At 57.1% G+C, this 56,930-nt stretch carries 53 protein-coding genes (1 of these 53 running past the window's edge); 13 read left to right on the top strand and 40 right to left on the bottom strand.

From position 1 onward, the window contains the following. The 3 genes from dinF to N6P30_RS14845 all read right to left on the bottom strand — a co-directional run. Positions 1–436, bottom strand: the start of a protein-coding gene (gene dinF / locus N6P30_RS14855; RefSeq protein WP_023293525.1) for an MATE family efflux transporter DinF. The gene continues 902 nt to the left of window position 1, outside the view; the window shows 436 of its 1,338 coding nt (coding positions 1–436); it begins with the start codon at positions 434–436; its stop codon lies beyond the left edge, outside the window. A 63-nt stretch (positions 437–499) separates the two neighbouring features. Beyond that, complete coding sequence (gene lexA / locus N6P30_RS14850) at positions 500–1,108, bottom strand: transcriptional repressor LexA (RefSeq protein WP_008503366.1); 609 nt, start codon at positions 1,106–1,108, stop codon at positions 500–502. 108 nt (positions 1,109–1,216) lie between these two features. Beyond that, positions 1,217–1,585, bottom strand: coding sequence for a diacylglycerol kinase (locus N6P30_RS14845; protein ID WP_021242750.1), 369 nt, complete (start codon positions 1,583–1,585; stop codon positions 1,217–1,219). Positions 1,586–1,738: 153 nt separating this feature from the next. On the opposite strand from N6P30_RS14845, the gene plsB reads away from it, so the two are divergent. Next, positions 1,739–4,159, top strand: a complete 2,421-nt coding sequence (gene plsB, locus N6P30_RS14840) for a glycerol-3-phosphate 1-O-acyltransferase PlsB (protein WP_021242749.1) — start codon at positions 1,739–1,741, stop codon at positions 4,157–4,159. A gap of 102 nt (positions 4,160–4,261) precedes the next feature. On the opposite strand, the gene gntU is transcribed toward plsB, so the two are convergent. The 5 genes from gntU to N6P30_RS14815 form a co-directional block, all read right to left on the bottom strand. Beyond that, a complete protein-coding gene (gene gntU, locus N6P30_RS14835) occupies positions 4,262–5,602 on the bottom strand; it encodes a gluconate transporter (protein WP_014833577.1) in 1,341 nt (446 codons plus the stop codon). A 3-nt stretch (positions 5,603–5,605) separates the two neighbouring features. Further along, positions 5,606–6,133: a gluconokinase gene (gene gntK / locus N6P30_RS14830; RefSeq protein ID WP_008503362.1), complete on the bottom strand. Its 528-nt coding sequence runs from the start codon at positions 6,131–6,133 to the stop codon at positions 5,606–5,608. 126 nt (positions 6,134–6,259) lie between these two features. Further along, positions 6,260–7,255 carry a gluconate operon transcriptional repressor GntR gene (gene gntR, locus N6P30_RS14825; RefSeq protein ID WP_021242747.1) on the bottom strand — a complete coding sequence of 332 codons (996 nt, stop codon included), beginning with the start codon at positions 7,253–7,255 and terminating at the stop codon, positions 6,260–6,262. A gap of 101 nt (positions 7,256–7,356) precedes the next feature. Then, positions 7,357–8,052 carry a pirin family protein gene (locus N6P30_RS14820; protein WP_008503360.1) on the bottom strand — a complete coding sequence of 232 codons (696 nt, stop codon included), beginning with the start codon at positions 8,050–8,052 and terminating at the stop codon, positions 7,357–7,359. Positions 8,053–8,175: 123 nt separating this feature from the next. Then, positions 8,176–9,213 carry an oxidoreductase gene (locus N6P30_RS14815; protein ID WP_023293527.1) on the bottom strand — a complete coding sequence of 346 codons (1,038 nt, stop codon included), beginning with the start codon at positions 9,211–9,213 and terminating at the stop codon, positions 8,176–8,178. Between the two features lie 255 nt (positions 9,214–9,468). Between N6P30_RS14815 and yhhY the strand changes: the two genes are divergently transcribed. Continuing rightward, a complete protein-coding gene (gene yhhY, locus N6P30_RS14810; protein ID WP_023293528.1) occupies positions 9,469–9,957 on the top strand; it encodes an N-acetyltransferase in 489 nt (162 codons plus the stop codon). A gap of 86 nt (positions 9,958–10,043) precedes the next feature. Here the strand turns inward: yhhY and ggt are convergent, their stop codons facing one another. Next, on the bottom strand, positions 10,044–11,789 hold the full coding sequence (gene ggt / locus N6P30_RS14805) for a gamma-glutamyltransferase (RefSeq protein WP_023293529.1): 1,746 nt from the start codon (positions 11,787–11,789) through the stop codon (positions 10,044–10,046). A 123-nt stretch (positions 11,790–11,912) separates the two neighbouring features. Between ggt and N6P30_RS14800 the strand changes: the two genes are divergently transcribed. Continuing rightward, a complete protein-coding gene (locus N6P30_RS14800) occupies positions 11,913–12,290 on the top strand; it encodes a DUF2756 family protein (RefSeq protein ID WP_023293530.1) in 378 nt (125 codons plus the stop codon). Here the strand turns inward: N6P30_RS14800 and ugpQ are convergent. The 10 genes from ugpQ to livK all read right to left on the bottom strand — a co-directional run bounded on the left by ugpQ (position 12,274) and on the right by livK (position 22,375). Beyond that, positions 12,274–13,020, bottom strand: coding sequence for a glycerophosphodiester phosphodiesterase (gene ugpQ, locus N6P30_RS14795; protein WP_023293531.1), 747 nt, complete (start codon positions 13,018–13,020; stop codon positions 12,274–12,276). The two genes, N6P30_RS14800 and ugpQ, sit on opposite strands and share 17 nt — an antisense overlap. Beyond that, positions 13,017–14,087 (bottom strand): sn-glycerol-3-phosphate import ATP-binding protein UgpC, encoded by a 1,071-nt coding sequence (locus N6P30_RS14790; protein ID WP_008503354.1) that lies wholly within the window; start codon positions 14,085–14,087, stop codon positions 13,017–13,019. Before N6P30_RS14790 ends, ugpQ begins: the two co-directional genes overlap by 4 nt. Before the next feature lies 1 nt (position 14,088). Further along, positions 14,089–14,934 (bottom strand): sn-glycerol-3-phosphate ABC transporter permease UgpE, encoded by an 846-nt coding sequence (gene ugpE / locus N6P30_RS14785; protein WP_023293532.1) that lies wholly within the window; start codon positions 14,932–14,934, stop codon positions 14,089–14,091. After that, positions 14,931–15,818: a sn-glycerol-3-phosphate ABC transporter permease UgpA gene (gene ugpA / locus N6P30_RS14780; RefSeq protein ID WP_008503352.1), complete on the bottom strand. Its 888-nt coding sequence runs from the start codon at positions 15,816–15,818 to the stop codon at positions 14,931–14,933. The genes ugpE and ugpA overlap by 4 nt, the downstream gene beginning before the upstream one ends. A 157-nt stretch (positions 15,819–15,975) precedes the next feature. Then, positions 15,976–17,292 (bottom strand): sn-glycerol-3-phosphate ABC transporter substrate-binding protein UgpB, encoded by a 1,317-nt coding sequence (gene ugpB, locus N6P30_RS14775; RefSeq protein ID WP_023293533.1) that lies wholly within the window; start codon positions 17,290–17,292, stop codon positions 15,976–15,978. A 247-nt stretch (positions 17,293–17,539) separates the two neighbouring features. Beyond that, on the bottom strand, positions 17,540–18,253 hold the full coding sequence (gene livF, locus N6P30_RS14770) for a high-affinity branched-chain amino acid ABC transporter ATP-binding protein LivF (RefSeq protein ID WP_008500102.1): 714 nt from the start codon (positions 18,251–18,253) through the stop codon (positions 17,540–17,542). A gap of 1 nt (position 18,254) precedes the next feature. Then, positions 18,255–19,022 carry a high-affinity branched-chain amino acid ABC transporter ATP-binding protein LivG gene (gene livG / locus N6P30_RS14765; protein WP_008500101.1) on the bottom strand — a complete coding sequence of 256 codons (768 nt, stop codon included), beginning with the start codon at positions 19,020–19,022 and terminating at the stop codon, positions 18,255–18,257. Continuing rightward, positions 19,019–20,296 carry a branched chain amino acid ABC transporter permease LivM gene (gene livM, locus N6P30_RS14760; RefSeq protein WP_008500100.1) on the bottom strand — a complete coding sequence of 426 codons (1,278 nt, stop codon included), beginning with the start codon at positions 20,294–20,296 and terminating at the stop codon, positions 19,019–19,021. Before livM ends, livG begins: the two co-directional genes overlap by 4 nt. Further along, complete coding sequence (gene livH / locus N6P30_RS14755) at positions 20,293–21,219, bottom strand: high-affinity branched-chain amino acid ABC transporter permease LivH (RefSeq protein ID WP_008500099.1); 927 nt, start codon at positions 21,217–21,219, stop codon at positions 20,293–20,295. Before livH ends, livM begins: the two co-directional genes overlap by 4 nt. A gap of 46 nt (positions 21,220–21,265) precedes the next feature. After that, positions 21,266–22,375 (bottom strand): high-affinity branched-chain amino acid ABC transporter substrate-binding protein LivK, encoded by a 1,110-nt coding sequence (gene livK / locus N6P30_RS14750; RefSeq protein ID WP_008500098.1) that lies wholly within the window; start codon positions 22,373–22,375, stop codon positions 21,266–21,268. 423 nt (positions 22,376–22,798) lie between these two features. On the opposite strand from livK, the gene panM reads away from it, so the two are divergent. Next, entirely contained in the window at positions 22,799–23,182 is a 384-nt protein-coding gene (panM, locus tag N6P30_RS14745; protein WP_008500097.1) for an aspartate 1-decarboxylase autocleavage activator PanM, read from the top strand. Positions 23,183–23,359: 177 nt separating this feature from the next. Here the strand turns inward: panM and livJ are convergent, their stop codons facing one another. The 6 genes from livJ to ftsY all read right to left on the bottom strand — a co-directional run bounded on the left by livJ (position 23,360) and on the right by ftsY (position 30,345). Further along, positions 23,360–24,460: a branched chain amino acid ABC transporter substrate-binding protein LivJ gene (gene livJ / locus N6P30_RS14740; protein WP_021242735.1), complete on the bottom strand. Its 1,101-nt coding sequence runs from the start codon at positions 24,458–24,460 to the stop codon at positions 23,360–23,362. A gap of 197 nt (positions 24,461–24,657) precedes the next feature. Then, on the bottom strand, positions 24,658–25,923 hold the full coding sequence (locus N6P30_RS14735) for a 4-aminobutyrate--2-oxoglutarate transaminase (RefSeq protein WP_023293534.1): 1,266 nt from the start codon (positions 25,921–25,923) through the stop codon (positions 24,658–24,660). A 136-nt stretch (positions 25,924–26,059) separates the two neighbouring features. Further along, positions 26,060–26,917: an RNA polymerase sigma factor RpoH gene (gene rpoH, locus N6P30_RS14730; protein ID WP_008500093.1), complete on the bottom strand. Its 858-nt coding sequence runs from the start codon at positions 26,915–26,917 to the stop codon at positions 26,060–26,062. A 251-nt stretch (positions 26,918–27,168) separates the two neighbouring features. Further along, positions 27,169–28,224, bottom strand: coding sequence for a permease-like cell division protein FtsX (gene ftsX, locus N6P30_RS14725; protein ID WP_023293535.1), 1,056 nt, complete (start codon positions 28,222–28,224; stop codon positions 27,169–27,171). Next, entirely contained in the window at positions 28,211–28,882 is a 672-nt protein-coding gene (gene ftsE / locus N6P30_RS14720) for a cell division ATP-binding protein FtsE (RefSeq protein ID WP_008500091.1), read from the bottom strand. Before ftsE ends, ftsX begins: the two co-directional genes overlap by 14 nt. Positions 28,883–28,884: 2 nt before the next feature. Beyond that, complete coding sequence (gene ftsY, locus N6P30_RS14715) at positions 28,885–30,345, bottom strand: signal recognition particle-docking protein FtsY (protein ID WP_023293536.1); 1,461 nt, start codon at positions 30,343–30,345, stop codon at positions 28,885–28,887. Positions 30,346–30,472: 127 nt separating this feature from the next. Here ftsY and rsmD point away from each other — a divergent pair, with 127 nt between their 5' ends. Both rsmD and N6P30_RS14705 read left to right on the top strand, forming a co-directional pair. Then, positions 30,473–31,075: a 16S rRNA (guanine(966)-N(2))-methyltransferase gene (gene rsmD, locus N6P30_RS14710; RefSeq protein WP_008500089.1), complete on the top strand. Its 603-nt coding sequence runs from the start codon at positions 30,473–30,475 to the stop codon at positions 31,073–31,075. Continuing rightward, entirely contained in the window at positions 31,059–31,340 is a 282-nt protein-coding gene (locus tag N6P30_RS14705; protein WP_023293537.1) for a DUF1145 family protein, read from the top strand. The genes rsmD and N6P30_RS14705 overlap by 17 nt, the downstream gene beginning before the upstream one ends. Positions 31,341–31,422: 82 nt before the next feature. On the opposite strand, the gene N6P30_RS14700 is transcribed toward N6P30_RS14705, so the two are convergent. Next, positions 31,423–31,782 (bottom strand): DUF2500 domain-containing protein, encoded by a 360-nt coding sequence (locus N6P30_RS14700; RefSeq protein ID WP_008500087.1) that lies wholly within the window; start codon positions 31,780–31,782, stop codon positions 31,423–31,425. Between the two features lie 129 nt (positions 31,783–31,911). Here N6P30_RS14700 and N6P30_RS14695 point away from each other — a divergent pair, with 129 nt between their 5' ends. Together N6P30_RS14695 and zntA are read left to right on the top strand one after the other, a co-directional pair. Next, the gene (locus N6P30_RS14695; protein WP_008500086.1) at positions 31,912–32,538 is read left to right on the top strand and encodes a lysoplasmalogenase; all 627 of its coding nucleotides are present in this window, start codon (positions 31,912–31,914) and stop codon (positions 32,536–32,538) included. A 76-nt stretch (positions 32,539–32,614) separates the two neighbouring features. Next, complete coding sequence (zntA, locus tag N6P30_RS14690) at positions 32,615–34,786, top strand: Zn(II)/Cd(II)/Pb(II) translocating P-type ATPase ZntA (protein WP_023293538.1); 2,172 nt, start codon at positions 32,615–32,617, stop codon at positions 34,784–34,786. An 89-nt stretch (positions 34,787–34,875) separates the two neighbouring features. On the opposite strand, the gene ubiA is transcribed toward zntA, so the two are convergent. From ubiA to malK, 5 genes are all read right to left on the bottom strand, one after another. Further along, positions 34,876–35,745, bottom strand: coding sequence for a 4-hydroxybenzoate octaprenyltransferase (gene ubiA / locus N6P30_RS14685; protein ID WP_023293539.1), 870 nt, complete (start codon positions 35,743–35,745; stop codon positions 34,876–34,878). A 12-nt stretch (positions 35,746–35,757) separates the two neighbouring features. Continuing rightward, on the bottom strand, positions 35,758–36,255 hold the full coding sequence (gene ubiC / locus N6P30_RS14680; RefSeq protein ID WP_023293540.1) for a chorismate lyase: 498 nt from the start codon (positions 36,253–36,255) through the stop codon (positions 35,758–35,760). A 180-nt stretch (positions 36,256–36,435) separates the two neighbouring features. Then, positions 36,436–37,389 (bottom strand): maltose operon protein MalM, encoded by a 954-nt coding sequence (malM, locus tag N6P30_RS14675; protein ID WP_023293541.1) that lies wholly within the window; start codon positions 37,387–37,389, stop codon positions 36,436–36,438. Positions 37,390–37,502: 113 nt separating this feature from the next. After that, positions 37,503–38,813: a maltoporin gene (locus tag N6P30_RS14670; protein ID WP_154827311.1), complete on the bottom strand. Its 1,311-nt coding sequence runs from the start codon at positions 38,811–38,813 to the stop codon at positions 37,503–37,505. Between the two features lie 71 nt (positions 38,814–38,884). Further along, complete coding sequence (malK, locus tag N6P30_RS14665) at positions 38,885–39,994, bottom strand: maltose/maltodextrin ABC transporter ATP-binding protein MalK (protein ID WP_008500080.1); 1,110 nt, start codon at positions 39,992–39,994, stop codon at positions 38,885–38,887. 370 nt (positions 39,995–40,364) lie between these two features. On the opposite strand from malK, the gene malE reads away from it, so the two are divergent. From malE to malG, 3 genes are all read left to right on the top strand, one after another. Continuing rightward, the gene (gene malE / locus N6P30_RS14660; protein WP_008500079.1) at positions 40,365–41,555 is read left to right on the top strand and encodes a maltose/maltodextrin ABC transporter substrate-binding protein MalE; all 1,191 of its coding nucleotides are present in this window, start codon (positions 40,365–40,367) and stop codon (positions 41,553–41,555) included. A gap of 121 nt (positions 41,556–41,676) precedes the next feature. Then, positions 41,677–43,221 carry a maltose ABC transporter permease MalF gene (gene malF / locus N6P30_RS14655; protein WP_021242728.1) on the top strand — a complete coding sequence of 515 codons (1,545 nt, stop codon included), beginning with the start codon at positions 41,677–41,679 and terminating at the stop codon, positions 43,219–43,221. Positions 43,222–43,235: 14 nt separating this feature from the next. Further along, a complete protein-coding gene (malG, locus tag N6P30_RS14650; protein ID WP_008500077.1) occupies positions 43,236–44,126 on the top strand; it encodes a maltose ABC transporter permease MalG in 891 nt (296 codons plus the stop codon). Positions 44,127–44,223: 97 nt separating this feature from the next. Here the strand turns inward: malG and psiE are convergent, their stop codons facing one another. The 6 genes from psiE to pgi all read right to left on the bottom strand — a co-directional run bounded on the left by psiE (position 44,224) and on the right by pgi (position 50,588). Beyond that, the gene (gene psiE / locus N6P30_RS14645) at positions 44,224–44,634 is read right to left on the bottom strand and encodes a phosphate-starvation-inducible protein PsiE (RefSeq protein ID WP_021242727.1); all 411 of its coding nucleotides are present in this window, start codon (positions 44,632–44,634) and stop codon (positions 44,224–44,226) included. Positions 44,635–44,796: 162 nt separating this feature from the next. Beyond that, positions 44,797–46,893 (bottom strand): YjbH domain-containing protein, encoded by a 2,097-nt coding sequence (locus N6P30_RS14640; protein ID WP_023293543.1) that lies wholly within the window; start codon positions 46,891–46,893, stop codon positions 44,797–44,799. Next, the gene (locus tag N6P30_RS14635) at positions 46,893–47,630 is read right to left on the bottom strand and encodes a capsule biosynthesis GfcC D2 domain-containing protein (protein WP_023293544.1); all 738 of its coding nucleotides are present in this window, start codon (positions 47,628–47,630) and stop codon (positions 46,893–46,895) included. Before N6P30_RS14635 ends, N6P30_RS14640 begins: the two co-directional genes overlap by 1 nt. Then, positions 47,627–48,265, bottom strand: coding sequence for a YjbF family lipoprotein (locus N6P30_RS14630; protein ID WP_008503424.1), 639 nt, complete (start codon positions 48,263–48,265; stop codon positions 47,627–47,629). Before N6P30_RS14630 ends, N6P30_RS14635 begins: the two co-directional genes overlap by 4 nt. 63 nt (positions 48,266–48,328) lie before the next feature. Next, complete coding sequence (gene yjbE / locus N6P30_RS14625) at positions 48,329–48,571, bottom strand: exopolysaccharide production protein YjbE (protein ID WP_008503423.1); 243 nt, start codon at positions 48,569–48,571, stop codon at positions 48,329–48,331. Between the two features lie 367 nt (positions 48,572–48,938). Further along, complete coding sequence (gene pgi / locus N6P30_RS14620; protein WP_023293545.1) at positions 48,939–50,588, bottom strand: glucose-6-phosphate isomerase; 1,650 nt, start codon at positions 50,586–50,588, stop codon at positions 48,939–48,941. Positions 50,589–50,962: 374 nt separating this feature from the next. On the opposite strand from pgi, the gene lysC reads away from it, so the two are divergent. Beyond that, on the top strand, positions 50,963–52,312 hold the full coding sequence (gene lysC, locus N6P30_RS14615; protein ID WP_008503421.1) for a lysine-sensitive aspartokinase 3: 1,350 nt from the start codon (positions 50,963–50,965) through the stop codon (positions 52,310–52,312). Between the two features lie 41 nt (positions 52,313–52,353). On the opposite strand, the gene N6P30_RS14610 is transcribed toward lysC, so the two are convergent. Genes N6P30_RS14610 through N6P30_RS14600 form a run of 3 tightly spaced genes read right to left on the bottom strand, consistent with a single transcriptional unit; the run spans position 52,354 to position 55,505 of the window. Then, positions 52,354–53,142, bottom strand: coding sequence for a DNA polymerase beta superfamily protein (locus N6P30_RS14610; protein ID WP_023293546.1), 789 nt, complete (start codon positions 53,140–53,142; stop codon positions 52,354–52,356). A 4-nt stretch (positions 53,143–53,146) separates the two neighbouring features. Then, entirely contained in the window at positions 53,147–54,373 is a 1,227-nt protein-coding gene (locus N6P30_RS14605; protein ID WP_023293547.1) for an RtcB family protein, read from the bottom strand. Between the two features lie 4 nt (positions 54,374–54,377). Beyond that, entirely contained in the window at positions 54,378–55,505 is a 1,128-nt protein-coding gene (locus tag N6P30_RS14600; RefSeq protein WP_023293548.1) for a slipin family protein, read from the bottom strand. 441 nt (positions 55,506–55,946) lie between these two features. On the opposite strand from N6P30_RS14600, the gene N6P30_RS14595 reads away from it, so the two are divergent. Next, the coding region (locus N6P30_RS14595) for an RNA repair transcriptional activator RtcR family protein (protein WP_260629956.1) at positions 55,947–56,930 on the top strand (984 nt) is incomplete at its 3' end.

Genomic DNA, 56,930 nt, shown 5'->3' with positions numbered 1-56,930 from the left:
GATTTGCCAGCGAGGCGGGTGCGCTGAGCCAGCGGATTTCCAGGAACCGTCGCGCCTGCGCCAGTACCGCTTCGCTGCCACCGACAATATGAAGCGCAAGATCGATCAGGGGGGCCCGCAATACAACGATTAACGCACCCGCGCCAAGCGCGAGGATTAGCGGCTGCACCAGTGCGCGCGCCAGACGCAGCGGATCTTTCGCGCCATAAGCCTGTGCGGTAAGACCGGTGGTACTCATGCGCAAAAAGAGCAGCAGCATAAACAGGAAGCTGGTTGCCGTCGCGCCAATCGCCACGCCGCCAAGATAAACCGGTGAATCAAGATGGCCTATAACGGCAGTATCAACCAGCCCCAGCAAGGGCACGGTAATATTGGAGAAAATCATCGGCAGGGCAAGACGCCACAATGCCTTGTCGGATGCCGTCAGCAGTGACATGAAAGATACCGGGAGTGGGGAATGAATCAGGCTACAGCGGTGCCATAGCCTGTCAGGAAGAGATTACAGCCATTCACCGTTGCGAATCACGCCTACCGCCAGACCTTCAATAGAGAAGCTCTGTTCGCGGAGGTCGACCACAATCGGGGTGAACTCGCTGTTTTCGGGCAGCAACTGAACAGTGTTACCCTGCTTTTTCAGACGCTTAACGGTCACTTCGTCATCAATGCGTGCGACCACGACCTGGCCGTTTCGCACGTCCTGGGTTTTATGCACCGCAAGCAGATCGCCATCAAGAATGCCGATGTCTTTCATCGACATGCCGCTGACGCGCAGCAGGAAATCAGCGCTCGGTTTGAACATGCCGGGATCGACCTGGTAGTGACCTTCAATATGCTGTTGTGCCAGCAGCGGCTCACCTGCAGCAACGCGGCCTATGAGCGGAATGCCCGTCTCTTCTTCCACCAGCAGGCGGATACCACGCGACGCGCCTGACACAATCTCAATCACACCCTTACGCGCCAGCGCTTTCAGGTGTTCCTCGGCAGCATTCGGAGAACGGAAGCCCAGACGCTGCGCGATTTCCGCACGCGTGGGTGGCATACCCGTCTGGCCGATATGATCCCGAATGAGATCAAACACCTCTTGCTGCCTGGTCGTTAACGCTTTCATTCCGCCCCCTGGGTGTATATACAGTTATGCTGTGAGTATATACAGTCAAAGGCGATTTTGGAACCAAAAACTGCACAAAAAACCAGGGACTTAATTATTCCTCGAGGCTCATCGGAAATGTGACCAAAGCAGGGTGACCCAGGTGATAACGGCAGTGATAATCGCCAACAACACGGCAGCAGAGCCCATGTCTTTTGCACGGCCAGAAAGCTCATGGAAATCGGAACCAATGCGATCAACAACGGCCTCAATAGCGCTATTAAGAATTTCCACTATCATCACCAGAAGTACGGAACCGATAAGCAGTACGCGGGTAATCGCATCAACATCAAGGAAACAGGCAACGATCACCGCGATGATTGCGGCGACGCCCTCCTGGCGAAAAGCGGCTTCGTTGACCCATGCGGCACGGAAACCTTTCCATGAATAGCCGGCGGCTTTGATGATACGCGTTAACCCAGTGGTATTATTGGCCATTAAAAGAACCTTTTTAAAAAAGAGCGTCATTAACATGAGGCGGAGCGCGTTTCGCTACAGCCTGAAGTATGACGGGTAACAACAGAAATTTTGCGCGCTTTCTGTTATCCTTGCGCCGCAATTGCATTATTAACCAGAGGCTTTACATCGTTTATGTCCGGCTGGCCACGAATTTACTACAAATTACTTAATTTACCATTAAGCATCCTGGTAAAAAGCAAGTCTATCCCAGCAGAACCCGCGCTGGAACTGGGGCTCGATACGTCGCGCCCTATTATGTACGTTTTGCCTTATAACTCGAAGGCAGACTTACTGACGCTTCGCGCCCAGTGTCTGGCGCATGACTTACCTGACCCGCTTGAACCGCTGGAAGTTGACGGTACGCTGCTGCCGCGCTACGTCTTCATCCACGGCGGGCCGCGCGTGTTTACCTATTACACGCCGAAAGAAGAGTCCATCAAGCTGTTCCATGACTATCTCGACCTGCACCGCAGCAACCCCGATCTGGATGTGCAGATGGTGCCGGTATCGGTGATGTTTGGTCGTCGTCCGGGTCGTGAAAAAGGCGAAGAGAATCCGCCGCTGCGCATGCTTAACGGCATCCAGAAGTTCTTCGCGGTCTCCTGGCTGGGACGCGACAGCTTTGTGCGTTTCTCCCCTTCCGTTTCGCTGCGTCGCATGGCGGACGAGCACGGCACCGACAAGATCATCGCGCAAAAACTGGCGCGCGTGGCGCGTATGCACTTCGCCCGTCAGCGCCTGGCGGCCGTAGGGCCACGCCTCCCGGCGCGTCAGGATCTGTTCAACAAGCTGCTGGCTTCAAAAGCGATCGCCCGCGCCGTTGAAGATGAAGCGCGCAGCAAGAAAATTTCGCATGAGAAAGCTCAGCAGAACGCCATTGCGCTGATGGAAGAGATCGCAGCGAACTTCTCTTACGAGATGATTCGCCTGTCCGATCGTATTCTCGGCTTTACCTGGAACCGCCTGTATCAGGGCATCAACGTCCATAACGCCGAGCGCGTGCGTCAGCTGGCGCACGATGGCCATGAGATTGTCTATGTCCCCTGCCACCGCAGCCACATGGACTACCTGCTCCTTTCCTACGTGCTCTATCACCAGGGGCTGGTGCCACCGCACATCGCAGCCGGTATCAACCTGAACTTCTGGCCCGCGGGCCCGATTTTCCGTCGCCTGGGCGCGTTCTTTATTCGTCGTACCTTCAAGGGCAACAAGCTCTACTCCACCGTGTTCCGCGAGTATCTTGGCGAGCTGTTCAGCCGCGGCTATTCCGTGGAGTACTTCGTGGAGGGCGGTCGTTCCCGTACCGGTCGTCTGCTCGATCCGAAGACCGGCACGCTGTCGATGACCATCCAGGCCATGCTGCGCGGAGGCACCCGTCCGATCACGCTGGTGCCTATCTACATCGGCTACGAGCACGTGATGGAAGTGGGCACGTACGCGAAAGAGCTGCGCGGTGCGACCAAAGAGAAAGAGAGCCTGCCGCAGATGCTGCGCGGCTTGAGCAAGCTGCGCAATCTCGGTCAGGGCTACGTGAACTTCGGCGAGCCGATGCCGCTGATGACCTACCTGAACCATCACGTGCCGGAGTGGCGCGAGTCCATCGATCCTATCGAAGCGGTGCGTCCGGCCTGGCTAACGCCAACGGTTAACGGCATCGCGTCCGAGCTGATGGTGCGCATTAACAACGCCGGTGCGGCTAACGCCATGAACCTCTGCTGTACGGCGCTGCTGGCTTCACGTCAGCGCTCGCTGACCCGTGAACAGCTCACGGAGCAGCTGGATTGCTATCTGGACATGATGCGTAACGTGCCGTACTCGGTTGATTCAACCGTGCCTTCTGCGACCGCCAGTGAACTTATCGATCACGCGTTGCAGATGAACAAGTTTGAAGTGGAGAAGGACACGATCGGCGACATCATCATTCTGCCGCGCGAGCAGGCGGTGCTGATGACCTACTACCGCAACAACATCACGCATATGCTGATGCTGCCGTCGCTCATGGCCGCCATTATTACCCAGCATCGTCATATCTCCCGTCAGGAGCTTTTGCGCCATCTTGAGACCATCTATCCGATGCTGAAAGCGGAGCTGTTCCTGCGCTGGAGTAAGGATGAGCTGGCGACAGAACTGGATAAGATGACGGAAGAGATGCGTCGCCAGGGGCTGATTACCCTGAACAACGACGAGCTGCACATCAATCCGTCACGCTCCCGCACCCTGCAACTGCTGGCGGCCGGTGCGCGCGAAACGCTGCAGCGCTACGCCATCACGTTCTGGCTGCTGAGCGCGAACCCGTCCATCAACCGCGGTACGCTGGAGAAAGAGAGCCGGACGCTGGCCCAGCGCCTGTCCGTTCTGCACGGCATTAACGCCCCTGAATTCTTCGACAAAGCGGTCTTCAGTTCCCTGGTGCTGACGCTGCGCGATGAAGGCTTCATCAGCGATACGGGTGATGCCGAGCCGGAAGAGACGCTGAAGGTGTACCAGATGCTGGCAGAGCTGATTACCTCGGACGTGCGCTTGACGATTGAGAGCGCCACGCAGGGCGAGTAACACAATGCCGGGTTATGGCCCGGCCTGACGCTCTGGATAATAAAAAGGCCCGGTAAGCGCTGACGCTACCGGGCCTTTTTTTGCCTTGTTAAATCATTGCATTTAGCTGAGCAGCGTAAAGGCAATCATCCCGACAATTGCACCCGTCGTGCCGAGGATAGTTTCCATCAGCGTCCAGGTTTTCAGGGTTTGCGCTTCGGTGGCACCGGTAAACTTACCGAACAGCCAGAAGCCGGCGTCGTTAACGTGAGAGACCACAATCGAACCGCCCGCGATACAGATAGAGAGCGCGGCCATCTGGGCACCGGAGTAGTTCAGCTGTTCAATCACCGGCATCACCAGACCCACGGCGGTTAAACACGCCACGGTGGCGGAACCCTGGATGATACGCACCGCCGCAGCCAGCACAAAGCAGGTGACCGCAATCGGCAAGCCCATCCCGGTCAGCGCTTCGCCCAGAGCCGGGCCCACGCCGGAATCCACCAGCACCTGCTTGAACACGCCGCCTGCACCGATCACCAGCAGGATAATCCCCGCAGGCTGCAGCGCCGCACCGCAGATCTCCATCACCCGGTCTTTTGGCATCCCCTGACGCATCGCCAGGCCGTAAATCGCCACCAGGCACGCCACCAGGATCGCCGTGAACGGATGACCAATGAACTCAAACCATTCGTAGGCGGTAGAACCGACCGGCACAAAGCGCGCGGCGATGGTTTTCAGGCCCACCAGCACCAGAGGCAGCAGGATCAGCGACAGGCTGAAGCCGAAGGATGGCATTTTGCCCTCGCCCAGGTGCGGCTCGGTAATGTCGTCCGGAATGTGCAGCTCAACGTAACGGCTGATGAAGTTGCCCCACAGCGGACCGGCAATAATCATCCCGGGGATTGCCGCGCACAGGCCAATCAGGATCATCCAGCCAAAGTCGGCGTGCATCTGGGAAGCCAGCAGCATCGGGGCAGGCCCCGGCAGCAGAAACGCTGCGGCTGCCGCCACGCCCGCAAACAGCGGAATGACCAGCTTCACGAGGTTAGTGCCGGTATGGCGCGCCATGGAGAAGGCGACGCTTATCAGCAGCACAACGGCCACTTCGAAGAACAGCGGCAGCGCGCAAATCAGCCCTGCCAGACCAATCGCGTAATGCGCACGGCTGTGGCCAAAGGATTTCAGCATCTTGACGGCAATCTGGTCGACCGCGCCCGTCTCGTGCAAAATCTTGCCAAACATGGCGCCAAGGGCGACCACAATCGCCAGGAAGCCCAGCGTACCGCCCATCCCTTTTTCCATTGTCGCGGCGATCTTGTCGAGCGGCATACCGGAAAAGAGACCAGCACCAATAGAAACCACCATCAAAGCAACAAAGGCGTGCATGCGCGCCTTCATCACTAAAAACAGCAGCAGCAATACTGAACCTACTGCTGTCAAAACTAGCGTTAATGTACTCAAAACTTACTGCCTTTTATTAATGACCTCGATGGTGCTGGCAACAACCCCCTCCAGTGACTGATCGATATCAACCACTAAGACGTCTTTTTCGTCTTCACCCGGCTCCTGCAGCGCTTCAAACTGCGTCACCAGCATCTGGGTTTTGAAGAAGTGACCTTTACGCGCCTTCAGGCGGCTTTCAATCACCTCGAAATCCCCTTTCAGGTAGATGAAAGAGAGGTTCGGATTGCCGTCACGCAGCAGATCGCGGTAGGTTTTTTTCAGCGCGGAGCAGACGATCAGGGAGACTTTATTGGTGCGCTGCATCGCGAACGCGGCGTCGTTCAGCGCCTGCAACCACGGTTTACGGTCGTCGTCGTTCAGCGGCTCGCCGGAGGCCATTTTCATGATGTTGCTGCGCGGATGGAGGAAGTCGCCATCAAGAAACGCAGCCTGGAGTTGATGCGCCACTTCGCTGGCCACGGCTGATTTCCCGCTACCGGAAACGCCCATCAGGACGTAGACGTGGTGATCGTGATTAGTCGTGCTCAAAGGGTGTCCCTCAGTCAATTGTTACGGGTAACAGTTATCGGTAACATTGTCCTGCCGGGGCAAAAGAGAAGCAATATCCAAACGTGCGCGAAGTGAATAAGTGTGAGCTACTTCAAATTTGTCAGTTCAAATAGATCCACCCGGTGACAAGGTGAAACCTAAATCTAACATTTTCGGCGTAACCGTCTCGCCACGAATGCGCGCCAGCAGGCGTTCTGCGCCAATGCGGCCCATACGTTCACGCGGCGTCAGGACGCTCGCCAGACGCGGCTCCATCACCTGACCGATGTCATGGCCGTGGAAACCGGCGATCGCCATATCATCAGGGATCTTCAGCCCCAGACGCTGGCACTCAAACGCTGCGCCGACTGCAAGGTCATCGTTGGTACAGAAAATACCGTCCAGTTGCGGATACTCGCGTCGCGCCTGACGCATCAGCTCAATACCCGACGTATAGGAAGAGGACTGCTCCACCATCACGCTGTACGGGGTTAAGTTCGCGTCGAGCATCGCCTGCTCGTATCCCTTCTGTTTGATGATAGTACGTTCATCAAGACGCGCACCCAGATAGGCGATATGACGATGCCCGCGGGCGATAATGGCCGCCGTCATCTGGCGCGCCGCTTCGAAGTTATCAAAGCCGACGGCGATGTCGAGGCACGGCGACTGGCTGTCCATCAGCTCCACGACCGGAATACCGGCCACTTCAATCATTTTGAGCGTGCGGGCAGTGTGGGTTCGTTCGGTTAAAATCAGGCCGTCAATGTTCCAGGAAAGCATCGATTCAAGACGTTCCTCTTCGAGTTCCGGCTTGTACCCGTAGTGGGCGAGCATGGTCTGATAGCCAAACGCATCGGTGACGCTTTCAATGCCGCGCAAAACTTCGGCGAAAACCTGGTTGGTCAAAGAAGGAAGCAGAACGCCCACCGCGCGGCTGGTCGCATTCGAGAGAATATCGGGTGCACGGTTGGGGATGTAACCCAGTTCATCAAGGGCAGCGGCAATCTTGCCACGTAACGCCACGGAAACCTGTTCCGGGTTACGTAAAAAACGGCTGACCGTCATTTTGGTCACACCGACGCGATCGGCGACATCCTGAAGTACGGGGCGTTTCTTTTTCATCGTCCTGAGAAATCTTGAAGTGAGAGATTTGCTCAGTTTACCACGGACAAAGCCCATCCTTCCCCTGTCAAAGGGAAGGATGGGGATTTATTTATGTTTTATTACACCGGCGGCAGGTCAAACAGCAGAATTTCGCTTTCGCTGTCGGCATGCACGGAGATCGCCTGCTCATCCCAGATGGCCAGACCATCGGCGGTTGTCGCTTTGGTGCCGTTGATGGACACCTCCCCTTTCACCACCTGGATCCAGACGCGGCGGTTAGCGGCAATCTGATGCACGGACTGTTCATCTTTCGCCAGCGCCCAGCGGTACAGCTCCATATCCTGATGCACTTTCAGGGAGCCTTCACGCGCATCCGGGGAGAGCACCAGCTGTTTACCCTGTTTCGCGTCGAAGCGGCGCTGCTCGTAGCGCGGCGTGATGCCGGTCTCTTCTGGAATGATCCAGATTTGATACAGGTGCAGTTTTTCCGTTTTGCTTGGGTTGTACTCAGAGTGACGCACCCCGGTACCTGCGCTCATAATCTGGAACTCGCCCGCCGGAACCTGCTCTTTGTTGCCCATGCTGTCCTGGTGCTCAACCGCGCCTTCCAGCACATAGGTCAGGATTTCCATGTCTTTGTGCGGGTGGGTACCAAAGCCCTGGCCTGCATCAATCACGTCGTCGTTAATCACGCGCAGTGCGGAGAAGCCCATGAAGTTCGGGTCGTAGTAGTCGGCAAACGAGAATGAATGCCATGAGTCCAGCCAGCCATGATTCGCGTGACCACGTTCGTTTGCTTTGCGTAAGTAGATCATTGTTTTCACCCTCAGTTCGTTTCGATGGAGTAAGTGTGGACGCAAACGGCCTGGGATCATAGAGGGTGAAAATTGACTCCTCTGTTCAAAAATTGTGAACAAGTGCAGAGGAGCCGTTTTTGCTTATTTTGCGAGGGTTACCGTGGCAGGAGAGGCCTGTTCGAAGGCCCGTTCAAGGATTTCGAGGTTGGTCAGAACGTCAGATTCCTTGACGTAATTCGCCATGCCGTTTGTGAGGGTCTCAAACAGCGCATCATAGACGCGGCCATAGTCGCCGGTTTCCGGCTTCAGCGTTTCTTTGACCGTCACGCCCTCATCGTTCACATACTCCAGCACGCCCACGGAATCGTCCGCCGCAAAGCCAGGTTCACCGGGCATGATATTGGCCTTCAGGCTGGTCTCCTGCTGGTCGATACCGTATTTGATAAACGAACCTTTAGTGCCGTGAACGATAAATTTCGGGTAATTGATTTTCACCAGGTGGCTGGTTTTGACGATGGCCTTCAGGTCGCCGTAGAACAGCTGGGCTTCGAAGGTATCGTCCGGGTTGGCTTTATTGCGCAGGCTGCGAATGTCATACGTCACGTGGTCCGGGCGGCCAAAAAGGGAGATGATCTGGTCCATGGTGTGCACGCCCAGCCCGTAGAACGAACCATCCTGCGGCAGTCCGGGTTGCGTTTCCGCCACCGGGCGGTAGTAATCGAAGTGGCTTTCGATCTCCACAATGTCGCCGAGCTTGCCGCTTTCAATCGCTTTTTTTGCCGTCAGGAAGCAGCTGTCGAAGCGACGGTTCTGATACGGCGTGACGGTCAGCCCTTTACTTTTCGCCAGCGCGAACAGCGCTTTCGCTTCGGCGATGGTCGGGGTGAACGGCTTTTCTACCAGCACGTTTTTGCCCGCTTCCAGCGCGCGTTTCGCATAGTCAAAATGGCTGTCGGCGTGGGTGCAGACAACCACCAGCGTGACCTGCGGATCGTTAAGCACCTGATCGAGATCGCTGGTGAAATGGATGTGGGAGTACTGCGGAGACTGCTCCTCCGGCTTCGCGCGGCGGCGGTAGATATGGGCCACATGCCAGGTATCTTTACGGTTGAGGACATACGGCAGGTGATAGCGGGTGGTGCTTTTGCCAAATCCAATAAATGCGCAATGTAGTGTCATGGCTCAGTCCTTTTGGAAGGTTACTGAGTCTAACCATAACAAAAAAAAGCCAGCTAAAAGCTGGCTAAAGTAATACTGGAAGCAATGTGAGCAATGTCGTGCTTTCAGGTTCCCGTAGCGGTCTTCCTGAATGCAGAGCAATAATAATCATTCTCATTCGCACTTGTCCAATACTTTTTGCAAAAAATAGCGGTTGACTCAAATTTTAAAGTCATTGATGTTGGAAGGGCCTTTTAACTGACTGAGGAACAAGGAATGAGTGAGATAGTGATACGCCATGCGGAACCGAAAGATTATGACGCCATTCGTCAGATCCACGCCCAACCGGAGGTGTACCACAACACACTACAGGTTCCTCATCCGTCTGAGCAAATGTGGCAAGAACGACTCACCGACCAGCCCGGCATTAAGCAACTGGTCGCCTGTGTAGACGGTCATGTCGCTGGGCATCTGTGCATCGCCGTCGCGCAACGCCCACGCCGCAGCCATGTGGCTGATTTTGGGATTTGTGTTGGCGCGCAGTGGCAAAACCGGGGCGTTGCCAGCGCGCTGATGCGCACCATGATTGATATGTGCGATAACTGGCTGCGCGTTGACCGCATTGAGCTGACGGTGTTTGTCGATAACGAACCGCCGATTGCGGTGTACAAAAAACACGGGTTCGAAATTGAAGGCACCGGCAAGCGCTATGCCCTGCGCAACGGCGAGTATGTGGATGCGTATTATATGGCGAGAATGAAGTAGTGATTTGCCGGGTGGCGGCTTCGCCTTACCCGGCCTACGTTCGTGCAGTTGTAGGCCCGGTAAGCGCAGCGCCACCGGGCAATACATCAATACCCCGCCGTCAAATCATCCACCGAACGCGGGTCTGATGCGCCAAACAGCGCTCCGTCCGGCCCCACCATAATGCTCTGGGTGCTGCCCATCGCCTCCTTCACCGCCACCTTCTGCCCACGCTGCTCAAGCAGTTTAATGGTGTCCGGGCTAAAGCCCTTCTCGACGCGCAGCTCGTCCGGCAGCCACTGGTGGTGGAAACGCGGGGCGTTAGTCGCTTCGGCGACGTTCATCCCAAAGTCGATGCTGTTCACCACCATCTGCAATACGGTGGTGATAATCCGGCTGCCGCCCGGGCTACCGGTTACCAGCCAGGTTTTGCCCTCTTTCACCACGATGGTGGGCGACATGGACGACAGCGGACGTTTCTTCGGCCCTACCGCGTTCGCATCGCCGCCGACCAGCCCGTAGACGTTCGGCACGCCCGGCTTGGCAGAGAAGTCATCCATCTCGTTGTTCAGCAGAATGCCGCTATTGCCCGCCACAATCCCGGTGCCGAAGGTGGTGTTGAGCGTATAGGTCACCGCCACCGCGTTACCGTCTTTATCCACCACCGAGAAGTGGGTGGTCTGGTTGCTTTCATACGGTGCCAGCTTGCCGGGACGGATCTCGCTCGACGGCCTGGCCTTGTTGATGTCGATCTGATCGGCAATGGATTTGGCGTACGCCTTGTTGGTCAGCGCCTGCCACGGCACCTTCACGAAGTCCGGGTCGCCGAGATATTCCGAGCGGTCGGCATAGGCGCGTTTTTCCGCCTCCGCCATTATCTGCATGGCATCCGCGCTGCCGAAGCCGAACTTGTGCATATCGAAGTTTTCAAGAATGTTGAGGATCTGCACGATGTGAATGCCCCCGGAAGACGGCGGCGGCATGGAGAAGACCTCGTACCCGCGGTAGGTGCCGCTAATCGGCTCGCGCTCCACCGCCCTGTAGTCCGCCAGATCCGCTTTGGTGATGAGCCCGCCGTTCTTCTGCATCTCTTGTGCAATCTGGTCGGCAATCGCCCCTTTGTAGAAAGCGTCCGGACCGTGCTCCGCAATCAGCTCCAGGCTTTTGGCGAGGTTCTTCTGCACCAGCTTATCGCCCTTCTTCAGCGGTTCACCGTCTTTCCAGAAGATCGCCTTACTGTTTTCGTGATTCGGGATGACTTCGCTGCCGTAGGTTTTGAGGTCGTCCGCCAGGGCGTCATTCACCACAAAGCCCTCCCGCGCCAGCTTGATAGCAGGCTGCACCACCTTGTTCAGCGGCATCGTGCCGTATTTTTCCAGCGCCAGCGAGAAGCCCGCAACGGTGCCCGGCGTGCCGGAGGCCAGGTGCGAGGTCAGGGATTTTTTACTGTCCGGGTTACCCTGGTCGTCGAGGAACATATCGCGGGACGCCTGAGAAGGCGCCATTTCGCGGAAGTCGATGGCGGTGGTTTTCCCGTCTTTGGTGCGCAGCATCATAAAGCCGCCGCCGCCCAGGTTCCCCGCCTGCGGGTGCGTCACCGCCAGCGCATAGCCGACGGCGACCGCCGCATCCACCGCGTTACCGCCCTGCCTGAGAATATCTACGCCCACGCGGGTCGCCAGCGCATCCACCGACGCCACCATGCCGTGGGTTGCCCGCACGGGATGAAAGACATCTTCCTCCACGCCGTAAGAGACCGGAGGCGCCGCGGGCGGGTTGGCCGCCACGCTAAATGTACCGCCTGCCATCAGCGCGGCGAGGGCGACCCAGCGCAAAAACGTTGGTTTCATCATTATTGTTCTCCAGGTGAAGGGATCCATATTCCCCGCTTAAGCCTGGTTCACAACTCCTAAAAAATCATCGTCATGGTGAAATCAGGGTAAACTTAAGAGAGACCTCAAAAGGAGGAAATGACAATGAAACGCTTATTGATTCTTACGGCGCTGATCCCGTTTGCCGCGCTCGCACAGCCACTCAATACGATGAATAACCCGAACCAGCCGGGTTACGTTATCCCGAGCCAGCAGCGTATGCAGACCGAGATGATGAGCCAGCAACAGCAGCAAAAAGGGATGCTGAATCAGCAGCTGAGAACGCAGACCCAGATGCAGCAGCAAAGCCTGCAAAATCAGATGAACGCCAACACCCAGCGCGTGCAGCAGGGGCAGGCGCGCGAGCAGCCGCTGCCGAATAGAAACGGCGGAATGTTAGGTGGAATGACTTCGTCAGGCAGCGGACAGCAGCATATGCTGCCGCCGCAGTCGAATGGCAGTATGCTTAATCCGCAGAACTAAAGTCCGGGCCAATCAGGTCAATCGCATCGGTACAGATGCTGTCCACGCCCCAGCGCAGCAGTTCGGCCGCACGCTGGGGTTTGTTGACGGTGTAAACCAGAATATGCAGTCCCGCGTCTTTCAGCACCTTCACCCGCGCCTCATCCAGCAGCTGGTGATTAAGATGAATAGAGACACACGCTAAGCGCGTCGTCAGCTCGCGCCAGTCCTCGCGCCACTCGTCCAGCAATAGCCCGCGCGGCAATTCCGGCACGGCCGCCTGCGCCGCCTCCAGGGCGTCAATTTCAAACGAGGAGAGCAGCGGCGCGGTCATCCCTTCCCACAGCTCGCGCGCGGCCAGGGCAATGACTTTGCCCGTCAGCGGCCCGGTGCCGGTGGTCGGTTTGATTTCGATATTGGCCATCATGCCGTGCTGGCGACAGCGATCGGCCACTTCCGCCAGCAGCGGCAGCGGTTCGCCTTTGAATTCGCCGCTGTACCAGCTTCCGGCGTCGACTTTCAGCAGATCGCGCCACGGCAGCTCGCCCGCCACGCCCCAGCCGTTGCTGGTGCGTTCGAGGTTATCGTCATGCAGCAGGAAAATCTCGCCGTCTTTCGACAGCTTGGCGTCGAACTCGATCATGGTGTGGCCGTAACGCGCGCCAACATCAATCGCCGCCAGGGTGTTCTCCGGCGCCAGTTTACCGCCGCCGCGGTGGGCGACGACGTGGGGATAAGGCCAGTTGCTCATACTCGTTGTCCTGTTTCACCGTCAAAAAGGTGCAGATGATTTTCCGGCAGGTGCAGCCACAGCGTGCTGCCTGCTTTAGGGCGCTCCTGATGCGCCAGACGCACCACCATCTTTTGCTCGCCCCAGCGCCCGTGCGCCAGGTTATCTGCACCTAACATCTCCAGCGTGTCCATCACCAGCGGCACGCCGCCTTCCGCCTGAGAGGTTAAACCGATATGTTCCGGGCGGATACCGAGCGTCATCTTACGCCCGGCGTAGCCACGATAGTACCAGTTGATCGGCAATGCCATCCCGCTTTCCAGCTCAAAGTGCGTGCCCGTGCTGCTGATGCGCCCTTCGAGCAGGTTCATCGCCGGGCTGCCGATAAAGCTCGCCACAAAGCGGGTGGCCGGTTTCTCGTAGACTTCCACGGGGGTACCAATCTGCTCGGCAACGCCTTTGTTCATCACCATCACGCGCTGGGCGAGGGTCATGGCCTCAACCTGATCGTGGGTAACGTACAGTGACGTGGTTTTCAGGCGACGGTGCAGCTGCTGCAGCTCAAGACGCATCTGCACGCGCAGCTTGGCGTCGAGGTTAGAGAGCGGCTCGTCGAACAGGAATACCGCCGGATCGCGCACGATGGCGCGCCCCATCGCCACGCGCTGGCGTTGGCCGCCGGAGAGTTCGCGCGGGCGGCGCTTGAGCAGGCCGTCCAGCTCCAGAATGCGCGCCGCTTCTTTCACGCGCTCCTCGATATGGCCTTTGCCCATGCCGCGGATTTTCAGCCCCCAGGCCATGTTCTCCTCCACGCTCATGTGCGGGTAGAGGGCGTAGTTCTGGAACACCATCGCGATGCCCCTGTCTTTCGGCTCCATCTCGGTGACGCGCTGGCGGTCAATCCAGATATCCCCAGAGGTCACGCGCTCCAGCCCCGCCACCATGCGCAGCAGGGTGGATTTGCCACAGCCGGACGGGCCGACCATCACGATAAACTCCCCGTCCGCCACGTCGAGCGTCAGCGGTTGAATCACCTGGGTTTTGCCGTCCCAGCTTTTGGTTACTGCCTGAAGTTTTAAACCTGCCATCTTATTTCTCGCTATCGACCAGGCCGCGGACAAACGCGCGCTGCATGGCTAAAACAATGACTACGGGTGGGATGAGGGTGAGCAGCATCGCCGCCATCACCTGGTTCCAGAGGGTGGTGCCTTCGCCGGTGGCAATCATGCCTTTGATGCCCGCCACGGCGGTGCCGAGATTGACGTCCTGAATAATCAGCAGCGGCCACAGGTACTGGTTCCAGCCGTAGATAAAGGTGATCACAAACAGCGCCGCAAGGTTGGTTTTCGACAGCGGCAGCACGATGTCGCGGAAGAAGCGCATCGGCGACGCGCCGTCGATGCGCGCGGCTTCAATCAGCTCGTCCGGCAGGGTCATAAAGAACTGGCGGAACAGGAAGGTGGCGGTCGCCGAGGCCATCAGCGGCAGGGTTAGGCCCGCGTAGCTGTCGAGCATCTTCAGGTTGGCGATCACTTCCACCGTCGGGAAGATACGCACCTCCACCGGCAGCATCAGGGTAATGAAGATCATCCAGAAGAAGAGGTTGCGCAGCGGAAAGCGGAACCAGACGATGGCGAAGGCCGAGAGCATCGACACCGTAATTTTGCCGACGGTGATGCCAAACGCCATGATGAAGCTGTTGAGCATCATCAGCCAGAACGGCGCGCTGTTGGCGCCCACGCCCTGGGTCCAGATGGTCTTCATGTTCTCGAACAGATGCGTGCCTGGGATCAGCGTCATCGGCGTTTCGAACACCGCTTTGGTGTCCAGCGTGGCGGCGACAAAGGCCACGTACAGCGGGAACAGGATAACGAGAATGCCCAGGATCAGCAGGGTATGGCTGAAAATCGTCAGCCCGCGACGGTTCTCAATCATTGGTAGCGCACCTTACTTTCAACATAGCGGAACTGCACCACCGTGAGGATGATGACGAGGAACATCAGCACCACCGACTGCGCGGCGGAGGCCGAGAGATCCAGTCCGGCGAAGCCTTCGCGGTAGATCTTGTAGATAAGCGTGGTGGTCGCCTGCACCGGACCGCCTGCGGTGGCCGCATCGATCACCGGGAAGGTGTCGAAGAAGGCGTACACGAGGTTAACCACCAGCAGGAAGAAGCTCACCGGGGCGATCAGCGGCAGCGACAGCCTGAAGAAGCGACGAATCGGCCCTGCCCCGTCAATGGCGGCGGCCTCCACCAGCGAACGCGGGATGGACTGCAGCGCGGCAAAGAAGAACAGGAAGTTGTAGCTGATCTGCTTCCACACCGAGGCGAATACCACCAGGAACATGGCCTGACCGCTGTTCTGGGCGTGGTTCCAGTCGTAGCCGAACTCTGCCAGGAAATGGGTAATCAGCCCGCGACCGGGGTTAAACAGGAAAATCCATAGCACGGCGGCGACGGCGGGCGCCACGGCGTACGGCAGCAGCATCAGGGTCTGATACAGGCGGCTGCCGCGCACCACGTAATCCACCAGCGCGGCGAAAAACAGCGAAGCAACCAGACCGCTGACGGTCACCAGCGCGCTGAACCTGATCGTCGTCCAGAAGGCGTCCAGGTAGTAGCTGTCATGGAACAGCGCGGTAAAGTTGTCCAGCCCGACAAACTGGCTGGAGAGCCCAAACGGATCGACGCTTTGTACCGAGTACCACAGCGCTTCGCCCGCAGGCCAGATAAAGAAGATAACGGTGATGACCAGCTGAGGCGCGACCAGCAGGTACGGCAGCCAGCGGGAACGGAACACCGGACGGGATGATGACATTGAGATTGGGTTCCTGAGCAATGCCGGGTGGCGGCTACGCCTTACCCGGCCTACAAATATTTCTCCCTCTCCCCGTGGGAGAGGGTTGGGGTGAGGGCATCAGCCCGCACGATCCCCGTAGGCCCGGTAAGCGCAGCGCCACCGGGCGAATCACGGATTACGATTTCGTCGACTGCTCAAAGCGGCGCAGCAGCTGATTCCCGCGCTCTACCGCGGAATCCAGCGCCTGCTGTGGCGTTTTCTTCCCGGTCCAGACGCTTTCCAGCTCTTCATCCACGATGGTGCGGATCTGCGGCATGTTGCCCAGACGCAGGCCTTTGGTGAACGGCAACGGCGGCTTGTTCAGCATCTGACGCGTCGCGATATCCGCGCCCGGGTTCTTGCTGTAGAAGCCCTGCTCGCGGGTCAGGTCATACGCGGCTTTGGTGATCGGCAGGTAGCCGGTCTTCTGGTGCCATTCGGCGGCGTTTTCCGGCTTCGCCAGGAAGTCAAGGAACTCGGCCACGCCTTTGTAGGTGCCCTTGTCTTTACCCTGCATCACCCACAGGCTCGCTCCGCCGATGATGGCGTTCTGCGGCGCGCCCTTCACGTCAGCGTCGTACGGCATCATGCCCACGCCGTAGTTGAATTTGGCGTAGTGACGGATATCCGCCAGCGAGCCGGACGAGGCGGTGGTAATGGCGCAATCGCCGTTGTAGAACTTCTCGGTGGATTCGTCTTTACGCCCGAAGTAGCTGAAGTCACCCTTCTTGTTGAGTTCTTCCAGCAGCGCGATGTGCTTCACCTGCTCCGGCTTGTTGAACTCCAGTACCGCGTCGGTGCCGTCGAAGCCGTTGTTTTTGGTCGCCACCGGCAGGCCGTGCCAGGCGCTGAAGTTTTCGATCTGGATCCAGCCCTGCCAGCCGCTGGCGTAGCCGCACTTCATTCCCGCCGCTTTCAGCTTCGCAGTGTATTCGGCCAGGTCCTGCCAGGTTTTTGGCGGCTGCTCCGGGTCTAAACCGGCTTTCTTGAAGGCGTCTTTGTTGTAGTACAGCACCGGCGTGGAGCTGTTAAACGGCTGAGACAGCAGATGTCCGGTTTTGGAATCGGTGTAGTAACCCGCTACGGTTGGCACGAACTGGGATTCATCGAAGTTAATACCCGCTTCTTTGAACACTTCATACACCGGCTTGATGGCTTTGGAGGCCATCATGGTGGCGGTGCCCACTTCATAAACCTGTAACAGCGCAGGCGCGTTGCCGGTACGGAAGGCGGCAATGCCCGCGCTCAGGCTCTGCTCGTAGTTACCTTTGTACACCGGCACAATTTTGTAATCCGGATGGGTGTCGTTGAAACGCTGCGCCAGGGAGTCAACTTCTTTACCCAACTCCCCTTCCATGGAATGCCAGAACGGAATGGTCGTCACAGCCAGTGCGTTCGTCGCAAAAGCCAGACCCAGTGCCAGACCCAAAGCTGTGTGTCGTAACGATGTCATTGTCATCTCTCTTATTGTGCCGGATGCGCGATATCACGCGTTTTATGCTCGCGAGGTAACATGACATGCTCGAATGACAGAAAAATAACTGTTTGTTTACAGATAAGTGACAGCAAAGGGTCAGGGGGATGATGGTTGTGTGAAGGGGTGTAGTGGTTAAAAAAGCCGAGTGGCGGCTACGCCTTACCCGGCCTGGTCGATCCCTGTAGGCCCGGTAAGCGCAGCGCCACCGGGCGATACAGACGGCTCAGCCGCCCAGGTAAGCGCTCCGCACCGCTTCGTTCGCCAGCAGTGCGTCTCCGGTATCCTCAAGCACCACGCGGCCGTTCTCCAGCACGTAACCACGGTCAGCCAGCTTTAGCGCCTGATTGGCGTTCTGCTCAACGAGGAAGATGGTCATTCCCTCTTTACGCAGCTGCTCAATGGTGTCGAAGATCTGCTGGATGATGATCGGCGCCAGGCCGAGCGACGGCTCGTCCAGCAGCAGCAGGCGCGGCTGGCTCATCAGCGCGCGGCCGATCGCCAGCATCTGCTGTTCACCGCCGGACATGGTGCCTGCACGCTGGATGCGGCGCTCCCACAGGCGCGGGAAGAGTTCGTACACCCACTTGATGCGGGTCTGGTATTCATCGCGGTGGGCGAAGAAGCCGCCCATCGCCAGGTTCTCTTCCACCGTCATACGCGAGAACACGCGACGCCCTTCCGGAACAATCGCCACCGCCTCGCGCATGATTCTGGCGGTCTGCCAGTCGGTAATGTCTTTGCCGTCAAACACAATCCGCCCGCTGGTGGCGCGCGGGTCACCGCACAGGGTGCCGAGCAGCGTGGTCTTACCCGCGCCGTTGGCGCCAATCAGGGTGACGATTTCACCCTGGTTGATATGCAGGCTGACGTCGTGCAGCGCCTGGATCTTGCCGTAGTGCGCATTGACCTTGTCGAACGTTAACATCGCTTTTTCCATCTTATGCCTCACCCAGGTATGCGCGGATCACGTCCGGGTTGTTGCGGATCTCTTCCGGCGTGCCGTTTGCCAGCGGCGTACCCTGGTTAACCACGTAGATACGGTCGGAAATGCCCATCACCAGCTTCATGTCGTGCTCAATCAGCAGAATGGTGGTGTCGTGGTGATCGCGCAGTTCGGCAATCAGCTCGTCCAGCTCTTTGGTCTCTTTCGGGTTGAGGCCCGCCGCCGGTTCGTCGAGCATCAGGATTTCCGGCTGCGTCACCATGCAGCGCACAATCTCCAGGCGACGCTGATCGCCGTAGGCCAGGTTGCTCGCCTGACGGTTGGCGTGCTGCAGCAGGCCAATGCGGTCGAGCCAGGTGGCGGCGCGATCGAGCGCTTCATCCTGGGCGCGGCGGAAGGCCGGGGTTTTCAGCAGGCCGGAGAACAGCCCGGTTTTCAGCTGCTGATGCTGCGCCACCAGCAGGTTCTCAATCACCGTCATCTCGCGGAACAGACGCACGTGCTGGAAGGTACGCACTACGCCCATGCGGGCAATCTGCTGGCCCGGCAGCCCTTCAAGATGCTGATCGCGCAGCATGATGGTGCCGCCCGTCGGCTTGTAGAAGCCGGTCAGGCAGTTAAAGACCGTGGTTTTCCCCGCACCGTTCGGGCCAATCAGGGAGACAATCTCTTTCTTGTGCAGATCCAGATTCACGTTGTTGACCGCCAGCAGGCCGCCAAAACGCATCATCAGACCGTTAACGGATAATAATGGCTGACTCATGCCTGCTCTCCTTTCGCTTGCCCGTTCTTCAGCTTCAGCTGTGGACGGGTCATCGGCAGCAAGCCCTGCGGACGCCAGATCATCATCAGCACCATCAAACCACCCAGCATTAACATGCTGTATTCGTTAAAGTCGCGCATCAGCTCGCGCGAGACCACCAGCAGGATGGCCGCCAGGATAACGGCGAACTGCGAGCCCATCCCGCCCAGCACCACAATCGCCAGCACAAAGGCGGATTCGGCAAAGGTGAACGATTCCGGGCTGACGAAGCCCTGACGCGCGGCAAACAGCGTCCCGGCGAAACCGGCAAACGCGGCGCTGATGGTGAACGCGGTCAGCTTGATGCGGGTCGGGTTCAGGCCCAGGGAGCGGCAGGCGATCTCATCTTCGCGCAGCGCTTCCCACGCGCGGCCCAGCGGCATGCGCAGCAGGCGGTTAATCACGAACAGGGTGATGACCACCAGCAGCAGCGCCACCAGATAGAGCCAGATGACGCGGTCGGACGGGTCATACTTCACGCCAAAGAAGTTACTGAAGGTGTCCCAGCCGCCTTCGCGGGCGGTGCGGCTGAACTCCAGGCCGAAGAAGGTCGGTTTCGGGATCTGGCTTATGCCGTTCGGGCCGCCGGTCACTTCGGTGTTGTTCAGCAGCAGGATACGGACGATTTCACCGAAGCCTAAGGTCACAATCGCCAGGTAGTCACCGCGCAGGCGCAGCACCGGGAAACCGAGCAGGAAGCCTGCGGCGGCAGAGACCAGCCCTGCCAGCGGCAGGCAGGTCCAGAAGCCGAGCCCGTAATAGTGGTTCAGCAGCGCGAAGGTATAGGCACCGATGGCGTAGAAGCCGCCGTAGCCCAGCACCAGCAGGCCTGAGAGCCCCACCACCACGTTCAGACCGAGACCGAGGATCACGTAGATCATGGTCAGGGTAGCGATATCCACGGTTCCACGAGACACCACGAACGGCCAGGCCACGGCAGCCACCAGCAGCGCCACGAGGAACAGCTTCTGCTTAACGGTAGACCCGTCGATGGCCGGCAGGACGAATTTCGGCCCGGAGACGTTTTTCAGCGACTTCTGGAACAGCGGACGCAGCAGCTGGAACAGGAACACCACGGCGGTACCGATAAACACCCACTGCCAGCGGATGTCGGGGGCGGTATCCACCACCAGTTTGGTGCCATTCAGCTCAAGCTGGACGCCCATAAAGACGCCCGCCAGCACGAAGAACATGGCGGCAGAGAGCAGCGCCATTGCAAAATGCATCGGTTTCATACTTTCTCTACCTCCGGACGGCCCAGAATACCGGTAGGCATGACCAGCAGAACCAGAATCAGCAGGGCAAACGACACCACGTCTTTATATTCGGTGCTCAGATACGCCGAAGAGAGCGCTTCCGCCACGCCCAGGATCAGGCCGCCAATCATCGCGCCCGGAATACTGCCGATACCGCCCAGCACCGCCGCGGTAAAAGCTTTCATCCCGGCCATAAAGCCGATGTACGGGTTGATCACGCCGTAGAACTGGCCGAGCAGCACGCCCGCTACCGCCGCCATCGCGGCGCCAATCACGAAGGTCAGGGCAATCACGCGGTCGGTATTGATGCCGAGCAGGCTCGCCATCTTCAGGTCTTCTGCGCACGCGCGGCAGGCGCGTCCCATCCGCGAGTAGCGGATGAACAGCGTCAGGGCCAGCATCGCAATAAAGGTCACGACCCAGATAACCAGCTGCATGGTAGTGATAGAGGCCGCGAAGTTTTCACTGGCTCCCACAATCCACTGGCCGTTAAACAGGCTTGGCAGCGCCACGTCGCGCGAGCCTTCGGTCAGGCTGACGTAGTTTTGCAGGAAGATCGACATCCCGATGGCGGAAATCAGTGCAATCAGACGCTTGGAGCTGCGCACCGGCCGGTAGGCCACGCGCTCGATGCTCCAGCCGTAGGCGCTGGCAATCACAATCGCGCCGACAAACCCGGCGGCGACCAGCAGCCAGCTGCTGTCGATGCCCATCATCATCAGGGCGGCGATAATCATAAAGGAGACATAGCTACCGATCATGTAGACCTCGCCGTGGGCGAAGTTGATCATGCCGATAATGCCGTAAACCATCGTATAGCCGATGGCGATCAGCGCGTAGGTGCTTCCCAGCGTGACGCCGTTAAACATCTGCTGCAGGAAATAGAGAAACTGCTCGGACATATGCAAACCTTTTTATACCCGCCCGTCATGCCGGGCGGTGGGATAATTATTTGGCGGCCGAAGACGAACCGTCGGCGTGCCACTTAAAGACACCAAACTCAAATCCCTTCAGATCGCCTTTCTCATCCCAGTTCAGCGGCCCAATCACGGTGTTCGCCCCGTGTGCTTTTAAATCTTTCACCAGATCCAGCGGTTCTTTGCTGCCGGTACGATCCAGCGCGGTGGCCAGAGACTGTACGGCGGCATAGGTGATCCAGACGTACGGACCACTCGGATCTTTCTTCTGCGCCTTGAGCGCATCCACGATAGCCTTGTTGGCCGGATCCTGGTCATAGCGTTTTGGCATCGTCACCAGCATGCCTTCGGCAGAATCCCCGGCGATGTTGGACAGGGAGGCATTGCCCACTCCCTCTGGCCCCATAAACTGAGTTTTCAGACCGGTGGCGCGCGCCTGACGCAGCATCTGCCCCATCTCCGGGTAGTAGCCGCCGTAGTAAACAAAGTCGATATTCTCTTTTTGCAGACGGGCGATCAGCGCGGAGAAGTCTTTCTCACCGGCGGTAATGCCGTCGAAGAAGACGATGTTCGCGCCGCCTTTTTTCAGGCCGTCCTGAACGGAGCGCGCCAGGCCTTCGCCGTACTGCTGCTTGTCATGAATAATGGCGATACGCTGCGGCTTGACGGTTTCAAGGATGTATTTGGCGGCGGTAGGCCCCTGAGAGGAGTCCAGACCGGCGGTGCGCATGATGTGCTGGTAGCCGCGCTGGGTCAGCTCAGGGTTAGTGGCGCCAGGGGTGATCATCAGAATGCCTTCGTCTTCGTAGATGTCAGACGCGGGCTGGGTGGACGATGAGCACAGGTGGCCGATCACATACTGGATGCCATCGTTGACGATTTTGTTGGCGACCGCGACGGCCTGTTTCGGATCGCAGGCGTCGTCATACTCCACGCCCACCAGCTTGTCGCCCTTGATGCCGCCCTTAGCGTTGATGTCTTTGATGGCCTGGCGCGCACCGTTGAACTCCATGTCACCCCACTGGGCAACAGGGCCGGACATCGCCCCCACTACCGCAACTTTTATGTCTTCCGCCATGGCGGCATGCGAGATCGACAGTGCGACCATCCCCGCGATTAACGTCTTCGCGTTCCTTTTCATCTCTGAATCCCCATTCGTGATGTCGTGTTTATATTTTGTTTTATTATGGTTAAAAAGCATTCTGTACTTTTAATGAACAACGCTATTTTACCAGTGCCTTTAATGGTTTAGCGCAGGTTTTTGTCAAAAACCAGACTAAAATCTCTATTTTTCAGGCGATTAAGCAAAGATAATATTCTGAAATCAGGCAGAGATAAACAAATAAAAGTGCAGTTTGCAGCATAAAATAACGGTACAAAGCGCCGAATAAATCACTGCCATTCAGGTTAAAATCCTGCTTATTTTTCGATCCATGTGTTTTCAAACTGCCCAACGCGTTGCCAAAAAACTAATCACCTGGCAAACGGCGATAAAAAGAGGAAGCCGCTGAGCGAATAAATTGAGTACACTGCCTCTACTCAATTTGATTTGGACAAGCAGCTAATGAAACTGACTATCGTGCGTCTGGTGACCTTTAGCGACCAGGATCATATCGACCTGGGCAAGATCTGGCCGGAATATTCCCCTTCGTCGCTGGCCGTCGACGAAAATCACCGTATCTATGCCGCGCGCTTTAACGAGCGTCTTCTGGCCGCCGTTCGCGTAACGCTGAGCGGCACGGAAGGGGCGCTGGACTCGCTGCGCGTGCGTGACGTGACCCGCCGTCGCGGCGTGGGGCAGTATTTAATTGAAGAAGTGCTCCGCGAAAACCCGGGCGTGACCTCATGGTGGATGGCCGACGTGGGCGTGGAAGACCGCGGCGTGATGGCGGCGTTTATGCAGGCGTTAGGGTTTACGGCGCAGGAGAGCGGGTGGGAGAAGCGCTAAAAGAAAGCCGGGTGGCGGCTGCGCCTTGCCCGGCCTACAATTTCTACCGCATTTTCCCAAGCATTTCGTGTTGCAGGAAGGCGGCAAGTTATGAAATCCCCGGGAGCTTACATAAGTAAGTGACCGGGGTTGAATAACGCAGCCAACGCACCTGCGGCGCGAAAGGCGACGGGAAAATTATTTGGCGTCTGTCGCCGTGCCGTTCGCATGCCAGTCAAACACGCCGAACTCGAAGCCCTTGAGGTCGCCCTTCGTGTCCCAGGAGAGAGGCCCCATAACGGTTTCGACGGTGTTCGCTTTCAGCCAGGTGGCAATCTCAGCCGGATCGGCTGACTGGTTCAGGCCCGCCTGCAGCGACTGCAGCGCCGCGTAGGTGGTCCAGACGAACGCGCCGCTTGGATCCTGTTTCTTCGCCTTGATGGCATCTACGATAGGTTTGTTCGCAGGGACCTGGTCGTAGTTCTTCGGTTTGGTCACCAGCAGGCCTTCGGCGGATTCACCCGCGATGTTAGACAGAGAAACGTTCGCCACCCCTTCCGGGCCCATGAACTGGGTTTTCAGGCCGGCCGCGCGCGCCTGGCGCAGGATCTGGCCCATTTCAGGGTGGTAGCCGCCGTAGTAAACAAAGTCGATATTCTCTTTCTTCAGACGCGCAACCAGCGTGGAGAAGTCTTTCTCACCGGCGGTGATCCCGTCGAAGAACACCACGTCGGCATTGGCTTTCTTGAGGTTGTCCTGCACTGAACGCGCCAGACCTTCACCGTACTGCTGCTTGTCATGAACAATGGCAATGCGTTTCGGCTTCACTTTTTCAACGATGTATTTCGCCGCGGTTGGGCCCTGGTCAGAGTCCAGACCGGTGGTGCGCAGGGTCAGCTTGTAACCGCGTGCGGTCAGCTCTGGTGCGGTCGCCGCCGGGGTGATCATCAGGATACCTTCGTCTTCGTAGATGTCAGACGCGGGCTGAGTAGAAGAAGAGCACAGGTGACCGATAACGTATTTGATCCCGTCGTTCACCACTTTGTTCGCGACCGCGACCGCCTGTTTCGGGTCACAGGCATCATCATATTTTACGATCTGCAGTTTTTCGCCCTTGATACCGCCCTTAGCGTTAATGTCTGCAACCGCCTGTTCTGCGCCAGTAAACTCCTGGTCGCCGTACTGCGCTACCGGACCGGACATGGCGCCAACCACAGCCACTTTGATGTCTGCCTGCGCCATGGTGCTGAATGCCAACGCGATACATCCTGCCAGTAACGCTTTACCCTTCATGTTCATCCTGAGATTCCCCATTATTATGGTTATTACGATTGTTGTGATGTTGTTGTGCAGCGCTTTATTTCAGTTATAGGTGTGCTGTTCGCGCTTTTTCAGCATACTCTGCTAAAACATACCCCATTTTTATGATTTTGGAATAGCAAATTTGAAATGAATATATGATAAGCCCGGCAGAGAGTTCCGCCGGGCATGTGGCTTTAACGTGTCAGCGACGCGGAGATAATGTCCAGCGCTTTACGGAACTGCACTTCGGGAATCGTCAGAGGATAGAGGAAACGAATGACGTTGCCGTATACGCCGCAGCTTAGAAGCAGCAGACCTTCCTGCAGTGCACACTCCTGCACCTGGCGGGTAAATTCCGGCGAAGGCTGACCCGTTTGCGGATCGTTAAACTCCACCGCCACCATCGAGCCCTGCGCGCGAATATCCGCGATATACGGGCAGTGTTCCTTCGCCTTGTTCAACACCTCCACCAGGTGATGGCCAAGATGCGCCGATCGCGTGCAGAGATCTTCCTCATCAATCACGTCCAGCACGGCGTGCGCCGCCGCAATCGCCAGCGGGTTACCCGCGTAGGTACCGCCCAGCCCACCCGGCGCGGGCGCATCCATCACTTCAGCACGGCCCGACACCGCCGAGAGCGGCATCCCACCCGCCAGGCTTTTCGCCATAGTGATCAGATCGGGCTTCACGCAGTGGTGTTCCATCGAGAACAGCTTGCCGGTGCGGGCGAAACCGCTTTGGACCTCGTCGGCAATCAGCAAAATGCCGTGGGTATCGCACAGGGCGCGCAGCGCCTGCATAAAATCAGCCGGGGCGATGTTGAAACCACCCTCTCCCTGAACCGGTTCGAGAATTATCGCCGCGACCTGGTCAGGGGCAATATCCGCTTTAAAGATGCGTTCCAGGCTTTTCAACGCTTCCGCCGTGCTGACGCCGTGCAGTTCATTCGGATACTGGGCGTGATACACCGAGCCGGGGAAGGGTCCGAATCCGAGCTTGTACGGCGCAACTTTGCCGGTCAGCGCCATGGTCATAAAGGTGCGGCCGTGGAACGCGCCGCCGAAGGTGATAAGGCCGGGGCGTTTGGTAAAGGCGCGGGCAATTTTCACCGCGTTTTCGACCGCCTCAGCCCCCGTCGAGAAGAACGCGGTTTTGGCCAGGCCGTCAATCGGCACGCGCTGGTTGATGCGCTCGGCAAGCGCCACGTAGCCTTCGTACGGCACAATCTGGTAGGCCGTGTGGGTAAACGCGTGGAGTTGTTTTTCGATGGCGGAAATGACTTTAGGATGGCGATGGCCGGTATTCAGCACCGCGATCCCGGCGGCGAAGTCGATGTACTCATTGCCTTCCACGTCCCACACCGTGGCGTTTTCGGCTTTATCGGCATAGAAGTTACACATCACGCCGATGCCGCGCGGCGTCGCCTGTAACCGCCGGTCGTTCAGTTCGTTGTTTTTCACCCTGTCCCCCTGAGAAAGTCGCCTGCTTAGCGCATCAGTAAGTGTTTGCCAGGGGGAGGGAATTCGCCAGAGCGGGCGCTAAAAAAACAAAACCCCCAGACTCTCATCCAGGGGTTCTCGGTGTACTTCGCGTTAATTACGCTTCGATAGCGGCGCGAAGTTTCTTCATGGCGTTCTTTTCAAGCTGACGGACACGTTCCGCAGAGACGCCGTAGCGGTCGGCCAGCTCCTGCAGCGTGGACTTGTTGTCTTCGTCCAGCCAGCGGGCGCGGATAATATCCTGGCTACGTTCGTCGAGGCCTTCCATCGCATAGCTCAGCTTATTCGCGGCCTGATCTTCCCAGTTGTCCTCTTCGATGCCGTCAGCAAAGTTAGAGGTTTTATCCTGCAGATACAGAACCGGTGCCATCGGCTGGCTGTCAGATGCGTCGTCGTCGGAGGACATATCGAAGGTCATGTCCTGCGCGGCCATACGGGATTCCATCTCACGCACGTCTTTGCTGGAAACACCCAGCTCGCGCGCCACCATTTCCACTTCATCCTGATTGAACCAGCCCAGACGCTGCTTGGTTTTACGCAGGTTGAAGAACAGTTTGCGTTGCGCTTTTGTCGTGGCGACTTTCACGATACGCCAGTTGCGCAGCACGTATTCATGAATTTCTGCTTTGATCCAGTGGACGGCGAAGGAGACCAGTCGCACACCCACTTCCGGGTTAAAGCGACGCACAGCCTTCATCAGGCCGATGTTACCTTCCTGAATCAAGTCCGCCTGCGGCAGGCCATAGCCCGCATAATTACGAGCAATGTGAACAACAAAGCGCAGGTGAGACAGGATCAGCTTTTTCGCTGCTTCCAGATCGCCCTGGTAATGCAGCTTTTCAGCAAGCTCCTTTTCTTCCTCGGCCGTTAACATCGGCCAGGTGTTCGCAGCCCGGATATAAGATTCCAGGTTACCAACAGGGGCTAAAGCTAAAGTTTGCATTTCTTTGGTCATTCATTCCTCTCAGTGTTTCTTCTGGTCCAGGCTGTCCCCGTCAGGCAACAACCATGCCAAAGCGTTTGAGCAACGAGATTAGCATTCACTCTTTTATCAGACAGTGATTTTATCCACAAGTTCCAGGTGCAACGGTGAATAAATTACGCACAAAATGTGACATGGAGATGATAACAGGGGAAGAGACAACAGGGACGCTTTCCCTGCAGAGCGAACATCTCGGTGCAGGGAAAGATTATATCACGCTTTTATTAGTCGGGAGTAAAGTGACGTAAATGTTGAACGGTTGCCAGCCACGCTGCCACCCACCCAATCATTGAACACACCAGCAGCAGTAACAGGCACTCATCGAACCCTAAGCCGCTGATATCAAACTTCGTTCCGAAAACCTGCGCCACTTCAGTCACGGCAGAGGAAAGCCGCATCACCAAAATTTCTGACAATATCAGTGAAAGAAATGCGCCGGAAAAACCGAGCAGTGCGCCACCGTAGAGGAACGGTCGGAGGATGAAGCCATCCGTCGCACCAATCAGTTTCTGCACGTTGATGGTATCGCGACGAGCGAAGATGCTCAGACGAACGCTGTTGCCGATGACGAGGAAGACCGCCGCCACCATCAGCACGCCAATCATCGCCGCGACGCGGCCTACCAGCCCGGTCAAAGCAGCGAGACGCGCAAACCAGCTGTCATCCATGCGCACTTCATCAATGCCCTTAATGCGCGTGATGCGATCGCGCAGGGTGTTAAGCGAATCGGTCCCCTGGAAATCCAGCTTCGGGATCACCACCGCCACGGCGGGCAGCGGGTTCTCTTCAAGCATATCCAGCGCGCCGCCAAAGCCTGACCAGTTGCGGAACTCGCCCAGCGCGTCTTCACGTGAGAGATAGTTGACCTTCTCCACGCCCTGCTCGGCCTGAATTTGCCCAACCACCTGCGCCGCCGCGTTATCGTCGAGCGCTTTATCCAGATAGACCGTGATCTGCGGAGACGGATAATACTGCGACGCTGCCTGGTTGACGTTCTTGTAAACCATGTAGCAGACGCTTGGCAACGTCAGGGAGATGGCGATTACCATCACCGTCAGGAACGTCGCCAGCGGTTTGCTTTTCAGGTCCTGCAGCGCGCCGTGGAACGCGTAGCGCACCTGCTCGTTAAAGACGTTGGTTTTGCGGGAGGCCGGTTTTGGCGCGGCCTTCTGGCGCTTCGGCGCATAACGATTGCCGTCACCCCCGCCCTGCGGCTTACGGAAACGGTCAAACCGGTTCCCGAACTGCCGAATCTGGTTTATTGCATCACGCTTGTTCACCGTGGCCTCCGTGCAAATGCCCGTCGCTCAGGGTCAGCATGCGGTACGAACGACGGGAAATCAGCCCGATGTCGTGCGTTGCCATCAATACGGTAACCCCTACGCGGTTAAACTCCTCAAACAGACGCAAAATCCCTTCTGACAGGGCATCGTCCAGGTTACCGGTCGGTTCATCCGCCAGCAGCACGGCAGGCTTGTTCACCACCGCACGGGCGATACCCACGCGCTGCTGTTCACCGCCGGAGAGCTGGATCGGGAAGTTCTTCGCTTTGTCCAGTAGCCCGACCTTATCCAGCGCCGCAGAGACGCGGCGGCGGATATCGTCATAGCTGGCGCCGGCAATAATCAGCGGAATGGCCACGTTATCGAAAACGGTGCGATCCATCAGCAGGTGGTGATCCTGGAAAATCATGCCGATCTGACGACGCAGGAACGGCACCTCACGGTTTTTCAGACGGCTGATCTCATGGCCGCTGAAAAAGATTTTTCCGGCGCTTGGCCGCTCGATCCCACAGATAAGCTTGAGCAGGGTACTTTTCCCCGCGCCGGAATGGCCGGTCAGGAATGCCATCTCGCCCGGCTGCAGGTGGAAGGTCACCCCCTGCAGCGCTTGTCTCCCACCGAGATAGGCCTTGCTGACGTGTTCAAAGCGAATCATTGTTAGTCCTCTCGGGCAAATAATGCCTCAATAAAGTCGTCCGCCTTAAACGGACGTAAATCCTCAATACGCTCGCCCACACCGATGTAACGGATAGGAATGCCGAACTGGTCGGCCACGGAGAAGATCACCCCGCCTTTCGCGGTGCCGTCCAGTTTGGTCAGCGTGATCCCCGTCAGTCCTACCGCTTCATGGAACAGCTTCGCCTGGCTGATGGCGTTCTGTCCGGTGCTGGCATCAATGGTCAGCATAATTTCATGCGGTGCGTCTTCGTCCAGCTTCTTCATGACGCGAACGATCTTCTTCAGCTCTTCCATCAGATGCGATTTGTTCTGCAAACGCCCTGCGGTATCGGCTATCAGCACGTCCACGTTGCGCGCCTTCGCCGCCTGGATGGCGTCAAAGATCACGGACGCGGAATCCGCGCCGGTATGCTGAGCAATGACCGGGATGTTGTTGCGCTGGCCCCAGACCTGCAGCTGCTCAACCGCCGCCGCACGGAAGGTGTCGCCCGCCGCCAGCATCACCGATTTACCCTGCTGCTCGAACTGACGCGCCAGCTTGCCGATGGTGGTGGTTTTACCCACGCCGTTCACGCCGACCATCAGAATAACAAATGGCGTTTTGCCTTCAATATTAAGCGGTTCGTCAACTTTTGCGAGAATTTCACCCATCTCGTCTTTCAGCAGGCCGTACAGCGCTTCGGCGTCACGCAATTGCTTGCGGCTCGCCCCTTCGGTCAGATTGGCAATGATCTTACGGGTGGTTTCCACCCCAACGTCCGCAATCAGCAGTTGCTCTTCCAGCTCTTCAAACAGATCGTCGTCGATCTTCTTGCCGCGGAACAGACTGATAAATCCGGAACCTAAGTTTTCTTTGGTTTTAAGCAGGCTGCGCTTCAGGCGCGCGAAGAAACCTTCTTTGGTCGGTTTTTCCTGCTCCTGAACGATCTCTTCTTCGGCCTGCTCTTCTACCGGCACAACGATGACCGCTTCTTCAGCCGCTTCCGCCGCCAGCGCCTGAGCTTCCAGCTCTTCGTCGGTCAGCTCCGGCTCGAGCGCCGCTTCTTCTTCCACCGCCTCAACGATTTCAACGGTTTCCGCTTCGGCCTGCCACTCTTCGGCAGACACCGCTTCGTCTTTGACCTCTTCCGGCAGCGGAAGCTCTTCGTGTTCGATAGCGGCCTGTGGCGCTTCGATAGCGGCTTCTACGACAACCGGTTCTGGCTTCTCGCTCTCCTGAACCTGTTCAGTGACCTCAACCACCTCTTCAGCAAAGGTTTCAACCTCATCTTTGCTGTGCGCCGTTTCTTCCGCATCGACAACCGCGGCGGTTTCTACTGGCGTTTCAGGCTGCGATGGCTCTTCAACGGCTTGTTGCTCTTCGGTTTTCTGTTCTGTTTCTTGCTCTTTTTCACCGAAGCCCAGCCAGGAAAAGAAGCCACGTTTTTTTTGTTTTGCCATCTGCGACTACACTCCTCGCGGCGCTATATACATGGAAGCTAAAAAAATGATGAAATAGTCTAACACTTTACTTAATTGACATCACCGCCCGCAATCGCAGGCCAATTGTTAACAGAGCTTTCCTGAGATGAAGAAACCCAACCGCGCCCCGGCCGGTCAAATTCGTATTATCGGCGGTCAGTGGCGAGGCCGGAAATTACCGGTGCCGGACAGCCCGGGTTTACGCCCCACTACCGACCGCGTGCGCGAGACGCTGTTTAACTGGCTGGCCCCGTCAATGGTAGACGCCCGCTGCCTGGACTGCTTCGCCGGTAGCGGCGCGCTCGGGCTGGAAGCGCTGTCGCGCTATGCTGCCAGCGCCACGCTGCTGGAGATGGAGCGCGGCGTGGCGCAGACGCTGCAGCAAAATCTGGCGACGCTGAAAGCGAGCAACGCGAAAGTGGTGAACACCAACACGCTGAGCTTCCTCGCGCAAAAGGGCACGCCGCACACCGTGGTGTTTGTCGACCCGCCGTTCCGCAAAGGGCTGCTGGAAGAGACGTTATCCCTGCTGGAGCAAAACGGCTGGCTGGCGGATGACGCATTGATTTATGTGGAAAGCGAAGTGGAAAACGGTTTGCCGCCGGTTCCCGCTCACTGGGATCTGCACCGTGAAAAAGTGGCAGGTCAGGTTGCTTATCGTCTGTATCACCGTCAGGCACAAGGAGGATCCGATGCCGGTACTGATTAATCTGGGACGTTTGCTGATGCTGGGCGTCTGGGCGTTTTTGCTGCTCAACCTGGTGCACCCGTTCCCGCGCCCGATGAATATTTTTGTTAACGTCGCGCTGATTTTCACCTCGTTCATGCACGCCCTGCAGATGGTGATGCTGAAAAACGGTCTGCCGAAAGATGGCCCGCAGATGACGAGCTGGCAGCAGCTGCGCGTGTTTATTTTCGGCGTGTTTGAGCTGCTGGTGTGGATGAAGAAGTTTAAGGCGCAGGTGAAGAAGTAAGGTGCGTTTAGTCGCCCGGTGGCGCTTCGCTTACCGGGCCTACGAAACCACGTAGGCCGGGCAAACGCAGTGCCGCCCGGCGTTACAACTCCGGAACAAACCCCTCAAACCGCGATCCTTTGTAACTCAGCGTTCCTTTTTCCCCCACCGTCAGCTGGTGGTACTGCTGCGCCTCCAGGCGGAAGGTCATCTCCAGGCCGCCCGTTTCCGGCTTAAAGCTCGCTTCATAACGCATTGTTGTGCCCGCAGGCGTCACCTGCTGCTGGCGCGAGCGGCGGTCATTGAGCGGCTTTTCGCGTTTGTTCGTCACCACCACGCGCTTTTGCATCAGCGGCGCGGCATCGTTATCCGCCTTCTCGCGGCGCTGCTGCACGAAGCGGAACGAGGCGGCAATGACGATAATCGCCACCACGATAATGAAAAACAGCGGCATCTTGCTCATTCAACTGTCCCATCAGATTATGCGGAATTCAGGATACCCTGCCTTCCCCGGCATTGCCAAACGCCCGCCCGCGTCACTACACTGGATCAGAAACTGATTATTCAGACTTAACAGATACAGGGAGTTAATATGCTTTGGTCATTTATCGCTGTCTGTTTTTCCGCATGGCTTTATGTCGATGCGTCGTACCGTGGTCCCACCTGGCAGCGCTGGCTGTTTAAACCCGTCACGCTGTTGCTGCTCCTGCTGCTGGCCTGGCAAGCACCGATGTTTAATGCCGTCAGCTATCTGGTCCTCGCCGGGCTGTGCGCCTCTCTGATTGGCGATGCCTTAACCCTGCTGCCGCGCCAGCGCCTGCTGTATGCCGTAGGGGCATTTTTCCTGTCGCATCTGCTGTATACCATTTACTTCGCCAGCCAGATGACGCTCTCTTTCTTCTGGCCGCTGCCGCTGGTCCTGCTGGTGATTGGTGCCCTGCTGATCGCGGTGATCTGGTCGCGTCTGGAAGAGATGCGGTTGCCGATCTGCACGTTTATCGCCATGACGCTGGTGATGGTATGGCTGGCAGGTGAACTGTGGTTCTTCCGTCCGACCGCTCCGGCAATGTCCGCGTTCTTCGGGGCCGCGCTGCTGCTGATTGGGAATATCGTGTGGCTGGGTAGCCACTATCGCCGCCGTTTCCGGGCGGATAACGCGATTGCCGCCGCCTGTTACTTTGCCGGGCACTTCCTGATTGTGCGTTCGCTGTATATCTAAATAACGCTTGACTCTGGAGTCGACTCCAGAGTGTATGCTGCGGTTAATGAGAAAATTATCATTGCCGGAGACTGCCATGTCGACTCCAGAAACACCCAAAAAAGTCCCTCAATTCTCGGCGCTTAAGCTCAGTCCCGTTCCGTCGAAAGATGGCTGCTGCTGCGACGGCGCGTGCGAAACGCAAACTCAAACGCTTCCTGAAAGCGGCAACCGCTACAGCTGGGTCGTTAACGGCATGGACTGCGCCGCCTGCGCCCGCAAAGTGGAAAATGCGGTGAAACAGGTGCCGGGCGTCAGCCACGTTCAGGTGCTGTTCGCCACCGAAAAGCTGCTGGTTAGCGCCGATAACGACGTCAGCAAACAGGTTGAGGACGCGGTAAGCAAGGCAGGTTACAGCCTGCGTAGTGAAGCCGCGCCCGCGGAAAAAACCTCTTCACTGAAAGAAAACCTGCCGCTCATTACCCTGATCATCATGATGGCCCTGAGCTGGGGGCTGGAACAGATCAACCATCCGTTCGGCAACCTGGCGTTTATCGCCACCACGCTGGTCGGGCTGTTCCCGATTGCCCGCCAGGCACTGCGTCTGATGAAAAGCGGCAGCTGGTTCGCCATTGAAACGCTGATGAGCGTGGCGGCCATCGGCGCGCTGTTTATTGGCGCGACGGCAGAAGCGGCGATGGTATTGCTGCTGTTCTTAATCGGTGAACGTCTTGAGGGCTGGGCGGCGAGCCGGGCGCGTAAAGGGGTCAGCGCGCTGATGGCGCTGAAGCCGGAAACCGCCACGCGCGTAGTAAACGGCACGCGTGAAACGGTCGCCATCACGACCCTGCGTCCGGGCGACGTGATAGAAGTCGCGGCAGGCGGACGCCTGCCTGCCGACGGCGCGCTGCTTACCGCCACCGCGAGCTTTGATGAAAGTGCCCTGACCGGTGAGTCCATTCCGGTTGAACGTGCCGCAGGTGAAAAAGTGCCTGCTGGCGCCACCAGCGTCGACCGTCTGGTGCAGCTCACCGTGCTTTCCGAGCCGGGTGACAGCGCCATCGACCGCATCCTGAAGCTGATTGAAGAGGCCGAAGAGCGCCGCGCGCCGGTCGAACGCTTTATCGACCGCTTCAGCCGCATCTACACGCCCGCCATTATGCTGGTTGCCCTGCTGGTCACCGTCGTCCCACCGCTTTTCTTTGGCGCGCCGTGGGAGGGCTGGATTTATAAAGGGCTGACGCTATTGCTGATCGGCTGCCCGTGCGCGCTGGTCATCTCCACCCCGGCGGCCATTACCTCCGGGCTGGCGGCTGCGGCACGTCGCGGGGCGCTGATTAAGGGCGGCGCGGCGCTGGAGCAGCTGAGCCAGGTGCAGCATATCGCCTTCGATAAAACCGGTACGTTAACCATCGGCAAGCCGCAGGTCACCGGCGTGTATTCGCAGGGCATCAGTGAAGACGAACTGCTGACCCTGGCCGCCGCCGTTGAGCAGGGATCCACTCACCCGCTGGCGCAGGCGATAGTGCGAGAAGCGCAGTCGCGCGGGCTGAATATCCCACCGGCAACCGCTCAGCGGGCGCTGGTAGGCTCCGGGATTGAGGCCACCGTTGACGGTAAAAAGGTACTGATTGTCGCGGCGGGCAAGTCTTCTCATCCAGAGGTGGAGGCGTTAGAACAGACCGGACAAACTGTCGTGACCGTTATGCAGGACGGCGTCGCAAAAGGGATGCTGGCGCTGCGCGACACCCTGCGCGATGACGCAAAAGAGGCCGTGGCGGCGCTGCATCAGCTGGGCGTGCAGGGGGTGATTCTCACCGGCGATAACCCTCGCGCAGCGGCGGCCATTGCCGGTGAGCTGGGGCTGGCGTTTAAAGCCGGATTACTGCCGGCGGATAAGGTCAGCGCGGTAACGGAGCTGAACGCGCACGCCCCGCTGGCGATGGTCGGAGACGGGATTAACGATGCCCCGGCGATGAAGGCGTCCACCATCGGCATTGCGATGGGCAGCGGCACCGACGTGGCGCTAGAGACGGCAGACGCGGCGCTGACCCACAACCGCCTGACCGGACTGGCGCAGATGATCGATCTTGCGCGGGCGACGCGTGCCAACATCCGCCAGAACATCGGCATCGCGCTGGGGCTGAAGGGGATTTTCCTGGTGACCACCCTGCTCGGCATGACCGGACTGTGGCTGGCGGTGCTGGCGGATACCGGCGCGACGGTGCTGGTGACGGCGAACGCGCTGCGGCTGCTGCGTCGCCGGTAAAAAAACGCCCGGTGGCGCTGACGCTTACCGGGCCTACATATCCTGCTAAAACGTAGGCCGGGTAAGGCGAAGCCGCCACCCGGCTTTTTTTATAAGAAGTAGCTCATCGCCAGCCCTAAAAACAGCACCAGACCGACGTAGTTATTGTTCATAAACGCCTTGAAGCAGGCGTCGCGTTCGCGCTTCGCAATCAGCTTTTGCTGGTAGGCAAACAGCAGCCCCGCCACCAGCACCGACCAGTAAAACGCCCAGTTCAGCCCGTTCAGGCGGCCAATCGCCACCATCAGCGCCAGCACGGCGACCTGCAGAATCCCGATAATCAGCTTGTCCTGACGGCCAAAGAGGATGGCGGTGGATTTGATGCCAATTTTCAGGTCATCGTCGCGGTCAACCATCGCGTATTGCGTGTCGTAAGCCACGGCCCAAAGTATGTTCGCCAGGAACATCAGCCAGCAGCTGAGCGGTAAGGACTCACTAACTGCCGCAAACGCCATTGGAATCGACCAGCCAAACGCTGCGCCCAGCACCACCTGAGGCAGGTGGGTATAGCGCTTCATAAACGGATAAACCCAGGCCAGTGCCAGCGCCGCAACGGAAAGCAGTATGGTCATGGTGTTCAGGGTTAACACCAGCAGGAAAGAGAGCAGCACCAGAACAGCAAACAGCACGCGGGCTTCTTTCCCGGTCACCTGCCCGCTGGGTAACGGACGACCGGCAGTCCGCTTTACATGGCCGTCGAATTTACGATCGGCATAATCATTGACCACGCAGCCCGCTGCGCGCATCAGCCAGACGCCAGCAACAAACACGCCGAGGATCCACAGCGGCGGCACGCCCGGCGTGGCGACCCACAACGCCCATAAGGTCGGCCACAGCAACAGTAACGCGCCAATCGGTTTATCGGTACGCATTAAGCGGTGATACGCCAACAGCTTATTCTGCGTCAGGCTCCACTCCATTTTTTCTTCCTCTTAGTACAACGGTGATGCCGGTAAAAAAAGCTCCGTCAGAATTAACGGTTTACCGCTCAGGCGAAGGCGGGAACGACGCCCCCAAAGTTCAGCATCACGACCAATCTCAATAAAATCCCGGGTAAGCTCAGACGAGGTGAAAAGGTAACGCCCCAGCGGCGTTTTCCCCAGACGTTGCAGCGCCAGCTCGGGCCCGGACAAAGTAGACTCGGGCACCACCGTCCGTCCGGCAAGCCACGGCTCGCCGTCAGCGCAGAGTAAAATTTCACGCAGCCAGTAACGAGGCTCCTGCGGCAGCAGCGGCAGCTCGTTGGCGATCTCATCGCCGGAGACAAACCCTTCCTGAATCAGGGTCACCGTGACCGTTTTTCCCTGCTGCTCAAAACGTTTTGTCATGGAATCTTCCAGCAACAGCCAGTCCAGCTGCTGCGGATCAAGCGCAGGTGTTTGGTCGAAATAGCGCAGCGCACGCAGTTGCGTTAGCGCAGGGTGTGACATGCCAGACTCTCCGATACATAACGTACAGGCATTGTATCGCAGAAACGCGGATTGAGGGGGGCCAAACGTTATTTAAGGATCACGATCGCAACAAGAGTGCAACAGCCCGGCGGAGACGAAAAAAAGTGCGCCCACTCAGGCGCACCAAACGACTAACAAATCAGCATTGTGGGGAAACGGTTACCCCTTGCCTTTTACACTGCTGATAAAGGTGGAACGGGCAGTGGTTGAACCTAAACGTTCGGCTTCATCAAGCAGCTTCAGCGCTTTATCGACATCGCCGCGCTTCACTGCCTGCTTGATGGCATTGTTGAAGTATTCTTCGGTGTCGTTCAGTACCGGCTCGGATTTTTTCGCTGGCGCGGGCGCTGCGGCTGGCGCTGCGGCTGGCGCTGCGGCAACTGGCGCGGCATAGGCTGGAGCGGCGGTATTACCGACGGTGACCGGACCCGGACCAGACGAACCAAACAGCGGGCCAACCAGCACGCTGGAAGCGCTGTTAGTGGAGACTTTCAGCTTAACCAAGCCGTCGGTGGTATGGCGGGCAAGCGGGTCCGGAATATCCGGTACGGAGTTGCCGGTGCCTTTCGCATAGGCTTTCGCCGGATCAACCAGCGTTGTTGTCTGCTGCAAATCTTTCTCTGTTGTGAATACCAGCACGTAAATCTTTTGCTGTCCCAGGGCAGGCGTCAGGCGCATAACCCCCTGCAGGCGGTCCGCGCTCATCACGCCCGGTTCCTGATAGCTAAAGTAGCTGCTCGGGAAGAAAGCAGAAGGCGTCAGGTTTTGGTCCAGAATCAGCACGTTCGGTGCAAAGACGCTGGTTTGCTTGTCCACTTCACTGGTCAGGGTCAGCGTCAGCTCACCGATATTCGCCGGAACACTGTAAGCCGCGACCGGGCCGGTAATGCCCGGGACATTCAACTGCTGACCGCCCGTAGAGAGCTGGGTTGATTGCGTTTTGGATTGATCAACCGGTGTCCAGGTCAGCTGCTGGAGCGCCGCCGCCGGAATGGCAGGCGCAGCGCTGGTATTTTGAGGAACGAAATTGACGTCTGCAAAGGTGACAGCCGGAACGCAGGCCAGCAGCCCCGCAGAGAGGCACAGCGCGACGAGACTTTTCTTCATTTTCATTGTTATTACCTCTGATAGCGTGAGCACTGCGGTGGCCAGGCAATAGCGCGCAGCACCCTAAGGAGAGAGGGGCTTACGCCCCTCTTTTAGGTCATTACGTCAGGTCTAACGAATTACCACCAGATTTCCATCTGGGCACCGAAGGTCCACTCATCGTCGTCGCCGCGGCTGAAGGTTTTCGCGGAAGTGTCGCTGTACGCCACGCCAGAGGTGTAGCCAGTGTCACTGTTGTTCGCATAACCCCATTTCTCGTCCCACTTCGCGTAAGTCGCGAAGACACGGATTGCCGGACGAGACCAGATGCTGTCGCCTGCCTGCCACTGTTGTGCCAGGGTAATTTTGTACTGGCTGTTTTTCTCGTCAGTTTTCTGAGATTTGACGTTGTCGTAGCCAACTTCCAGCAAGGTGCTCATGATCGGCGTCCATTTGAACATTGGACGAACGCCTACGGTCCACCACTCGGTACCGTTGTTGTTGTCACGATCGATGTTCTGGTACATACCGACATACATCAGGTCCCAACGGTCTGCCAGGGTGATTGCACCGTGGTCCAGCACGCGCCACATGGAACCGTCGTTATCAACGCTACCACCTTGTGGGATGCCTTTTCCGTTAGAGGTCATAGAGTCCGTACCGTACTGCAGCACGAACTTGTTGAAGCCCTTCATCATGCTCTGGGTGTGTTCAGCGGTGAACAGCCAGCCATCTTTAGACGCGCCAGGCTGCAGGTAGTAATCGTCTGGAATGTTGGTGTGACCGTAGTCAACACCCAGCTCCAGCGTACCGCCTGGGTTGGTTTCCAGACCGGCTAAACGAACGTCGAAGACATCGTTTGGTACGACGTTGTCATAAATACGGTCGCCGTTCGCATCACGATCGGCGAAGGTTTCAGAACCGCCGGACTCGGAGGAACGGGTCGCTGCCAGAGAGAGTTTACCAAAGCCCAGATCGATGTTTTCAATACCGGCACCAGGACCAGAGATATCCCAGTAGTAGAAGTCGATCATGTGGACGTCATGACGCTGATAGAAGCGCTTACCGGCCCAGATGGTAGAGCCTGGCAGCCATTCAATCAGGTTTTTACCCTGCACGTTAGCTTCACGGAAGGCCGGGCTGGTGGATTCCCAGTCGTTCTGCTGAGAAACGGAATACGCGACGTTGGTGTCGAAGTAGAAGCTCTTATCGCCCTCTTTCCACACTTCCTGGCCCAGTTTCAGCTCGGCGTAGGTTTCACATTCGTTACCGAGACGGTATTTACTTTGTGCACCTGTTGCCTGGAAACATTGTTGTTCACCGCCACTCCCGGTCCAGCCAATGCCAGAACGAGCATAACCTTTAAAGTCCACGGCGCCTGCCTGGGCAGACAGGATGCCTGCCGCAACGGCGATTGCCAGCGGGACTTGTTTGCGCAGAGTAATCATCATTCTATCTCCTGAGATCATTGCTTTTCTTTGAACACTTCACCTGTCGGTTTCGTGTCTTCTTTTGGGATTGCTTAAACGCCTGGCTCTTTATGCAACCGACGACATGCGGTGCCATCCTCACGGAACAGATGGCAGCGCTCTGGCGGCAAGCCGATAGCGAATGTGGCACCCTCTTCTACCAACACCACGTCATTCTGGCGGTAGACCAGGTTCTGACGGATGGCGGGGATCTGGATATGAATCTGTGTTTCGTGACCAAGCTGTTCGACGACCTGAACCTCACCTTCCAGCGTCACATCGGCAATGTGGCTCGGCAGTAAATGCTCAGGACGAATACCGAGGGACATGTTTGCCCCCACCTGTACGTTGGCGCTGTCGACCGGCAGCCAGACCTGCTGGCGGTTTGGCAGCTCCACCTGTACCTGTTCAATGGCTGTCGCGGTCACTTTGACGGGCAGGAAGTTCATCTTTGGCGAGCCAATGAAGCCCGCAACAAAGCGGTCTGCCGGGTAGTGATACAGCTCCAGCGGTTTGCCCACCTGCGCCACGCGACCGGCATCCAGCACCACGATTTTGTCGGCGAGGGTCATCGCTTCGACCTGATCGTGGGTGACGTAAATCATCGTGCGGCCAAGACGCTTGTGCAGACGGGAGATTTCGATACGCATCTGGACGCGCAGGGCGGCATCCAGGTTGGAAAGCGGTTCATCGAGCAGGAAGACGCGCGGCTCGGCGACCAGGGTACGGCCAATCGCCACACGCTGACGCTGACCGCCGGAAAGCGCTTTCGGTTTACGCTCCAGCAGGTGCGCCAGCTGTAACACTTCCGCCACCTGCGTCACGCGCTGGTTAATCACCTCTTTCTTCGCGCCGGCCAGCTTCAGACCAAAGGACATGTTCTCGGCGACGGAAAGATGGGGATAGAGTGCATAAGACTGGAACACCATGCCTACGCCACGTTCGGCAGGCGGGATGTCATTCATTCGGGTATCACCGATCAGCAGGTCGCCGCTGGTGATGGTTTCAAGACCGGCAATCATACGCAGCAGGGTTGATTTACCGCAGCCTGATGGGCCGACAAATACCACGAATTCACCTTCGTGGATGTCCAGATTGATGTCTTTCGACACCACAACGTCACCCCAGGCTTTCGTTACATTACGCAGCTGTACGCTCGCCATGCCCTTCTCCCTTCGTTACAACCTGTCACCGACAGAAACATTCAAGATAAGGTGACTATGGGGGATCCATTACTTTCACGAATCCTCCACCCCCCGGCTTTTTTATGGGGGAGGAGGCGGGAGGATGAGAGAGCAGGCTCTGCGACCGGCGTGGGCGGGCTGAGGCAAAATTCGTGAAGCCGCCTGCAAAATTCAGTGCGTTTTTATGTGCGCCAGCACTCATAACTTAAATTTATGCAACGGAGATCACACAAACGGGGGGTGGGGCGTAGGGGTTGGGAGGATGGAAAGAGGATGTCAAATAAGGAGACTGAGTCACGTTGAACCACTGAAGTCATACCACGAGACATCACCAAAAAGGATGGCAGATATGAATATCAAGACTGGCGCACGCGTTTTCGCATTGTCCGCCCTTGCAGCAATGATGATTTCCGCACCGGCGCTCGCCAAAATTGAAGAAGGCAAGCTGGTTATCTGGATTAACGGCGACAAGGGCTATAACGGCCTGGCCGAAGTGGGCAAAAAATTCGAGAAAGACACCGGCATCAAAGTGACCGTAGAGCACCCGGACAAACTGGAAGAGAAATTCCCGCAGGTTGCGGCAACCGGCGACGGCCCGGACATCATCTTCTGGGCGCATGACCGTTTTGGCGGTTACGCACAGTCTGGCCTGCTGGCTGAAGTCACCCCGGACAAAGCTTTCCAGGACAAACTGTTCCCGTTCACCTGGGACGCCGTTCGCTATAACGGCAAGCTGATCGCTTACCCTGTCGCGGTTGAAGCCCTGTCTCTGATTTACAACAAAGACCTGGTCCCTAACCCACCGAAAACCTGGGAAGAGATCCCGAAACTGGATAAAGAGCTGAAGGCGAAAGGTAAATCTGCCCTGATGTTCAACCTGCAAGAGCCGTACTTCACCTGGCCGCTGATTGCTGCCGACGGCGGTTACGCGTTCAAGTTTGAAAACGGCAAATACGACGTGAAAGACGTAGGCGTCGACAGCGCGGGCGCGAAAGCGGGCCTGACCTTCCTGGTCGACCTGATCAAGAACAAACACATGAACGCGGATACCGATTACTCCATCGCGGAAGCGGCGTTCAACAAAGGCGAAACCGCGATGACCATCAACGGTCCGTGGGCCTGGACCAACATCGACAAGAGCAAAGTCAACTACGGCGTGACGCTGCTGCCAACCTTCAAAGGCAAGCCGTCTAAACCGTTCGTTGGCGTGCTGAGCGCAGGCATCAACGCCGCCAGCCCGAACAAAGAGCTGGCGAAAGAGTTCCTGGAAAACTATCTGCTGACCGATCAGGGTCTGGATGAAGTGAACAAGGACAAACCGCTGGGTGCCGTTGCGCTGAAATCCTTCCAGGATCAGCTGGCGAAAGACCCACGTATCGCGGCCACCATGGATAACGCCCAGAAAGGCGAAATCATGCCGAACATCCCACAGATGGCCGCATTCTGGTACGCCACCCGTACCGCGGTTATCAACGCTGCAAGCGGTCGTCAGACTGTCGATGCCGCGCTGAAAGATGCTCAGGGTCGTATTACTAAGTAAGTCTGAAAAACGGCGGGTAGCGCGTGCGCTTACCCGCCCTACGACTACGGCACGATCCGTAGGTCAGGTAAGCGCAGCGCCACCTGACGATAAGATTCCACCGTTGTAGAGGAAGAACCCCATGGATGTCATTAAAAAGAAACGCTGGTGGCAAAGCGACGCGCTGAAATGGTCAGCGATCGGTCTGCTGTGTCTGCTGGTGGGTTACCTTGTTGTTTTAATGTACGTACAAGGGGAATATCTGTTCGCCATCATGACGCTGATTTTAAGCTCTGCTGGCCTGTATATTTTCGCCAACCGTAAAGCCTATGCCTGGCGCTATGTCTACCCGGGCGTGGCCGGGATGGGGCTGTTTGTCCTGTTCCCGTTGATTTGTACCGTCGCCATTGCGTTTACCAACTACAGCAGCACCAACCAGCTTGCGCAGGAACGCGCGCAGCAGGTCCTGCTGGACCGCTCATACCAGGCAGGCAAGACCTTTAACTTCGGCCTGTATCCCGCAGGCAACGAATGGAAGTTAGCGCTTACTGACGAAGCAAGCGGTAAATACTATGTCTCTGACGCCTTCAAATTTGGCGGCGAGCAGAAGCTGGCCTTAAAAGAGGCCCAGGCCCTGCCGGAAGGTGAACGTGCCAACCTGCGCGTCATTACCCAGAACCGTCAGGCGCTGACCCAGCTCACCGCCGTGCTGCCAGACGACAGCAAAGTGATCATGAGCTCGCTGCGCCAGTTCTCCGGCACCCAACCGCTCTATACCCTGGCGGATGACGGCACGCTGACCAACAACCAGAGCGGCGTGAAGTACCGTCCGAATAACGACATTGGTTTCTATCAGTCCATTACTGCCGACGGCAAATGGGGTGATGACAAACTCAGCCCGGGCTATACCGTCACCATCGGCTGGGACAACTTTACCCGCGTATTTACCGACGAAGGCATTCAGAAACCGTTCTTCGCCATCTTCGTCTGGACGGTGGTCTTCTCCGTACTGACCGTGATCCTCACCGTAGCCGTGGGCATGGTGCTGGCCTGTCTTGTCCAGTGGGAATCCCTGAAGGGCAAAGCGATTTACCGCGTGCTGCTGATTCTGCCGTATGCCGTACCGTCGTTTATCTCGATTCTGATTTTCAAAGGGCTGTTTAACCAGAGCTTCGGTGAAATCAACATGATGCTGAGCGCGCTGTTTGGCATCAAACCGGCCTGGTTCAGCGACCCGACCACCGCCCGCTCGATGATCATCATCGTGAACACCTGGCTGGGCTATCCGTACATGATGATCCTGTGCATGGGGCTGCTGAAGGCCATCCCGGATGACCTGTACGAAGCTTCGGCGATGGACGGCGCGGGTCCGTTCCAGAACTTCTTTAAGATTACGCTGCCGCTGCTCATCAAGCCGCTCACCCCGCTGATGATTGCCAGCTTCGCCTTTAACTTTAACAACTTCGTGCTGATTCAGCTGTTGACCAACGGCGGCCCGGACCGTCTTGGCACCACCACGCCGGCAGGCTATACCGACCTGCTCGTGAGCTACACCTACCGTATTGCCTTCGAAGGCGGCGGCGGTCAGGACTTCGGTCTGGCGGCAGCGATTGCCACCCTGATCTTCCTGCTGGTGGGCGCCCTGGCGATTGTGAACCTGAAAGCCACACGTATGAAATTTGACTAAGGAGGGCACTGAACATGGCTATGGTACAACCCAAATCTCAGAAACTGCGCCTCCTGGCGACGCACTTAGGCCTGCTGATTTTTATCGCGGCGATCATGTTCCCGCTGCTGATGGTTATCGCCATCTCCTTGCGTTCGGGTAACTTCGCCACCGGGAGCCTGATCCCGGACGAAATCTCCTGGGAGCACTGGAAGCTCGCGCTGGGCTTCAGCGTGGAGCACGCGGATGGCCGCGTCACGCCACCGCCGTTCCCGGTGCTGCTGTGGCTGTGGAACTCGGTGAAAATCGCAGGTATTACCGCCATTGGTATCGTGGCGCTGTCCACCACCTGCGCTTACGCCTTTGCCCGCATGCGTTTCCCGGGCAAAGCGACGCTGCTGAAAGGGATGCTGATTTTCCAGATGTTCCCGGCGGTGCTGTCGCTGGTGGCGTTATATGCCCTGTTTGACCGCCTGGGCCAGTACATTCCGTTTATCGGTCTGAACACCCACGGCGGCGTGATCTTCGCCTACCTTGGCGGTATCGCACTGCATGTGTGGACCATTAAGGGCTATTTCGAAACCATCGACGGCTCGCTGGAAGAAGCGGCCGCGCTGGATGGCGCGACCCCATGGCAGGCGTTCCGCCTGGTGCTGCTGCCGCTGTCGGTGCCGATTCTGGCGGTAGTGTTTATCCTGTCGTTTATCGCTGCGATCACCGAAGTACCGGTTGCCTCACTGTTACTGCGTGATGTGAACAGCTACACCCTGGCCGTAGGGATGCAGCAATACCTCAACCCGCAAAACTACCTGTGGGGCGACTTTGCCGCGGCGGCCGTACTCTCTGCCATCCCGATTACCGTGGTGTTCCTGCTGGCGCAGCGCTGGCTGGTGAACGGCCTGACGGCGGGCGGTGTGAAAGGTTAAGTTTCATTTTGTTATGCCACTGCAACCCTCAACTTTAGACGTATTGTATTGACCCAACTTGTGACTGTTGTTAGGCGGCCTCCGGGCCGCCATTTTTTTATTCGCGTTTCAGCCGCTTCGAGTTACACAGCCAGAGGGTGATCACCAGCAGCAGGATCGCCGCCGAGTAGATCAGCACATCGAGCGGGGATTTATGATCGACGATGATCAGCCGCACAATCGCGGTGATCCCAATGTAGACAAAATAACGCAGCGGGAAGTGAAAGCCGGACTGAAAATACTTCACAATCAGGGCGATAAATTCAAAGTAGAGAAAGTAGACCACCAGGCCTTCCACCAGCGCATATTTGCTGGTTTGTTCAGGGGCGAACAGCACATCCGCCAGATGCACCGTCTCCTTACCCAAAAAGACGACCAGGATCAGGCCAAGGCTCAGCAGACCGAGGTTCAGCACGGTCTGGAGGACAGTTGAGATAAACTCAACGCGCGGGCGAGTCAGGGATGTCATACAGCACCTCATTCTCCAGGGCGAGGTTTCTGTATAACGCAAAAATGTGACGGGGATCTATATTTTTTGTTTATGTTTGGCGCATTCGCCCGGTGGCGCTGCGCTTACCGGGCCTACAAAAACCGTAGGCCGGGCAAACGCAGTGCCGCCCGGCGTGAAGCATCAGCGGAAGTTAATGTTCTTATCGCTGGTCATGTCGTACAGCTGGAACTTACGTCCAAGCTGCTGACCGCCGTCACGCGTCAGCGGCGTCCAGCCGATGGCCGCGCGGCTACGGGTTGGACCGGATGAGAACAGATCCAGCGGAATCGACACGTAAACCCCTTTGGTGAAGTCCCCTTCCCCATATTCGTCCGGCGAGACGTTGGTAATGGTGGCGTAGCCGCCCACCACGACGCCGCTGTCGAAGTGTTTGGAGATATCCAGCGTGCCGCCCTTATCGCCCGCCAGGTACTGGCCGACGCTGGCTTTCACCAGCACGTCAGGCGCGAATGACGGCGTCCAGTAGGCGGTCAGGTGGCCTGTTTTGACGCTGTAGTCGGTGAACTTCATCATGTCCTGGGCGCTGCGCCAGTCACGCTGTTTGACGTAGTTGGCATCAATCCCGAACGCCCAGTTGCTGTCGACAGGACGATAAAGCACTTCTGCCCCCGCGCCGCCGTACATGGTTTCCAGATACCCGCCGTACACCTGGCCGTAGAACCCGTTGCCGAAGTACTGGAAGTAGTTGGCCTGCAGGTTGTTCACGTAAGCATCGTTTTGTACGTACTCACGCACGCGGGTACGCACGCGCGGCAGCGTCGAGTCTTTTGGCGGGTTGGTGTAGTTGAACTTGTCGTAGTTGTTGGCGATGTTGCCAAACAGGCTGCCGGTGGTCAGCAGGTGGTCGGTCAGCCACAGATCCGCCGTCGCCATGACGCCCAGCTGATACATGTAGAAGTTTTCCGGCCCGCCGACGGACTGGTTTAGCACCGGATCGATATGGAAATCGAAGCGCGACTTGTCGATATACCAGCCCTGCTCGGTGGTCTCCGGCACGATCGGCTCAACGCGCTTTTGCACCAGCTCGGTTTCATGTCCGAGCGGTTCGCCTTCCAGATGGCGCTTCAGGCTGGCAACGTCCGTTTCCGTCGTCACCTGCGGCAGGTTGAGACGGTTCTCCGTCACGCGGATCGTACGGATCCCGTCCGGGAGATCGTTCATGATGATCCGGTTGGCGCGTTCGATCCCTTCCCGCGAGTCGCGGTATTTCACCTGCTCGCCGGTGACGTACAGCGTATCGCCTTTCACCTGAATTTTTGGATCCGCCAGGCCGGCATTGTATTTCAGCAGCGTCAGCTGGTTTGCCACCACGGAGTGCTGCAGAATCGCATCCTGCGGCTCCGGCTGGTATGCAGGCCGCGCGTTGTCGTTGTAGTGCGGCCGCATGTCGTTGAAGTTGGTGCGCAGCGTAAAGCCAAACATCACCGTATTGCCGCGCTCGTAGCTGAGGTTAACGTCGGCCCAATCGGTGACGCGATAAATGGCGCCGACGTTAAACTTGCTCTTCTGCTCAATCTTCCCGGCGAAGTCCTGCGAGTAGTCATTCCCCTCGTACTCCAGCTTCAGGCGCAATGGCTGCCAGGGCGTCTGATACTCCACGCCGCCAAACAGCGAGGCCGGGCCGTGGAACATCTGGTCGCCGTTGATGGAGCCCGCTTTCTGATAGCTGTTATCGCGGTAGCAGTATTTATCGCTGTAGGAGCAAAACGGGTTTTTCACGTTGCCGCTGGTGCCGAGATAGCCCCATCCCAGACCGAGCGAGAAGTCGAACGGCCCCCAGGCCTTGCTGGCCACGATGTATTCCGCATCAAACAGGCCGGTACCGCCAATATCTTTGGCGCCCACGGAGACCTGCGGCATCCAGTAGCTCTCTTCCCACAGGCGAAGCTTGACGTCGAAGGCTTTATCTTTGTAGGTCTGATCGCCTGAGAACGCCTCGACGCTGCTGTATTGTTTCGTACGGACGTCGGTATAGCGCAGCGTGGTTTCAAGCCACGGGAACAACTGCACCGACGCCGAGTAGTAACGATACTGGTCGTTATCACGGTAGTTAAGGCTAATTTCCCCTTCGCGCGCCATACGCGCGGTGGGCGTTTGCAGTAAACCGACGCCGCCGAAGTCTGACTGAGACGGGCCAATGGGTGCCGGATACGTTTCTGCATGGCAGGCGGCACTCACGCAGAGCGCCAGCATGCTGTAGAGATAGATTCTTTTCATTATTCCGGTATCCGCTGAATCAGGGAGTGAAGGATATCGGCGTTAAGCCCGTCATACGCCTTCGTCCAGAAATGGTCGGCAAAACCGACAAAAATAATGCTGCCCGGCATGGGTTCGATATGTCGTTTATTCCAGTAAGCAACGGGCGCTTTTTGCGTGTGGCCGTCAGGGTAAACCACCCAGGCGTAGCTGTTATCCGCACCGCTCAGCAGACTCTGCTCGTCGAGGTAGCTCGCCACGTCGCGGCCGGGGGTAAAGGGCTTCTTACCCGGGCTGCCGATCAGCCCCATCACGGTCACCGTCGTCGGCTTCGCCGGAAGCCAGAGCGTATAGTCCCCTTCCAGGGTCGGGTTGCCGTTTTCCGTGACGCGCACGTCATCCGGGTCAAGATTCACATTCTGTCGGCCCGTCACCTTCAGCGCCTGCAGCTGCTGACGGACGCTGTTAATGGCCGCCGCGTCGTCGCCGTCTTCCTGTTCCGCGAGTCCCGTTAGTCTGGCAAGAAGCGCCTTGTGCTGCTGTTCCGCTTCCACGGTCTTCTGCCGTTCAGCGATGACCGCGCCTGGCCACCAGCTGTTGGCAAGCCTTGGCTGTCCGACGAGATCGAGCAGACGTTCGGCGTGGGTTAAGGTTTTAGGTTTTTCACTGTCCGGCGTGTAGACCTTTACCGTTCCCGCGGACCATGCCAGCGGCGCGGCAAAACTGGCGATAAGCGCAGCGTGGATGAGCGTTTTCATGATTTCGCCGCCTTGATCAGGGTGGTTTTGACCGGGAAGAATCCGGCACCGAGATACTGTAAGGACTGGCGGATCTGCCCTTCCTCGTCGATCCAGAAGCGGTTGTGCCAGGTGGCCTGGTCGGTGGTGACCTCTTCATCCAGCACGCGAACCTGCGTTTCGTCGCTGCCGACCTTCACGCTGTCGGTGCCGTCCCAGCGGAAGGTCGAGCGTGCCGTGGCGTAACGCACCTGTTTGTGTTCGGTCCAGCCCATCGTGCGCGTCCAGCCCGCGCCGTCGGCGATCTGGTTCGGCTTGATCAGCGGATCGTCAGCGAGATTATTCACCTCCAGCAGGTTATCGCCGCCCAACAGGGTTTTCACGATACGGCCATGCTGCGTCACGATGGTGGCCTGATCCTGCGTCACCCATTTCTGCTGCCCGTTTTCATCGAAAGCGAGCACCACAAACAGTTGCGGGCCATCGTTAAGCTGCATGTACTGACTGGCATAAGGCATGTTCTGAAGCTCGTCATCGGTCAGATGCACGCCCGGTGTGCCGAACAGGCTTTCCCACAGTGAGTTTCCCAGCCCTTTAGTGGTGGCCGAGCATGCCTGCAGCAGCAGGCAAATCAGAATGATTGCAGGTCGCTTCACGACTCTTCTCCGAAGGGGCGAAATAACCACACCGAAGTGTGGTTATGATTAAAACACCCGCTATTACTGGGTGCTGGTTGTCGTGGTGGTCGTGGTTCCGGTGTTGGAGCCATCACCGCCACCGGTTGCCGCCAGCGCGACACCCACGGCTGAACTTACGGTGCTGGCGCTGGCTGCGGTAGAACTTCCCGCAGACGCAGACGTCGCAGCCGACCCTGCCGCTTCCCCGACCTGAACCGGAGCTGCATAAACAGATGTCGCCGCAAGCGCAGATATGGCAAAAATGCCATACAGTACTTTCTTCATAACAATTTCCCTTCAATGAATGAATGGAGATTTGCCCGAAAAGAATTTCAGGCGGAATCGAGTATACACAACTCATGCCGTGGGTTTGCCGTAAGGGGAAATAGAAGGTGGGTTTTCAGACTAATGGATAAAATCGAAATGAAAGACAAAGAGGGAAAATATTAAATAACTATAAAACAATAACTTATAATATAGATATATTAATTTCCTTCTGCGTATTTTCTTAAAATAAACCGCAGCAATTAACGGGTTAAACGTCTTTTTCAGATTAAACTCAGAACCAGAATTTGAGTTAACTAACAGACATCAGGAATTATCTGATAAAAAAATGCCGGCATTAAGCCGGCACGTTTTCATGGCGTTTTAATTACGCACGCCATGCTTTATAACGGTTGATCAACCCATTGGTCGAGCTGTCATGGCTGGTAATCGCGTTATCGTCACCCAGCTCTGGCAGAATACGGTTTGCCAGCTGTTTACCCAGCTCAACGCCCCACTGGTCAAAGGTGAAGATGTTCAGGATCGCGCCCTGCGTGAAGATTTTGTGCTCGTACAGGGCAATCAGCGCGCCAAGGCTGAACGGCGTGATTTCGCGCAGCAGGATGGAGTTGGTTGGACGGTTACCTTCGAACACTTTGAACGGCACCACGTGCTCCAGCGTTGCCGGATCTTTACCCTGGTCGCGGTATTCCTGCTCAACCACCTCGCGGGATTTACCGAACGCCAGCGCTTCGGTCTGGGCGAAGAAGTTGGACAGCAGCTTCGGATGGTGGTCGGACAGCGGATTATGGGTGATAGCCGGGGCGATGAAATCGCACGGTACCATTTTGGTGCCCTGGTGAATCAGCTGATAGAACGCGTGCTGACCGTTAGTGCCCGGCTCGCCCCAGATGATTGGGCCAGTCTGGTAATCCACCGCGTTGCCGTTACGGTCCACGTATTTACCGTTGGATTCCATGTTGCCCTGCTGGAAGTAAGCAGCAAAGCGGTGCATGTACTGGTCATACGGCAGGATCGCTTCGGTTTCAGCGCCAAAGAAGTTGTTGTACCAGATACCGATCAGCGCCAGCAGCACCGGCAGGTTTTTCTCTGGTGCGGTGGTGGAGAAGTGTTTGTCCATCGCGTGCGCGCCGGAGAGCAGCTCAACGAAGTTGTCGAAGCCCACGGACAGGATGATAGACAGACCGATTGCAGACCACAGAGAGTAGCGGCCACCGACCCAGTCCCAGAATTCGAACATGTTCGCGGTGTCGATACCGAACTCGCTGACGGCTTTACCGTTGGTGGACAGCGCAGCGAAGTGTTTCGCCACGTGCTTGTTGTCGCCCGCGGTTTTCAGGAACCAGTCGCGCGCGCTGTGGGCGTTGGTCATGGTTTCCTGAGTGGTGAAGGTTTTCGACGCAACCAGGAACAGGGTGGTTTCCGGGTTCACGTTCTTCAGCACTTCGGCGATGTGGGTACCATCGACGTTAGACACAAAGTGCATATTCAGGTGGTTTTTGTAAGGACGCAGCGCTTCGGTCACCATGAACGGACCGAGGTCAGAACCGCCGATACCGATGTTAACCACGTCGGTGATCGCTTTGCCGGTGTAGCCTTTCCAGCTTCCGGAGATGATCGCTTCGGAGAAGGTTTTCATCTTTTCCAGCACCGCGTTCACTTCCGGCATGACGTCTTTGCCGTCAACGATGATTGGGGTATTGCTACGGTTACGCAGGGCTACGTGCAGCACGGCACGGTCTTCGGTGCGGTTGATCTTCTCACCGGAGAACATGGATTTGATGGCGTCCGCCAGCTCGGTCTCTTTCGCCAGATCCTGCAGTTTTGCCAGCGTCTCTTCGGTAATGCGGTTTTTAGAGAAATCCACCAGCATCAGGTCGTCGAAGGTCGCGGAGAACTTGTTGAAACGATCGGCATCTTTCGCGAACAGGTCCGCGATGGTGACGTCTTTCATTTCATCAAAATGTTTCTGGAGTGCCTGCCAGGCAGCGGTCTGCGTTGGGTTGATGTTTTTCATTAGCAATACTCTTCTGATTTGAGAATTGTGACTGCGGTCGATTGTAGCGCCTGCAAATAAAAATTGTGATGGTTTTTATGCCATTGCCCTGGCCTGCATCAAACACAGGTGAAAAGACCCGAAAAGTATAGCTGCTGAAGCGCCCTCCTGGAGCGGAGAAATGTCGGTCAAAATGCCCTAAAACGAAGCATAAAATCTGGCCCTGTTATAAGTCCTGTTTCTCAGGGGTACCCCCCCATAAAAAATCCGCATAATCCCAGCATTGACAGGACCTCCCCCACATTTTATTTATAGGGCCGTATTTTGCGCCTGCACCTGTTTTCGTTTCATTCTTGTGCCATGGTCGCTTATTCATTCCCTGACACGAGGTTGTTATGACGAGTTTTGTGGTCGCCAAGTTTGGCGGCACCAGTGTGGCCGATTACGATGCCATGAACCGCAGCGCCGATGTGGTGCTGGCCGATCCGAATACCCGCCTGGTGGTGCTGTCTGCATCCGCCGGCGTGACGAACCTGCTGGTTTCTCTGTCTGAAGGACTGGAAGCGACAGAACGTTTCGTGAAGCTGGATGCACTGCGCAAAATTCAGTTCGACATCCTTGAGCGTCTGCAGAACCCGAACGTCATCCGCGAGGAAGTGGAACGCCTGCTGGAAAACATCACCACGCTGGCAGAAGCGGCCTCTCTGGCCACCTCCACCGCCCTGACCGATGAGCTGGTCAGCCACGGTGAGCTGATGTCCACCCTGCTGTTTGTGGAAATCATGCGCGAGCGTAACGTTCAGGCGCAGTGGTTTGACGTACGCAAAATCATGCGTACCAGCGACCGCTTTGGCCGCGCCGAGCCGGACGTTGAAGCGCTGGCCGAGCTGACCAATCAGCAGCTGGCCCCGCGCCTGGCAGACGGCATCGTGATCACTCAGGGCTTTATCGGCAGTGAAGCGAAAGGCCGCACGACCACGCTTGGCCGTGGCGGCAGCGACTATACCGCCGCGCTGCTGGGCGAGGCCCTGCATGCTACGCGCGTCGATATCTGGACTGACGTTCCGGGCATTTATACCACCGACCCGCGCGTTGTTTCCGCGGCGAAACGTATTGATGTGATCGCGTTTGAAGAAGCGGCGGAAATGGCCACCTTCGGCGCGAAAGTGCTGCATCCGGCCACGCTGCTGCCTGCCGTACGCAGCGATATCCCGGTCTTCGTCGGCTCGAGTAAAGATCCAAAAGCGGGCGGCACGCTGGTCTGCAAGAAAACGGAAAACCCGCCGCTGTTCCGCGCCCTGGCCCTGCGCCGTCGCCAGACGCTGGTGACGCTCCACAGCCACAATATGCTGCACTCCCGCGGTTTCCTGGCGGAAGTGTTTGGCATTCTGGCACGCCACAATATCTCCGTGGATCTGATCACCACCTCTGAAGTGAGCATTGCGCTGACGCTGGACACCACCGGCTCCACATCAACCGGCGATACCCTGCTGACGCAGTCGCTGCTGATTGAGCTGTCCGAGCTGTGCCGCGTGGAAGTCGAAGAAGACCTGGCGCTGGTTGCTATCATCGGCAACAAGCTGTCCCGCGCCTGCGGCGTGGGCAAAGAGGTGTTTGGCGTGCTCGACCCGTTCAACATCCGCATGATTTGCTACGGTGCGTCCAGCTATAACCTCTGCTTCCTGGTGCCAGCCGATCAGGCTGAGCAGGTGGTGCAGAAACTTCATCAGAATTTGTTTGAATAAACGCAAGAATGGCCCGGGCGTTTTCACCACCGGGCCATTCTTTAGCTTTTCATTACTGTTCTCATCAGCAGCGAATCCAGATCTTTTAAATTTCCTTCTCTGCTGTCGGGTAGTACCGGCGGCACTTCTCCTCTCACCAGCTCACTTTGCAAAAAAGCGTGGAGTAAGGGCCGTTTAGGACCATATTCCGCTTCACCTGCGCGCTGTTTTATTTCCAGTAATGCATCGATTTCCGCACGTAACGGCGCACACAGTTCGCTCCCGGCAAGCAGTTCGTCAAAACGCATCGGTGGAACGCCTTTCCCCGCTTCTACCCACCGCGCCGCCAGCAAAGGTCGCAGAACATAAAAGTACTTTTTCAGCCGAACCGTTTCCCCCTGTAAATATCCACGGAAGTTTTTTCGGGCCATCGAGTAGTAATGCCAGCGGGCGCGCAATGGTGAGAACCACGCGGGTATCAGCGCGCGCAACTCGGCCACTACCGTCTCATCCTCCTGATAAACAACGGGGGAATCCAGCCACTCGATAAGCGTCGGGTTTGCCCCCTTCAGCAGGCCCAGTGCCTTGCGCCATTCCCAGCCACAAACGTCCAGTTCGTCATCTATCGGCAGCTCGATCACATCCCGCTGGGCTTCGACGCGCAAATACCATTCTGGGCGGTGAACGTACAAAAACCGCACATCATAATCGCTATCCGGTGAGGCAAATCCCCATCCCCGACTGCCCGATTCACAGGCGTAGAGCACGCGCACGTTATAGCGCTGCTCTATAGCGCGAAGTTGCGCGCAGACACGTGCGCGCATCGCGCTATCAACATCGTTGTTGCTCATTTTTTTATCCTTTTACACACACTACCTGACGCAGGGTGTGAACGATCTCCACCAGCGACGATTGCGCGGCCATCACGGCATCAATGTCTTTATAGGCCATCGGCGTTTCATCGATCACCTCATTGTCTTTGCGACACTCTACGTGAGAGGTCGCCTGAATATGGTCGCTAAGGGTATAGCGTTTTTTTGCCGCCGTTCGGCTCATCACTCGCCCGGCGCCGTGGCTGCAGGAACAGAAGCTTTGCTCGTTGCCGAGGCCACGCACGATGAAGCTCTTTGCGCCCATTGAGCCCGGAATAATTCCCATCTGCCCTTTCTGCGCCGACACCGCACCTTTACGCGTGATCAGTACCTCTTCCCCAAAGTGATGCTCTTTCTGCACATAGTTGTGATGGCAGTTAACCGCCTCCTGCTGCGTAATAAAGGGCTTTGTCACTTCGCGAGAGAGCGCCGCCAGCACGCGCGACATCATCACTTCCCGATTGTGGCGGGCAAAATCCTGCGCCCACTCCACCGCCTCGATGTAGTCCTCATAGTGACGACTCCCCTCCTGAAAATAGGCCAGATTTTTATCCGGCAGATGTCCCAGGTGATGCTGCATATCCTGCTGTGCCAGGGCGATAAACACATTACCGATGGCGTTTCCTACGCCGCGCGAGCCGCTGTGCAACATCACCCAGACGCGCTGCTGCTCATCGAGGCAAATTTCAATAAAGTGGTTTCCGGTACCCAGCGTGCCCAGATGCTGGTAATTGTTGGTTTTCAGCAACTGCGGGTATTTATCCGTGAGTTGTTTAAAACGTGGGGCCAGCACCCACCAGCGATCGTCCACTTCTTTCGGTGGCGTTTCCCACGCGCCTTTATCCCGTCGAGAACGCGTATTGGTTCTCCCATGCGGTACTGCCTGTTCAATGGCGCTACGTAAACCGCTGAGATTATCCGGCAAATCACCCGCCACCAGCGACGTGCGAACGGCAATCATCCCGCAGCCAATATCCACGCCAACCGCCGCAGGAATAATTGCCCCTTTGGTCGGAATCACGCTGCCGATGGTTGAGCCTTTACCGAGATGAACGTCGGGCATCACCGCAAGGTGTTTGAAAATAAACGGCATCTTTGCGGTATTCAGTAACTGCGCCTGTGCCTCTGGCTCCACGGGAACGCCGTGAGTCCACATTTTGATCGGGGCGCCGTGTGACGCCGTCAGTAATTCAAAATCATTCTGTTGCATTGCGTTATCCTTTCAGGTTAACAAGGCCGTGTAATACCTGGTCCAGGCCACCAAATACTGAAATTTTGTCGATACGCTCCGCGACCCTTTCCAGGGTTTCCAGCTCTTTTAAACGCAGCGCCACCGGGTTGTTCTCCATCACCTTTGCGGTGTTTAACAGCGATCGTGTCGCCGCCGTTTCTTCACGTCGGCGAATAACATTCGCCTGGGCCGATTTTTCGGCCTCTACCAGACGGGATAAAATCGTTTTCATATCACCAGGTAAAACAATATCTTTTACCCCAAGCGACGCAATTTCCATTCCAAAGGACGACAGGCGGCCTTGCACCTGTTTGCTGACCACCTCGTCAATGATCTGCTTATCTTCCAGTAACTCATCGAGCGTGCGGGTGCCGACCGCCTCACGCAGTGCGAACTGGAGTTCGCGGTACAAATGTTCCAGCGGTTTCGTAAGCTGTCCGCAGGCCTGCAGCACGTCGCTGTAGCGCCAGTTAGCCGCCAGGTTCAGGCGCAGGTTAACTTTGTCCTTCGTCAGGATCTCCTGCCCGCTCACTTCCACCACCTGAAGGCGCGTATCCACGACCTCTGCCTCAACCAGATGGTTAATTTTCCAGTAGGCCGTCAGTCCCGGCGGTAACAGTGCCTGAATTTCTCCGTCGATTTTCACCACCCCGACGTGCCAGGCAGGTACCTGTACGACCAGCATCGCGTCGCGCCCCTTTAGCGCGCCATTGCGACGCGGTTGCAGAGCAGCATTCATCACGTCCACCGGTACCCGCACGTCGCGGGTATCAATTCTTTGCAGGGTCAACGCCGCATCCTGCTGCCAGTACAGACGACGAGTCGAAGGCGGCACAATTTCCTGCAATACGCCGTTGTTCGATAACACCCCGATTTCATCCGCAGTAAGGTCGACCGCCAGGCAGTAACGTACCACCCAGTCAGGCTGAAAGCGGCGCAGATAATCCGCCAGCGCATCCGGCACCTCGCTGCCATCCTGGCTCACCACCAGCACGTCGTCAGTATTGAACCAACCCAGACGGTGTTCACCCGCCTCCAGTACCCGGTAATAATCGCCAGCTTTTGCTACCAGTCCTAACTGACCTTTTTTTATCGTGATTTTTTTAGCCATTTTATATTCCTTAAAGTCAGGCGCGGGTGCAGGCACGAAATCACAGGGGAATGCCTTTTCGCCTGCGATCCGGCGCCATTACCGGCGACCTTCATTGGGATTGCTGACTGCGCAATCCCCGTTTTTACTTTGATGTTTACAACCAGTTTTCATTGGGAGAATGAATCGGGAATCGAACCCTTCTGTCTGTCATTGGTTGACGGAACGCCCCCGGAAAACAGCCTTGCCGTTCCTGGTGCGCCGACGGGGCCTTAACCCCCAGTGTGCTCAACGTCGTGACGTTATCTGTATTGCCAGAAGCGTGCCAAAAACAAAAATCGCCGTTTTATTTTTTTATTTTATTGATAATTAATGATTTTTATTTATCACGCTTTTCATGCATTGCCGTTCGGCTCAACATTTCTTATCCTGCTATATCGACAATTATCTTTCTGGATAAATATGAAGAAGCGGAAGGTGGTGATCGGGGTGCTTGGCACCGTGATGGATAAACGGGGAAAGCGGGCTAATCGCTTTCGCAAATGGCGACCGACCGTCGGGCTGTGCCAACAGCCGGATTTCCCGGTCGACAGGCTGGAGCTGCTACATCAACCGCGAGATCTCGGCATGGCTCAGCAACTGGCGGAAGATATTGTGCTGGTTTCCCCCCACACCGAGGTGCGTCCCAGCACGGTAACCATTGAAGACCCGTGGGATTTCGAAGAGGTTTATGCCGCGTTTCTCGATTTCGCCACCCAGTACACTTTTGATACCGATCGCGAAGAGTATTTCGTCCACATCACCACCGGCACGCATGTGGCGCAGATCTGCTGGTTCCTGCTGACGGAAGCCCGCTATCTTCCCGCCAGCCTTTTGCAGACTGGCCCTGCCAGAAAAGAAGCCTCTGCTGAGGAGACTGCAGCCGGAACTTACTCAATTATCGACCTGGATTTAAGCCGCTACACGACCCTTACCAACCGTTTTCAGCGCGAGCAGCAGCAGTCAATCTCATTTCTGAAAGCGGGCATTGAGACGCGAAATGCCACCTTTAACAGTCTTATCGACAAGATTGAACGCGTGGCGCTACGTTCAACAGCCCCGATCCTGCTGACCGGCCCCACCGGCGCGGGCAAGTCGTTCCTCGCGAACCGCATTTATCAGCTTAAGCAGTCACGCCATCAGGTTTCCGGCAAGCTGGTTTCCGTCAACTGCGCGACCCTGCGCGGTGATAACGCCATGTCCACGCTGTTCGGCCATGTGAAAGGGGCCTTTACCGGCGCACTGTCGGCGCGCAGCGGCCTGCTGCGTGAAGCCGATGGCGGCGTCCTTTTCCTCGACGAGATTGCCGAACTAGGCCTGGATGAACAGGCGATGCTGCTCAAAGCCATTGAAGAGAAAACTTTTTTCCCGTTTGGCTCCGATAAAGAAGTTCACTGTAGATTCAAT

Source organism: Enterobacter sp. PL1 (genome assembly GCF_945957325.1).
GTDB classification, from domain to species: Bacteria; Pseudomonadota; Gammaproteobacteria; order Enterobacterales; family Enterobacteriaceae; genus Enterobacter; species Enterobacter roggenkampii.
Note: the sequence above shows the minus strand (reverse complement) of the source record. Positions and strands in the feature narration are given on the sequence as shown.

What these genes read in the sequence shown, in the direction of transcription:
- N6P30_RS14845 (WP_021242750.1), bottom strand. Translation starts at nt 1,585, where the DNA reads ATGGCCAATAATACCACTGGGTTAACGCGTATCATCAAAGCCGCCGGC.
- N6P30_RS14820 (WP_008503360.1), bottom strand. Translation starts at nt 8,052, where the DNA reads ATGATCTACTTACGCAAAGCAAACGAACGTGGTCACGCGAATCATGGC.
- malM (WP_023293541.1), bottom strand. Translation starts at nt 37,389, where the DNA reads ATGAAAATGAAGAAAAGTCTCGTCGCGCTGTGCCTCTCTGCGGGGCTG.
- rpoH (WP_008500093.1), bottom strand. Translation starts at nt 26,917, where the DNA reads ATGACCAAAGAAATGCAAACTTTAGCTTTAGCCCCTGTTGGTAACCTG.
- pgi (WP_023293545.1), bottom strand. Translation starts at nt 50,588, where the DNA reads ATGAAAAACATCAACCCAACGCAGACCGCTGCCTGGCAGGCACTCCAG.
- ubiC (WP_023293540.1), bottom strand. Translation starts at nt 36,255, where the DNA reads ATGTCACACCCTGCGCTAACGCAACTGCGTGCGCTGCGCTATTTCGAC.
- livG (WP_008500101.1), bottom strand. Translation starts at nt 19,022, where the DNA reads ATGAGTCAGCCATTATTATCCGTTAACGGTCTGATGATGCGTTTTGGC.
- N6P30_RS14815 (WP_023293527.1), bottom strand. Translation starts at nt 9,213, where the DNA reads ATGACACTACATTGCGCATTTATTGGATTTGGCAAAAGCACCACCCGC.
- psiE (WP_021242727.1), bottom strand. Translation starts at nt 44,634, where the DNA reads ATGACATCCCTGACTCGCCCGCGCGTTGAGTTTATCTCAACTGTCCTC.
- livK (WP_008500098.1), bottom strand. Translation starts at nt 22,375, where the DNA reads ATGAAAAGGAACGCGAAGACGTTAATCGCGGGGATGGTCGCACTGTCG.
- ugpA (WP_008503352.1), bottom strand. Translation starts at nt 15,818, where the DNA reads ATGTCATCATCCCGTCCGGTGTTCCGTTCCCGCTGGCTGCCGTACCTG.
- ftsE (WP_008500091.1), bottom strand. Translation starts at nt 28,882, where the DNA reads ATGATTCGCTTTGAACACGTCAGCAAGGCCTATCTCGGTGGGAGACAA.
- livF (WP_008500102.1), bottom strand. Translation starts at nt 18,253, where the DNA reads ATGGAAAAAGCGATGTTAACGTTCGACAAGGTCAATGCGCACTACGGC.
- lexA (WP_008503366.1), bottom strand. Translation starts at nt 1,108, where the DNA reads ATGAAAGCGTTAACGACCAGGCAGCAAGAGGTGTTTGATCTCATTCGG.
- malG (WP_008500077.1), top strand. Translation starts at nt 43,236, where the DNA reads ATGGCTATGGTACAACCCAAATCTCAGAAACTGCGCCTCCTGGCGACG.
- N6P30_RS14670 (WP_154827311.1), bottom strand. Translation starts at nt 38,813, where the DNA reads ATGATGATTACTCTGCGCAAACAAGTCCCGCTGGCAATCGCCGTTGCG.
- N6P30_RS14800 (WP_023293530.1), top strand. Translation starts at nt 11,913, where the DNA reads ATGAAACGCTTATTGATTCTTACGGCGCTGATCCCGTTTGCCGCGCTC.
- N6P30_RS14700 (WP_008500087.1), bottom strand. Translation starts at nt 31,782, where the DNA reads ATGAGCAAGATGCCGCTGTTTTTCATTATCGTGGTGGCGATTATCGTC.
- panM (WP_008500097.1), top strand. Translation starts at nt 22,799, where the DNA reads ATGAAACTGACTATCGTGCGTCTGGTGACCTTTAGCGACCAGGATCAT.
- N6P30_RS14790 (WP_008503354.1), bottom strand. Translation starts at nt 14,087, where the DNA reads ATGGCAGGTTTAAAACTTCAGGCAGTAACCAAAAGCTGGGACGGCAAA.
- livH (WP_008500099.1), bottom strand. Translation starts at nt 21,219, where the DNA reads ATGTCCGAGCAGTTTCTCTATTTCCTGCAGCAGATGTTTAACGGCGTC.
- gntR (WP_021242747.1), bottom strand. Translation starts at nt 7,255, where the DNA reads ATGAAAAAGAAACGCCCCGTACTTCAGGATGTCGCCGATCGCGTCGGT.
- livM (WP_008500100.1), bottom strand. Translation starts at nt 20,296, where the DNA reads ATGAAACCGATGCATTTTGCAATGGCGCTGCTCTCTGCCGCCATGTTC.
- lysC (WP_008503421.1), top strand. Translation starts at nt 50,963, where the DNA reads ATGACGAGTTTTGTGGTCGCCAAGTTTGGCGGCACCAGTGTGGCCGAT.
- yjbE (WP_008503423.1), bottom strand. Translation starts at nt 48,571, where the DNA reads ATGAAGAAAGTACTGTATGGCATTTTTGCCATATCTGCGCTTGCGGCG.
- malE (WP_008500079.1), top strand. Translation starts at nt 40,365, where the DNA reads ATGAATATCAAGACTGGCGCACGCGTTTTCGCATTGTCCGCCCTTGCA.
- N6P30_RS14600 (WP_023293548.1), bottom strand. Translation starts at nt 55,505, where the DNA reads ATGGCTAAAAAAATCACGATAAAAAAAGGTCAGTTAGGACTGGTAGCA.
- N6P30_RS14605 (WP_023293547.1), bottom strand. Translation starts at nt 54,373, where the DNA reads ATGCAACAGAATGATTTTGAATTACTGACGGCGTCACACGGCGCCCCG.
- ftsY (WP_023293536.1), bottom strand. Translation starts at nt 30,345, where the DNA reads ATGGCAAAACAAAAAAAACGTGGCTTCTTTTCCTGGCTGGGCTTCGGT.
- rsmD (WP_008500089.1), top strand. Translation starts at nt 30,473, where the DNA reads ATGAAGAAACCCAACCGCGCCCCGGCCGGTCAAATTCGTATTATCGGC.
- yhhY (WP_023293528.1), top strand. Translation starts at nt 9,469, where the DNA reads ATGAGTGAGATAGTGATACGCCATGCGGAACCGAAAGATTATGACGCC.
- ugpQ (WP_023293531.1), bottom strand. Translation starts at nt 13,020, where the DNA reads ATGAGCAACTGGCCTTATCCCCACGTCGTCGCCCACCGCGGCGGCGGT.
- N6P30_RS14695 (WP_008500086.1), top strand. Translation starts at nt 31,912, where the DNA reads ATGCTTTGGTCATTTATCGCTGTCTGTTTTTCCGCATGGCTTTATGTC.
- plsB (WP_021242749.1), top strand. Translation starts at nt 1,739, where the DNA reads ATGTCCGGCTGGCCACGAATTTACTACAAATTACTTAATTTACCATTA.
- N6P30_RS14610 (WP_023293546.1), bottom strand. Translation starts at nt 53,142, where the DNA reads ATGAGCAACAACGATGTTGATAGCGCGATGCGCGCACGTGTCTGCGCG.
- zntA (WP_023293538.1), top strand. Translation starts at nt 32,615, where the DNA reads ATGTCGACTCCAGAAACACCCAAAAAAGTCCCTCAATTCTCGGCGCTT.
- malK (WP_008500080.1), bottom strand. Translation starts at nt 39,994, where the DNA reads ATGGCGAGCGTACAGCTGCGTAATGTAACGAAAGCCTGGGGTGACGTT.
- malF (WP_021242728.1), top strand. Translation starts at nt 41,677, where the DNA reads ATGGATGTCATTAAAAAGAAACGCTGGTGGCAAAGCGACGCGCTGAAA.
- N6P30_RS14635 (WP_023293544.1), bottom strand. Translation starts at nt 47,630, where the DNA reads ATGAAAACGCTCATCCACGCTGCGCTTATCGCCAGTTTTGCCGCGCCG.
- ugpB (WP_023293533.1), bottom strand. Translation starts at nt 17,292, where the DNA reads ATGACATCGTTACGACACACAGCTTTGGGTCTGGCACTGGGTCTGGCT.
- ugpE (WP_023293532.1), bottom strand. Translation starts at nt 14,934, where the DNA reads ATGATTGAGAACCGTCGCGGGCTGACGATTTTCAGCCATACCCTGCTG.
- ubiA (WP_023293539.1), bottom strand. Translation starts at nt 35,745, where the DNA reads ATGGAGTGGAGCCTGACGCAGAATAAGCTGTTGGCGTATCACCGCTTA.
- livJ (WP_021242735.1), bottom strand. Translation starts at nt 24,460, where the DNA reads ATGAACATGAAGGGTAAAGCGTTACTGGCAGGATGTATCGCGTTGGCA.
- ggt (WP_023293529.1), bottom strand. Translation starts at nt 11,789, where the DNA reads ATGATGAAACCAACGTTTTTGCGCTGGGTCGCCCTCGCCGCGCTGATG.
- N6P30_RS14640 (WP_023293543.1), bottom strand. Translation starts at nt 46,893, where the DNA reads ATGAAAAGAATCTATCTCTACAGCATGCTGGCGCTCTGCGTGAGTGCC.
- N6P30_RS14705 (WP_023293537.1), top strand. Translation starts at nt 31,059, where the DNA reads ATGCCGGTACTGATTAATCTGGGACGTTTGCTGATGCTGGGCGTCTGG.